Below are 56461 nucleotides of genomic sequence, written 5' to 3'. Positions count from 1 at the left end.
TTTGAGTTGGATGCAAAATTGTTTGACCGCACAGCACGTCCCCCCAGATTGACCCCACTGGGACGCGCAATTTGCGATCAGGCTGCAAAAATACTGTCAGCCGAGCAGACCTTGACGACACTTTGCCAACCGTCTCAAACCTTAACAGGGCAATTCCGCATTGGTTTTGTGGCAACAGCCAGCGCCCGTCTGCTGCCAAATTTCCTGCATCAGGCGCGCGAACAATTGCCTCAGGCCAGTTTCGACATCCAGACCGGCCTGTCGCGCGCATTGGAACATAAGGTTGCCTCTGGACAGTTGGACGCTGCGATTGTCACAGCCTCTCAAAAACCGCCCGTCGGCCTGAGATACAAGCATCTTCGGCGTGAGAAACTTATCTTTGCCATGCCGGCAGGCCACGATACGAGCAGCGTTTATCAGCTGCATCAAGCCGTTCCATTTCTACATTTCATGCCAAGTTCTGGTATTGGCAAGCTAATTGCTGAACATGTTCAACCGCTGTTGAACAAAGCTGGTCGCAGTATTTTTTTAGATAGTGTCGAGGCCATTATGGAGTGCGTCAAACATGATATCGGTTTCACCCTGTTGCCCGAGCCAGACATTCATCGCCATTTAGATAACCGCATAAGAACCACCACGCAAACAGAAACTCCATTGTATCGTGATCTCGTCATTGCGGTTGGAAAAGACACAGCGTTAGCGGCGGATCTAAGTCTATTTTCAGAACTATTCGAGCAACCCGAGACGCCACAATAACAGTAAGGATATTCAGCAGACCGCCTAATTAATGTCATGGGGAACCTCAGGTGATGACACATTCTTCCCATAATCCATGCATAGTGTATTGTGACCAAAATTCAGGCAATGTAGCGTCGCAATCTCAAGGTTGTAAGTAAAACAGTATGGCAGTAACCGGCACCCCTTCTTCCGGGAATGACACCCTTACCGGTGATAACGCCAATGATGAAATCACTGGCGAAGAAGGCAATGATTCAATTGATGGTGGCGGTGGCAACGATACCATTTACGGAGACGTCCAACTGCTTGCAAACGGTGGGTTGGATTCAAATCAAGCCGACAACAGCTGGTCCCTTGGCACTGTAGACGGCTGGTTCAATACCGGATCAGGCGGAGTGATTGAACGTTGGGGTGATGGTTTTCTCGGCTTATCGACAGCGGACGGGTCCTCTTTCATCGAGCTGGATGCAAACAGCAGCGGTGGACTGGATCATGTTCAAACCAATGTGGAATTGGATACTGGTGTTAGCTACACTCTGAGCTTTGGCCATGCGGCCCGTGCAGGCGGCAGTGTAAATGATGATTTTCAAGTCACTCACAACGGCATTGTGGTTGCAACAATCTCGCCGTCATCCACGTCATTTTTCACCACGGCAACCATTACTCTGACAGGCCTGAGCGGAACAGACACGATCGGGTTTCGTGAAATGCCCGGGCAAAACAACAGCCTCGGCGTACTGCTCGACAATGTGCAGGTCTCGTTATCGCAAAGCGCAGTCGACGCGGGCAGCTTTACCTATGATGACACGATCAACGGCGGCGCGGGCGATGACCACATTTATGGTCAGGAAGGCGACGACCAGATCACTGGTGGGCTGGGAAATGACTATCTCGAGGGTGGGATCGGGAATGACGTGTTTACGTCTACAGCGGCAGGCGGGGCAGACACGATCGGTGACTTCACTATTGGCCAAGATCTCCTGAATGTCGACAATCTGATTGACGCATCAGGTAAGCCGATCGACGCGAGCGATGTTGTCATCACCTCAGATGGAGAAGGTGGATCGGTTCTGACGTTCCCCAATGGTGAATCGATCCGTCTGGTCGGCATCGCACCAAGTCAGCTGGATACGGATGAAGAACTTGAAGACATCGGCATTGCCTGCTTTGCGTCCGGCACTTGCATTCACACAAATTGTGGGGCCGTAGATGTCGCGCAATTGCAACCCGGTTCCCTTGTTCATTGTATCGATCCCCCTACGCAAGAAATCACATTAAGGCCATTGCGACGCGTGTTGCGAACAACTGTTGATCTGGCATCGTTGCGGAAAGATCCAAAATTGCGCCCGATCACCATCTCAGCCGGCGCCTTGGGCAATCAACTGCCCCAACGGGATTTACGTGTTTCCCGGCAGCATCGAATGATGGTTTCGTCTAAGATAGCACAGCGCATGTTTGGCACACATCAGGCCCTGCTTCCAGCCATCCGGTTGACGGCGTTGCCGGGCATTTACATCGACGAAACACCGCAGTCAGTAGATTATTTTCACCTCCTGTTCGATCAGCACGAAGTTATCTTTGCCGAAGGGGCCCCGACAGAAAGCCTATTCACTGGGCCAGAGGCGCTCAAGTCCTTTTCAACAGAGTTGCGCGAAGAAATTCTGACGCTTTTTCCTGAGCTCACGATCACCGATGGTGCCCCTCGGCCAGCGTTACCCCTTCCTTCCGGAAAAGTGTCACGACAGCTGATTGCACGTCACGCCAAAAACCAACAGCCGCTGCTGCAATCCTTTGCTCAACCCCGTCTCTAGCTGAGGGCCTTAATCCGGCGGTGCAAAAGCCGCGAAAACCTCGGCGGCGGTCATCTTATGTGTGTCACCTGCAAAGGAGTAACTGTCCGGTTTTTGATCGATAAAGATCTCTTCGTTTGCTCGTACATCCGATGGATCATCCAACGTACCAAACCCAATATGCAATTGCCCGTGATGTGGGCCTTGTGCCGTGACACGGTAAAACAGGCTCGTGCCACAGGTTTTGCAAAATCCACGCTCGGCCCAGTCTGAAGACGCATATGTCGTGATATGTTCATCCCCGTTAAAGCTGACCTGATCAGCCGCAGCTTGATAACCAATATACACCCCACCCGACCATTTTCGACACATGTCGCAATGGCAAATACCACAGGTATCAGAAGCGTTAGCGATATTGTAACTGACGGCCCCGCAAAGGCATGATCCAGACTTGTCCATTGAAATCTCCGTGCTTGATAATGGCGCCAGATTGACAGCAGAACAAAACAGGAATCAAGTCAAAGCGTTGTGACAAGCCAGTTTAAGCCGACAAATACCGAACCGCCCCCAGCCCGGCCCAGCGCCCTGTGGCCAGACAGGCCGTCAACAGGTAGCCCCCGGTCGGGGCCTCCCAGTCCAGCATTTCACCGGCGGCAAAAGTGCCGGGTCGTTGGCTGAGCATGAAGTGCTGGTTCAGCGCGTTAAACCGCAAACCGCCCGCAGTCGAAATCGCCTCGTCCATCGGGCGTAACCCGGTATAGGGCACTGGCAAGGCCTTGATCACTGGGGCCAGATCGTCGGGCAAGGGTCGGGCAAACTCCATCAGCAGGGCCAGCTTAACCGGGGGAAGCTTTAACGTCTTGCGTAAATGATTGGAGAGGCTGGCTTTGCCGCGTGGGCGGCTCAGCCGTTTGCGGAGCTGATCCAATGGTATGTCTGGCAACAGATCAACAAACAGCGCGACCCCCTCTCGCAAAGCCGGGGTCAGCGGATAAAGCCCGCCGCCCTCAAGACCGCGCACCGAAATCACCGCCTCCCCGCGTGAGGTCAGATCACCTGCCTGCCAACGCACCGCCTTGAGCGCCGCGCCAAAGTGAGGTGCCATATGACCCGACCACGTGACAGACAGTGCCGCATTCGACGGTTGGAACGGTGAAATCTCTGTTTCAGGCATGAGCGCCGCCCAAGCGCCGTCTGATCCCAGACGTGCCCAACTGGCCCCACCGCAGGCTAGAACGGTTGCGTCGGGCGTTGCTGAAACCATCCCATCAGGCGTTTCAAACTGCAGCGCATCGCCTTGCCACCCTGCCCAGCGCCAACGGGTTTTCACTTCGACGCCTTGCCCCTCTAGCCGTGCCAGCCAATTGCGCAATAGCGGCGAGGCTTTCATCACCTTGGGAAATACCCGGCCGGTAGAACCGGTGAACAGATCCTGCCCCAACCCCTCGGCCCAAGCCTGCACGTCGTCCGGGCCAAAAGCCTCCAGCATCAGGCGCAACTCCTGCGCGCGATCGCCGTAAGCCGCAAGGAAGTCATCATACCCTTCCGCCTTGGTCAGGTTCAGCCCGGACTTTCCGGCCATCAGCAGTTTGCGCGCCGGGCTGGGTTTCGCCTCGGCCACCAGCACAGAATGCCCCGCAGCCGAGATCACATCTGCCGCCATCAGCCCGGCGGGCCCAGCCCCTATGACGACAACCTGTTTCATACGACTGGTGGCAATCCTTTGTGATGTACAACACGCTGTGGGAATGGAATTTCGATGTCATACGCTTGCAACGCATTCCAAATCGCAAACAGTACCTTGGGCGTGAACTTGTTCTTGCCATCATCAATTCCATTGACCCAAAACTCCACCGCAAATTCCACACCGCTATCGCCAAAACTGCGCAGCTCGCAATCTGGGTATTCGGGATCGGTCAGCACAAAGTCCAACTTGGCCACGGCAGTCTCAATGATTTCGGGCACAAGATTGATGTCGGTGTCATAAGAGACAGAGAATGGCGCCTCATACCGGTTGGCACTACCCTGATCAGAGTAATTCACCACCCGCGTCGTGATGAAATCCGAGTTCGGGACAACGATCCACTTGCCATCATAGGTTTCCAAAATCATCGCGCGCGCAGTGGTTTTCACAATGGTACCGGCCTCGCCATTGTCCAGCTCAACATAGTCGCCAACCGTGGCCTGCCCTTCGATCAACAAGATGATGCCCGATATAAAGTTCGATGCGATCTGTTGCAGGCCGAAACCGATACCGACACCAATCGCACCCCCCAGCACCGCAAGACTGGTCAGGGAAATGCCAAGGATGTTCATCAAGATCAGAAAGGCGACACCAAAGATCGCAACCTCTGCCGCCTTGACCGCCAGCTGTCGGGTTGCGGGGCGCATTTCCTCTTGCTGATGAATATATGTGGCAGATTGATCATTGGACCAGCGGCCCATCCAAAACACTGCGCCGCCAATAACCACGGCCTTGACCAGCCACATCAGATCAAACGACATATTGCCTAATGGGACAACGGTTTCTTCCAGCTTAGTTGTCACAAAATCTAGCAGCCCCAGTGCATAGAGCGCGGCGACCGGCATCAGGATAAACTTACCCAGCAAGATCAGAAACGGATCTTTGAGGATATCGCGCACCAAAATGCGCACTGCGAGGAGCATGAAGACGCGTTTACCAAAAGCGATGACCGCGCCAGAGCCAAAGACGGAACGGGTCACACCCTCGCCCACACCAGTGAACATATAGGCCATAAGCGGCAGGATCAGCGGCAGGAAGGTCAGTGCAATCAGCCGTGTGCGGGCAATGACATGCTCCTGCCCTTCAGGCGGGGTCAGAATACGTTTGAGGCCCGGGGTGATCTTGCGGCTGCAATAAAGCGCCGCCAGAAAAGCCACGATCAAGAGCGCCAATTGCGACCATGCGGCAGGGCTGAGCAACCAACCCCTGGCCACATCCATACCCTGCTGGGCGTATTCCATTGCCTGCTGTACCACCTCAGGCGGATTTTCCCAATCCATTTAGACACCTCTCACTCATACGACTTGTGCCTGTCATGCCCGGTGAGGCGGCGAGGATCAAGGGGAGTGCCGCTGGTTCTCATCATATGGCCAAAACTGGCTAACGATAACACCAGCCGCTTAATCAGTTGTGTTTCACGCCCCGTCGATTTAGGGAGGCATTACCTTGGGGTGCTCGGGCAACCGCGCTGAGATGCTGAAAAGCGAACCCGTTGAACCTGAACCGGCTAGAACCGGCGGAGGGAAGGTTATCGGATCATTCATCCATCCTTACCCATTCCGTCGCAAAGGAGGATGATGTGAAACATCTATTTTTTGCTGCGGGCGTTTTGAGCGCGACTGTTGTTGCTGCTGAAACACCTGAACTGACTGTATATACCTATGACAGCTTTGTCTCGGACTGGGGCCCCGGCCCGCAGATCAAAGAGGCATTTGAGGCCAACTGTGGCTGCACGCTGAACCTTGTCGGCGTCGAAGATGGCGCGGCCCTGCTGGCGCGGCTGAAGCTGGAAGGTGAGAATTCCGATGCGGATGTCGTTCTGGGTCTGGACACCAACCTGATCGTCGCTGCCAAAGAAACTGGCCTTTTGGCCGAACATGCAGTCATCGCCGAGTATGACCTGCCGGTAGAATGGACCGACAGCACATTCGTGCCCTACGACTGGGGTTACTTTGCCTTTGTTCTGAACGCTGATGCAGACGCACCTGAGAATTTTGAAGCGCTGGCCGCCAGTGACGTGAAAATCGTTATCCAAGACCCGCGTTCCTCAACGCCCGGTTTGGGTCTGTTACTGTGGGTCAAAAGCATCTACGGCGATCGTGCGCCTGAAATCTGGGCCGGCCTGTCTGACAACGTTCTGACCGTGACCAAAGGCTGGTCCGAGGCTTACGGCCTGTTTCTGGAAGGTGAGGCCGACATGGTGTTGAGCTACACCACCTCCCCCGCCTATCACCTGATCGCCGAGGAAGACACCAGCAAGAAAGCCGCCGCCTTTGACGAGGGTCACTATATGCAGGTTGAAGTTGCGGCCAAGCTGGCCGGTGCAGATCAGCCCGAGTTGGCCGATCAGTTCCTGACCTTCATGGTGTCGGACGCCGCACAGGCGATCCTGCCAACCACCAACTGGATGTACCCGGCGGTTCTGCCCGAGGCGGGCCTGCCAGACGGGTTTGAGACGCTGATCACACCTGAGAAATCTCTGCTGCTGAGCGCCGAAGACGCGGCCGCGATGCGTGACGAGGCACTGGCCGAATGGCTGGGCGCGCTCAGCCAGTAAAACCAACCTATGGGATCAGCGCCGCAGCTTTGGTTGCGGCGCTGATCCTTGGTGCCTTGGCCGCCGTGGCCTTGCGCGCAGAGCCCGGTCGCGGGCTTGGGCCCAGCGATTGGGCCGCTTTGAAATTCACCCTAATACAAGCCTGCCTGTCTGCCGCGATCAGCGTAGCGCTAGCCATTCCGCTGGCGCGCGCGCTTGCGCGGCGGCGGTTCTTTGGCCGCTCTGCGCTCATTGCCTTGTTGGGCGCGCCGTTTATCCTTCCGGTCATTGTTGCCATTCTGGGGCTGTTGCAGGTCTTTGGCCGCTCAGGCTGGGTCAATACAGCACTTGAAGCCCTCGGCCTGCCGACGGTTTCAATTTACGGCCTGCACGGTGTGGTTCTGGCGCATGTGTTTTTCAACCTGCCACTCGCAACCCGTCTGATCTTGCAAGGTTGGCAAGCCATTCCAGCAGAACGCTTTCGCCTTGCCGCACAACTAAATCTCAACGGCACAGCAATGTTTCGCCTGATCGAAGGGCCGATGCTGGCCCGCACTATGCCCAGCGCGCTTGCCACCGTGTTTGCCATCTGCCTGACCAGCTTTGCTGTAGCCTTGACCCTTGGCGGCGGCCCCCGTGCCACCACGATTGAGCTGGCGATATATCAGGCGTTCCGGTTTGATTTTGATCTGGGCCGGGCGGCGATACTGTCGGCCTTGCAAATCGTGTTGACCGCCACCGCAGGTCTCATCGCCCTGCGTCTGGCGCGCGGCGAGGGATTTGGCGCGGGCTTAGACAGACCCGTGCGAAGGTGGGATGGAGATACCGTTGGAGCTCGTGCATTGGATACCCTTTGGATTGCTCTGTCTGCCCTATTTCTGCTGTTGCCCTTGGGGGCAATCATCGGTGCGGGACTAGCCAATCTGATGGACTTGCCCGAGGTGGTATTTCGCGCGGCGCTGACGTCTGTTCTGGTGGCCATTGTCAGTACGGTCATCTTGCTTTTGCTGGCCCTGCCCATGGCAATGGCCATCGCCACCGGGCGCGGCACTTTGGTTGAACTGAGTGGGATCTTGGGCCTCGCAGCCTCCCCTTTGGTGATCGGCACTGGGTTGTTCATCATTTTGCGCCCTGTGACCAATCCTGCAGACTGGGCCTTGCCAGTCACCGCCTTGGTCAATGCCATCTCCGCCCTGCCTTTTGCCCTGCGCATTCTGGTGCCCGGCACCCGAGACGAGGTCGCACGCTATGGCCGGCTGGCGCTATCGCTGGACATGGCTGGTGCGCCCTTTGTCTGGCGCGTGCTGCTCCCGCGCCTGCGTCCGCAAATTGGGTTTGCTGCTGGACTGGCTGCGGCTTTGTCTATGGGGGATCTGGGGGTGATCGCGTTTTTCGCCGGGCCGGATTTTGCAACGTTGCCGTTGCAGACCTATCGCCTGATGGGGGCCTACAAAATGGATGCTGCGGCTGGTGCCGCACTGCTATTATTGATTTTATCCTTTGGCGCGTTTTGGGCGCTGGACCGTGGGGGGCGCTGGCATGCTGAGGCTTGAGAATTGCAAAATCCAGAATGGTGCCTTCGCCCTGTCGGCAGATCTATGCGTTGAACGCGGACAATCCGTTGCCGTCATCGGCCCTTCAGGCGCAGGGAAGTCCACCTTGATCGAAGCCATCGCCGGGTTTCGTGATTTGACACAGGGGCGCATGACTTGGGATAAACAAAACATCACCAATGCCGCCCCCGGCCAACGCTCCATCGCGATGCTGTTTCAAGATGGCAATTTGTTTCCGCATCTTACGGCGACGCAAAACGTCAGTCTTGGCATCACGCACAGCAAGCGTTTGACAGCGGATCAGACGCAGGCCGTAACGGCGGCGCTGACACGCGTTGGACTATCTGATCTTGGCAACCGCAAACCCGCTGAACTATCGGGTGGGCAACAAAGTCGCGTGGCGCTGGCACGGGTGCTGGTTCAACGGAAAGATCTGTTGTTGTTGGATGAACCCTTTGCTGCGCTTGGGCCAGCCCTAAAGGCCGAGATGCTGGATCTGGTCGCAGAGCTGGTGGCAGAAACCGGCACCACTTTGATGATGGTCAGCCATGATCCCGAAGATGCCCGGCGCATCACAGATCAGGCCATTCTGGTTGCAGATGGCATGGCCCATCCCCCCGCCCCGACCCAAGCATTGCTGGACAACCCGCCCGAGGCCCTGCGCGCCTATCTGGGCTGATCAAAGCGCGCGCCCGGTCACCCAGACCTGTTTGATCGCGCGATCATCGCCCATCATGATAGTAGGGAACAACGCCTCCCAGATGTCCTCAGCCCGGTTCGCCCGCTGCGCTATGGCCGGGGTCGAGGCCAAATCAAGCGCAATCAGATCCGCCTCCATTCCAGGAATGACATTGCCGATCTTATCGCCCAGATGCAGCGATTGCGCAGATCCAACCGTGGCCAGCCAATAAAGCTGCGCCGGGTGCAATGGTGTCCCCGTCAACTGACCAATCTCATAAGCCGCGGCCATGCTGCGTAGCATGGAAAAGGATGACCCGCCCCCGGTATCAGTGGCCAACCCAACAGCAAAACCATCTGCCTTGCGTTGTGTCATATTGAACAACCCCGAACCGATGAACGTATTCGAGGTCGGACAATGGATCAGGCTAGCGCTTACCTCTTTAAGCCGGTCAATTTCACGCGGTTCTAAATGGATGGCATGGCCATAAAGACCTCGCTCTCCCAACAGGCCATAAGCCTCATAGGTATCAAGATAATCCCGTGCTTGCGGGAATAGCGATTTGACCCATTCAATCTCATCCACCTGCTCGCTCAGATGGGTTTGCATCAAGCACTCGGGATGCTCTGCCCAAAGGTCACCCAGTGCCCGCAACTGTTCTGGCGTTGAGGTCGGAGAGAACCGCGGCGTGATTACGTAAGATAATCGCCCCTGCCCGTTCCATTTCTGCAGCAGGCGCTTACTGTTGTCATAAGCTGATTGCGCCGTGTCACGAAGACCCTCGGGCGCATTGCTATCCATACAGGTTTTGCCACCCAGCGCCCGCAAACCACGCGCAGACGCTTCTTCAAAATAGGCGTCCACGCTTTCAGGGTGGATGGTGCAAAAACTGACTGTTGTTGTCGTGCCGTTTTGCAATGTCAGATCAAAATAGCGCCGGGCAATGTCTTGCGCATACGCCAGATCGGCAAATCGCATTTCTTCGGGGAACGTGTAGGTATTCAGCCAATCAATCAGCCGCTTACCCCAGCTGGCGATAATGCCAGTCTGCGGGTAATGGGCATGAGCATCGACAAACCCAGCAGTGATCAAGGCGTCCCCATAGGCGTGCACCTCAGCGGTTGGGGCCTGCCTGCGCAGATCGCCTGCAGCGCCAACTGTGGCAACATGTCCATCCCGAACCAAAACGGCCTCATAAAGCGTCGCAGCCTTCTCAGGCGCGCTTTCAAACGGGGATTGCGAAAAACTCAATACCCGCCCAGTGATGATCTTTTCTTCCGACATTCACATGTCCTTTGCACAGTCGAATTACGCAATGTTGCATGAAGCATACGTCAGCATCGGGGGACAGGTAAATCTAGGGATGTGCATTGTTTTTCTTGGTCGGCTTAAGTAAGCCTATGCACAAGCGAACAGGGGTAGGCAGATGGTGGAAGAAACCGATCAACCAAATGTGGATGATGATCGTGACGACGATGCCTACGAGCTAGACGAAAGCGTCGTAGACCGGATCATTCACGCCGTCGAAACGGGTGATCAGGCGAAGCTCCAAGAAGAGCTGGAACCACTGCACGCCGCTGACATCGCCGACCTTTTGGAACAGATCAGCCGGTCAGAACGCCGCGACCTGATCTTGCTTTATGATCGCGACTTTGATGGTGAAATCCTGTCAGAGTTGGACGAGTCGATCCGCGAAGAAGTCATCAGCATCCTGCACCCCGAAGTTCTGGCGGACGCTGTTCGGGAACTTGAGACCGACGATGTTGTTGATCTGGTTGAAGACCTTGAGGATGCCCAGCAAGAGGCTATTCTTGGCGCGCTGGAAGATAGCGATCGGGTCGCGGTTGAGAACTCTCTAACCTATCCTGAATATTCCGCCGGTCGCCTGATGCAACGCGAAGTGGTGATGGCCCCCGAGCATTGGAATGTCGGCGAGGCGATTGATTATCTGCGTGACCAAGATGATCTACCCGAACAGTTCTATCACATCACGCTGGTGGATGTGCGGATGCGCCCAGTTGGGGATGTGACCTTGGGCAAGCTTATGGCCTCGCGCCGCGAGATCATGCTGACCTCAATTGTCGAAGACAGCTTTCATGTCATTCCCGTCAATCAGGACGAGGAAGATGTGGCCTACGCATTCAACCAGTACCATCTGATCTCGGCCCCGGTCGTAGACGAAGATGAACGCCTTGTTGGTGTGATCACCATTGATGACGCGATGGCCGTTCTGGATGAAGAGCACGAAGAAGACATCATGCGTCTGGCCGGTGTGGGTGAAAACTCGCTCAGCGACAAAGTCATTGAGACGGCCAAAGGTCGCTTTCCTTGGCTGGCGGTCAATCTGGTCACAGCAATCCTCGCTTCGATGGTGATCTCGATGTTTGATCAGGCCATCACGCAGCTGGTTGCCCTTGCCGTTTTGATGCCGATCGTTGCCTCGATGGGTGGTAATGCAGGCACCCAAAGCCTCACCGTGGCGGTGCGTGCTATCGCAACCAAGGATTTGACCGGCCGAAATGTCTGGCGGGTTATTCGACGTGAGGTGCTGGTTGGGCTCATCAACGGGGTGATCTTTGCCATTGCAATGGGCATTGTCGGTGTCGTTTGGTTTGGTGGTCCAGAGCTGGGGTATGTGCTGGGTGCCGCGATGGTCATCAATCTGGTCGTCGCCGGACTGGCGGGCACGGTCATTCCTGTCATGTTGGAACGCGCCGGGGTCGATCCCGCGCTTGCATCCGGTGCGTTTGTGACAACTGTGACGGATGTTGTTGGATTTTTCGCCTTCTTGGGCCTTGCAGCACTGGTACTATTATGACTGACCTGACCGAAATCAAGGCCGCCGCCCGCAAGGCAGCCTTTGCCCGCCGCAAAGAGGCCCATAATGCCGGCGGCGCGGGTCGCAGTGGCCGCCTGTCCGAGGTACTGGCCGGATATCGCGGCGTGCCAATGTCAGGCTATATGCCGATCCGGACCGAGATCGACCCCCTGCCCGCGATGGCCGAAGCCGCCGCTTACGGCCCCGTGGGTGTGCCGGTCATTGAGGGCGCTGGTATGCCCTTGAAATTTTCCAGCTGGGAGCCAGACTGTGCACTGAAAGAAGGGCCGTTTGGCGCACAAATCCCCGAGATGGATGATTTCTTTGAGCCCGAGATTGTGATTGTCCCGCTAGTAGGATTTGATCGCAATGGTGGGCGGTTGGGCTATGGCGGTGGCTTTTATGACCGCACGCTGGAATTGCTTCGCGGCAAACGCGCAACGTTGGCCATTGGCTTTGCCTATGGCGCGCAAGAAGCAAAAAACCTGCCACTGGAGCCCACGGATCAGCAATTGGATATGATCATCACCGAAAGTGAAATCATCACCATTGATCGATCATAACCTTGCGACGATCTGTGTGCTAAATGCCCATACTTCAGGCTGAATTTGCGCCGCAGTGCATTTTCGCAGGAAATTCAGCACTCGTGCCTTGCCCTTTCAATGTGGCCTGCCTAACACCGATCCTATGAAGATTTTATTCCTTGGTGATGTCATGGGGCGTGCCGGTCGGCGCGCAATTGTGGAAAACCTCCAGCGTCTGCGCGACGAGTGGCGGTTGGACTTTGTCGTGGTGAACGGTGAAAACGCCACTGGTGGCATGGGGCTGAGTGGCGGACATGCCAAACTTCTGCTTGATGCCGGGGCTGATTGCATCACGCTTGGCGACCATGCCTTTGATCAAAAGGACATGCTGCAATTCATTCAGGGCGAGCCGCGCATCATCCGCCCTCTGAATTTTGCCAAAGATGCGCCAGGCCGTGGACACCGGGTGTTTGCGGATCGTCGTGGGCGCAAGATCCTTGTCACGCAAATGCTGGGACAGGTGTTTATGAAACGCCCGTTTGATGATCCCTTCTCAGCCGCAGACGCCGTGTTGCGCGCGCATCCCTTGGGCGGCGCGGTACAGGCCGCACTGGTTGATATTCACTGCGAGGCCACCAGTGAAAAAATGGGAATGGGCCACTTCTGCGATGGTCGCGCCAGCGTTGTGGTCGGCACCCACACCCACGTGCCAACAGCCGATGCGCAGATTATGCCCAAAGGCACCGCCTTCCAATCAGATGCCGGCATGTGCGGTGACTATCACAGCGTGATCGGTATGGAACCGGCGGAACCGATGCGCCGCTTTGTCACCGGCATGCCCAAGGCGCGTTTCACCCCGGCCGAGGGCGAAGCCACGCTTTCCGGTCTCTATGTGGAAACCGACGACAAGACCGGCAAAGCCATAAAAGTCTCAATGATACGTCAAGGAGGGCGCCTGTCACCAAGTGCCCCTGAATAAGCACCTCTTGCCCCCATGTCGCACATGGGCAAAGATCAAATGACTTACAAAGGGACCGGTATCATTTTGACAGGCTTGATCGAATTGCCACAAACGGCACAAGCCGTGATCGCGCTGATGGTTGTGATCGGGATGTTTATCATGTTCGTCCGCGAGACCTACCCAACCGAGGTGGTCGCGATGTCTGGCGCAGCAATCCTATTGGCGCTTGGTGTGTTGCCTTATGACGATGCGCTGCAAGTTCTGGCCAACCCAGCTCCGTGGACCATTGCCGGTATGTTTGTGATCATGGGCGCACTGGTACGCACCGGGGCGCTGGACGCCTTCACATCGATTGCTGACCGGCAGGCACGGACCAATCCCAAACTGGCAATCTTGATGCTGATGGCCTTTGTCGTGGTCGCCTCCGCCTTTGTGTCGAACACACCGGTGGTTGTGGTGATGATCCCGGTCTTTGTGCAGCTGGCCAAAACCCTTGGGTTGACCGCCTCTAAGCTTCTGATCCCGCTCAGCTATGCCGCCATTCTGGGTGGTACGCTAACCCTGATTGGCACCTCGACCAACCTTTTGGTTGATGGTGTAGCCCGCACCCATGGGCAAGCACCATTTTCAATCTTTGAAGTAACCCCGCTGGGCATTTGTCTGGTGATCTGGGGAGCAATCTATCTGCGTTTCATCGGGCCGCACCTGTTGCCCGATCGCGAAAGCATGGCTGATATGCTCTCGGATCGCTCCAAGATGAAGTTCTTTACCGAGGCGGTCATCCCGCCCGAAAGCAACCTCATCGGGCGCGAAGTTCTAAGCGTGCAACTGTTCAAACGCGAAGGGGTGCGCCTGATCGACGTCATTCGCGGCGATTTGTCCCTGCGCCGGAACCTTCAAGACGTCGAATTGCAGGTTGGTGACCGCGTCGTCTTGCGGACCCGCATGACCGAACTGCTCAGCTTGCAACGTGACAAAAGCCTCAAGCGGATGGATCAGGTTTCCGCCGTGGAGACATCGACAGTAGAGGTGCTGATCACCCCCGAATGCAAGATGGTCGGCCGCACGCTGGGGGCATTGCGCTTGCGGCGCCGATTTGGGGTTTATCCACTGGCCGTACACCGTCGAAACCAAAACATCGGTCGCCAGCTAGATGATCTGGTGGTCCGCGTTGGCGATACGCTGCTGTTGGAAGGTGCCCCTGAAGATATTCAACGCCTGTCGCGTGAAATGGACCTTTTGGATGTCTCGCACCCCTCCTCCCGCGCTTATCGTCGCGGCCATGCACCATTGGCGATTCTGGCCCTTGCTGGGATCGTAATCATGGCCGCATTGGGCGTTGCTCCAATCTTGTTGCTGACCGTTGTGGCCATGGCCCTAACCCTGATCACCCGATGCATCGACGCAGACGAGGCGTTTTCCTTTGTTGATGGGCAGCTCTTAGCCCTGATCTTCTCCATGCTTGCCATTGGCGCCGCGCTTGAGGCTTCAGGTGCTGTTGGCCTAATCGTCGGGGCCTTAGCGCCCTACCTGTCCCTGCTGCCCGCCTTCTTGATTGTCTGGGCGGTGTATTTGCTGACCTCTGTGCTGACCGAACTGGTCAGTAACAACGCCGTTGCAGTGGTTGTCACCCCGATTGCCATTGGCCTTGCCGACGCCATGGGCATCGATGCACGCCCACTGGTTGTCGCCGTCATGGTCGCCGCCAGTGCCAGCTTTGCCACGCCCATTGGATACCAGACCAACACCATGGTCTACGGTCCGGGTGGCTATAAATTCACGGATTTCATGAAAGTCGGCATCCCTCTGAACCTCAGCATGGGCCTCCTGGCCTCAGCCCTGATCCCCATCCTGTGGCCATTGTAAGCGCCTATGTAACAACGACCTAAGCGACTGATTATAGCCGCTGTAGCTAGGTTGTATCGCAAGCGTTTGGTGAGCCCGCTCTAACGGGCTGTGATGAACATGCGTGGCGACGGGGCAAATTCGACGCACTCGCATTCAAACCAGAGAATTCTGCTCAACTCTTTTGCTAAAAATCGAAACTCGATTGCTTAGGCTTCCACTTCTCTACCATCTCAGGACCATCGCACCCGGGCTTGATTGGCTTCACAGGTGTCACTTGAAAACGCCCGTCCCAGCTTGTTCCCAGCGTATCTTTAGCATCCTCTTTTGATGTCACATAGGCCAGCCAATCCTCTATCTCTGAAGGTGACAGAATGACTGGCATACGGTTATGGATGTACTCAATTTGAGATGATGGCTTGCACGTAAGGATCGAGCATTGGTGTCTATTGTCAGAAGTTCGATAGAACCCGGCAAAGAATACCACCGGCGCATTTCGATTAACCGTGATGAAGTAGGGGTGCTTGCGGCCTGTTATCCCGCTCCATTCATAATAGCCGAGCGCAGGAATAACGCAGCGCCCGTGATCCCAATAGTCTTTCCAGAAATATGGCTTCTCAATCTTTGAGTTGATCATAGGCTTTTGTTGGCGCGGGTCGCTGATTTGCCACTGCGCAGATGTTAGCTCAAACCCCTCCTCAGTCCAGCGGACCATATGTGCCTGATCGCTCGGCGATATATTATATCCTTGCTTTGACTCTATGGCCAATTCGTCTTGGCTCACATTCGCATAGAGAAACCCTTCGAGTATCTCTCGCATCTGACACTGAGTAAGATGACCGGCTGCGAACTTTCCACACATGCTACCAATATAGAAGTTTGTCTGGACTACTCAAATCATATTGATCGCGTCATATATGTTCCCGCCATGGCTTTGAGAAGACGTAAAGATAATTCAGGCATCGTAGTGACCAACGGAAGTAGTAAATGCCATGTCTTGACCGCGAGAGATACGCATGCAGTTACATTTTGTGTCACACCTGTGTGTCACATTGCTCTAATGTTACCTATCACGTTGAACTGTAAGTCTGGAGTGACAGATAGTTTGACCCTGGGCATCTGCTAACCCATTGCTTTTTCGTCACCCGAAATCTGAATGAAGCACCTGTTTGACCTTTCTTGACAGGTAGTTTGCCTCAGAGGCGCAGATCTCACCGAAACCAGCCGTTCAAGGAGGCACTATCGAAGGGACACAGGGCGGGACTTTCCCGCCAATCCCAATATGAAAACGAATGACGGCTTCCCTTTGTCTACCGAGCAGGCTTCTCCCAAAGTGAGATGAGGACAGCCGTGAAGACAACCAGCCCCCCGAAAAGCGTCGGTGTTGATGGTATCTCTGTCAGGATCAGGAACGCGAGGAGTGGCGCAAGCGGGGTTTCCAATGCCCCAATCAGCGCGGTCTGTCCAGAAGGTACGCGTTTTGCGCCCTCCGCCAGCGTGACTGACGCAATCGCGTGCATCACGCCAAATGCAGCAAGGATCGCGATCTCAAATGGGGCTGTTTCAAATGGCGCGCCGAAGGTCAGAGCAAAGGGAAATAGAAACAACGATTGCAGGACAGATGGGCCAGCGCTGGGCGTCTCTGGCCGGGCGCGGTAGATCACCATGATGGTGGCCATCACCAGCGTCATGAGAAGGGCAAGCCCGTCGCCGATCAGGTTCACGCTGCCGACCGATCCCGCGACAATGATCAGGACACCAGCAAGCGCCCCAGCTGCACCTAAAGCAGTGCGTTTTGAGACCCGCTCTCCAATCGCCAGCCACGCGAGCAGAGCGGCCAGGAACGGTGCCGACGCGTAGATCAGTGCGACGTTTGCAATGTCCGTCAGCTTGAAGGCCGGAATCAACGCGGCTGTCCCTGCCGCGCCGACCGCGCCAACAGCCAAGCCAGACCATCTCATGCCGAGGAACTCTTCTTTGAGCTTGCCCCGTGAGGCAGCGTATGCAGTTGTTGAGATGGACGCAAAAACGCCCCGCCAGAAAATCACGGCCCATGCAGCTGCTTCCACGCCTTTCGTAAAAATCCCGGTCGAGCTAAAGGCGATTGCAGATGCGACAAGGAAAAGGACACCGACCGCATGTGCGGAACGCGCTTGTGAATGGGTCGTCATGCGGATTTCTCTCTTTTCATTGAAAGGGTGAGACCATGCGGCCCTCGTTGCAGCATGTGAGAAATACTGATCTTCAGACTCACCTACAAAAGAAAAGATTTCACATTAGGCATGAGATTTTCTAATCTATGATATGCGCCGATCCCTCCCTCCTCTACGTGCCCTCCGTGCCTTTGAAGCCGCCGCTCGGCACCTTAGCTTTGCGCATGCCGCTGCCGAACTTGGCGTCACGCCAGGTGCCATCAGTCATCAGATCAAGGCACTTGAAGACTGGCTAGGAGCGCCGTTATTCCATCGCCTTACACGCGCCTTGCGACTTACCGAGGCTGGGGAAGCTGCGCTCCCCCTCCTGACCGAAGGCTTTGATCGGCTCGCAGACGGCGCGGCCAGAATGCAAGCTAGGAAGGGTGAAAACCTGCTGACCGTCAGCGTCAGCCCGGGGTTTGGCTCGCTTTGGCTCGTGCCCCGTCTGGACAGGTTTCGAAGGAAGCACCCGGAGATTGAGGTGCGCATCGACGGGACTGACAGGCTGGTCGACATTTCAAATGGTGAAGCCGACGTTGCAATAAGGTATGGCCCAGGTGGATATTCTGGCGCGCAAAGCCACCGACTCTTTGCGATGCGCGCAACGCCAGTGTGCAGTCCCTATCTTTTGTTGAATGGCCCGACGCTTCAGGTCCCCGAAGATCTTGTTAACCACACACTCCTGCATGTCGAATGGAAGGAAGCAGAAGGAAGTTGGCGCACGTGGCTTCTCGCTGCCGGTGCAGTTGATGTTGATCCATTCAAGGGACCACGCTTCACCAAAGAAGAAATGGCGGTGCGGGCCGCCTTGGACAGCGAAGGTGTCGCGCTTGTCGGAGATCGTATGGCGGCAGACCATCTTGCATCCGGTCGACTGGTCCGGCCATTCAGCGCAGACCTCAGCACTCCGTTGGTGTTCGCCTATTTTCTGCTTTCCCCGTTCGACAGGCAAAACGAGCCAAAGATCGCTAGTTTCCGTGATTGGCTGCTCGCCGAAGCAGAGGGCAACGATAATGAAGATGCAGCCACGCAGTAGGCCAAATCGACACGCTCGGGTTGGCAAAGCCGCCATTCATGGCCGCCGCAGCATCGGTGAATCTGGGCTCTTTTTCCTCTTTCGCCGCGCAGATCACGAATGGCTGATTCACCCCATAGGGTCAGCGATACTGTCAGCAAAAGACAATCTATGTGGCCATAAGGGTCAAAGTGCTGCCCACAGAGGTCAAACTATGTGGATATTTATAGTAAGGGTTTGGTGGAGCCTAGGGGGATCGAACCCCTGACCTCTTGCATGCCATGCAAGCGCTCTCCCAGCTGAGCTAAGGCCCCAAACCATACAGGCGGTATCGCCTGTGCGCCGCTATTTAGGCAAAGCGGCAGGCAGGATCAAGTGCAAATCCTGCCTTTTGCAGGTTAATTATCGTCGTCTTCCTGTGCGACGTCGGCGATCTCGTCCAGTGAGACGTTTTCGTCATCATCGTCATCCAGAACATCATCGCCCAGATCAACATCAACGTCATCATCATCGTCCAACACATCGGCCTCGCCCTCCATATTGGCAGCTTTAAGCTTTTGTGTTTCGCTGTCTTCAGCGTCCGCAATGATCGACCGGTTTTTGTTGTTCCCAGTCTCAACGACCTCGCCACTGTAGGGGCTGACGATCGGGTTCTTGTTCAGGTCATAAAAACGCTTGCCTGTTGTTGGGCAGATGCGTTTTACACCCCATTCTTCATTGGGCATGGATATCCCTTTCAAATTCTCTAGTCTTGTCGACAATCTGCGCCACCTGCCATAACTGTGGCGAGGTGTCAAAGGCTTTAAGGCCGCAGACAACGGTATTCAGGAGGCCGTATGAGCCAACACGTGCTTTGGGGCAAGCCCAATGTTGATATAACACTGCGCAAATCAGCAAAAGCGCGCCGGATTTCACTGCGGATCTCTGGATTGGACGGTCGTGTGACCCTGACAGTCCCCCGTGGCGTGTCTGAACGCGAAGGCCTGAAATTTGCTCAGCAGAAAGAAGGCTGGATTCGCGATCAGTTACTGGTACGCCCAGATGCTGTTCAGATCAGGATTGGCTGCGACATTCCGATCGAAGGTCAACTGGTGCGAATCACGCCTGTACAAGGGCGACGTATCGCATTGTACGAAAATCAGCTGCTTGTCCCCGGTCCCGACGCCACAGTGGGCACAAAAGTCAAAGCATGGCTCAAAACCCGTGCCCGCGACCGTCTGGTAGCAGCATCAGACCATTACGCACAGCAGTTAGACCGCAGCTATGCCCGGATCAGCATTCGCGACACCCGCTCTCGCTGGGGCTCGTGCTCATCCTCTAAAGGGTTGATGTATTCCTGGCGGCTCTACATGGCCCCTCCAGAGGTGCTGAACTACGTAGCAGCCCATGAAGTCGCGCATCTGAAAGAAATGAACCACAGCCCTGCATTCTGGTCAGAAGTGCACAACCTATATCCTGACTATGAAACCCCAAGACGCTGGCTACGCGAAAACGGATCAGGCCTGCATTTGTATCAGTTCGGCGATTGACGTCGCGCCAAAATGTGATCACAAATACACCATGTTGCTTAGCACTCGCCAGGACCCTACCCCCCCAGCACATGACCGTGTTTATCGCGGACTCCGCATGAGAATCATGCATGGTGAAATTGCACCGGGCAAAGCCATGACAATCCGCGGGGTCGGTGCCGAATTTGGGGTCTCGATGACCCCAGCCAGAGAAGCCGTGCGCAAACTGGCCGCCGAAGGGGCGCTGAATGTCTCCAGCTCAGGCCGCGTCACCACACCAGAGCTGAACAATGAACGGATCGAGGAACTGGCCGCCCTGCGCTCCCTGATCGAAGTGGAACTGGCCAGCCGCGCCCTGCCCCGCGCGCATATCGCCCTGATCGAACGCCTACAAAGCATCAATGCCCGTGTGAACGAGGATATAATACGCCGGGATGCTGTGAACTATATCCGGCATAATCTCGAATTTCACCGCACGCTTTATCTGCGTGCACAGGCTCCGGCGATGCTGGCTATGGCCGAAACGGTCTGGCTCCAACTGGGTCCGACCATGCGTGCCCTGTATGGACGATTAAAACGCAGGCCCCCACCACAACACCATCTTATGATTATCAGTGCCCTCAAGGCCGGTGATGAACCGAGTCTACGGCTGGCCGTACGCTCGGACGTCACGCAGGGGCTCAGAATGCTGTTGGCATGACATTCTGGCACGCCGCATCTGCTCCGGACATCCACTAACTGCCGAACACCTCATCGAAACGGCGCTGCAATGCCACATCCAGATCTGCCATGGTTACGGGCAATCCCAGATCAACTAGGCTGGTCACCCCATGTTCAGTAATGCCGCAAGGTACAATGCCACTGAAGTGCGTTAACTCTGGCTCAACATTAATAGAAATACCATGAAAGCTGACCCATTTGCGCAAACGAATGCCAATGGCAGCAATCTTATCTTCGGGCCTATGCCCAATGACGGTCAGCGGTTTATCATCACGCACCACCCAGACACCGACACGCCCGGCGCGGATTTCCCCTGTGATATTAAACTCATCCAGAGTTTCAATCACCCATTGCTCAAGCTGGCGCACGAATTGACGCACATCCTTCCCTCGTGCACCGACATCCAGCATCACGTAAATCACCCGCTGACCGGGGCCGTGATAGGTGTATTGCCCACCTCGTTTACTTTCATAAACCGGGAACCGGTCAGGATCGGTTAAGTCTATCGGGTCAGCCGAAGTCCCCGCCGTATAGAGCGGGGGATGCTCCACCAGCCAGATCGCCTCAGCGGCCTCACCCGCAGAAATGGCAGCAACGCGTGCCTCCATGAATGCAACGGCCTCGTCATAATCCGTCAACCCACTGGAGGTGATCCACTCAACCATTTCATTGCTCCGTTTGACAGCACCTGCGACAGGCTTCTAAACCGTTTTTTCGCTCTGGGAAAGCCAACGCACAGCGATGCCATTAGCGACGCAACCCATTCCACACTCTCACATAAAGACCACCTATCCCCCCTGCATAACAAGTCGAAATTCACGCCCAGCCCATAAACACATTTTGCACTTCACAAGCGTGAAACGATTGCGTATAGAGCCTGACATCTGATCACGTGCGGTCGTGGCGGAATGGTAGACGCGCAGCGTTGAGGTCGCTGTGGGGTAACACCCGTGGAAGTTCGAGTCTTCTCGACCGCACCAGATACAACTCCCTAAAAATAAATAAAATACCTAAAATCAGGGACTTGTTCTTGAAAAACGTCACACATCTTCGTGTGACGATTCTATTTGAGGTGCTTTAGCTGCCATTGCCTTCGCAGAAGAAATCCCATGCCACACGTTAAGTGAGCAAACAGTGATCATCCGCTTTCTACTGTTGCCATTCAAACAACACATCAATTGCTATTTCATCGGATGAATTCAGAGCGGAACGAAATTTCGGCAACACAGCTTCACTCAAAGCTCGTGTTCAATTCAATTAACGTGTCCCAAAATAATTCTAGAGCGGCAGAGCTGTTATTTGTCTTACGGGCAGCACAGATGTTCCAAGAGATGGGCGAAACGATAGGAATTTCTTTGGCAGCCTTCAAATCAAAGTGCTCTGTGAACGTGGTGCGCATACCACCGACAATGAAATCAGGCTTTGACAATAATTCGGTCAACAACCCATAATCGTCGCTCTCAATCTGTGGCAAATCCTTCACCTTTTCGACAGCGCTTGCGTCGTCGCCCAAAGCTTTGATCAGCGTTGTTTTCCAATGTTTGTGAAGATGCGGAGATGCAAATGGGTAGTTAAAAACGTCCTTGAGAGAACATGACCCGAGGCGATGAATTTCATGCGTCGCATGTGCAGCGAAAACCACAGGCTGTTTTTCCATAACCATGATTTCAATACCGTCTGCATTCGGAGTGTACGTTAAATCCCCGACAAAGACATCAAATTGACCGCTTTGAAGATGATCCAGAGGTCTGCCGTATGCGCTCACCAAAATCTTGAACCGCAAATCCTTGATTTCCCGTCTAATGGATTGCAGTGCTGGTAAAATCAGCGTTCTGGTTGTCAACGGTCCGCAGCCAATCAAAAGCGTACCAGGTCCTGTTTCACGCAAGTCGGCAATCTGGGCGGTATAACGGTCTAAATCGGCCTTTAAGGCAATTGCTATATGTAGGAACTCCTGACCCGTTCGCGTTAACTTGCTGTTATTCCGGTTCCGGTGAAACAGAGGAAACCTCGTATATTCCTCTGCTTGAGCAATATAGCGAGAGAGAGAAGCATTAGACACACCCATTTGGCTGGCAGCTTGTTGAAAGCTACCGGTCTTGGAAAGTGTGAGGAAGGCCGTAAGCGCATTTTCGTTCAGCATTAAATAGCCTTGATTTCAATTTTAGGCCCTTAGGTTCCATAAGTTGAAATGTTAGTAAAGCGGTATTGCGACAAGTGAGTAGCGCCCGCTATCCGTAAATGCGGTCGAAGCACTCCGTTCCATCACTGCAAACAATTCAAAGAGGTTAACATGCTCAAGTTACGATCCATTCTGGTATCGGCAACAACAGCCATTGTCACAGTCGGGGCTATACCAGTCGCAGCCGACACAGACCAACCCAACATTCTGGTAATTATGGCCGATGACGTTGGTTGGGCCAGTTTGGGGAGCTATCATCAGGGTGTCAAAAGCATTGAGACACCCAATTTAGATCAACTTGCGTCTGAAGGTATGCGGTTGACCGATTACTATGCACAGCCCAGTTGCACGGCGGGAAGGTCTGCCTTTATTACAGGGCAATTTCCTGTACGCACCGGCATGCATACGGTTGGTCTTCCCGGAGACCCCAAAAAGGGGCTCAATGAAAACGACCCAACATTGGCCAACATATTGAAATCACTTGGCTATACGACCGGTCAATTTGGAAAAAATCACCTCGGGGATATGAACAAATTCCTACCGACGGTTAAGGGCTTCGATGAATACTGGGGATGGCTCTATCATCTGAATGCAATGGAATATACGGCCGATCCCGACTGGCCAAAGGATCCTGCGTTTGGAGATGTATTTGGTCCTCGTAACATTATTCATGCTTATGCAACCGACACAGTTGACGAAACAGTAGACCCCAGATGGGGTTTGGTTGGAAAGCAACGCATTGTCGATGATGGCCCCGCCCCACCTGAGCGGCAAAAAACACTTGATAATGAGGTAACAGCACACACACTCGATTTTATCGACCGTGCCGTAGAAGGTGACGCACCGTTTTTCGTTTGGATGGCGCCAGCTCGGGCCCATGTATGGACGCACCTCAGTCCGGAATACGAAGCCCTGCTTGGAGATGGCCGTGGCTTGCAGGATGTGGTGATGAAAGAGCTTGACGATAATGTAGGTAAGGTCATGGCTCATCTGCAGGAGCTAGGCATTTCGGAAAATACGATTGTTGTCTTCACTTCAGATAACGGCCCGGAAACCATGACCTGGCCCGATGGCGGAACCACGCCATTCCACGGTGAAAAAGGGACAACGTGGGAAGGTGGATTTCGCGTCCCAGCGATCATTCGCTGGCCGGGGAAAGTCCCCTCCGGTCAGGTTAACAATGGTGTTTTCGACGGTCTAGACTGGATGCCGACACTGGTTGCAGCTGCCGGGGGGCCGGACAACTTGTCTGAAAGACTTCTGGAAGGGTATGAAGGCTATCAGGTACATCTTGATGGATATAACCAGCTGTCTTTCCTAACTGGTGAAAGTGAAAGCAACCGCAAGGAAATAATCTATTATGAAGGTCCTGACCTTCAGGCGGTGCGTTACGGCGACTGGAAAGCGCATTTCACCGTTCAGACACATGGGTGGTCCGGGCCAAAAGATGAACTGAACGCGCCACTCTTGTTTAATTTGCGCCGCGATCCATATGAAAAAGCTGCAGACGAGTCCGGTATGTACACTCGCTGGATGGGTAATAAGATGTGGGCCTTTGGGCCGGCAGCACGTCTTGTTCAGAAACATCTTTCCACCTTTGCCGAATTCCCGCCACGCGGGTCTCAGGTAACAAATCAAGCGCATGTGGAAGAACAGATTTCTTCTGAAGGCGGCATGTCTCAATAGTTGAATTGAAGTATGGAGGGCGGGTTTGCTCCGCCCTCCATTTACTACAAGTTGAAGCGCGGTGATTATCGGCGGGAATGTGATATTTATAGAGCATTGGCATTGACCCCACACAACCATTGCATACAATCCAAAATGCGTAACAGCCGGGGACGGCGATGGCCGCGAAGGTGAAGCCGGAGCCGAAAGACTCCGGTGAACTCTTTCAGAGGTTTAGGAGTGTTTATTTGAAACAGTATAGCAATTTTGAAACAACCATGAATGAGCTTCAACTTCCGCTTATTGAAAAACATGGGCGCAGTTTCCAAGAGTTTTCGAACGCTGAACTCGTTACAAGTTTTTTTAACATTCTGGTTGCATATCCTAGTAATGTTCTTTTGGAATTAGGTGCGCATCGAGCGATGACCTCGCGGCTCTTTCGCAGGGGACGTCCAGATCGAACCGCTATAGCAATAGAGGCTAATCCCTTCAATTTTGAGAAGTATCGCGCGAATGTGGAACGAAACGGGACTATCTACAAAAACCTTGCAGTGACGGATCAAACCGGGCCTGTTGAATTGATCCTAAGTGATGGCGACATGGATCGAAAACGGGGACACACGAAAACAACCAATTCCATACTGAAAAAGAAAAGTTACCATGCCACTAAAAACGTTACAGTGCAGGGTGTGACTTTTGATGATCTCATTGATGATTTACGCGCACGTGATGAAATCCCCGAACTGAAAAAGGAACGGCCAAGCCTTTGGATTGATGTTGAAGGTGCGTTAAGTATGGTTCTGGATGGTGCAATAAATAAACTACCAGAATGCTTAATGGTGTTTGCCGAGGTGGAAAAAGAAAGCCTGTTTGAGGGGCAAGTAACTATCGACAAAATAATTCCGCAATTTTCGAAGCTTGGATTTTTCCCCTTCCTAAAGGACTGCGAATACCATCCAAAGCAATACAATATTATTTTTCTGAACGAAAAGTTCTTCAAGGAAGACGATGTTGTTGTGGAACGAGAGCGATTTCTATCTGCTTTACGTGAGTTCAGTGGCAATTGACTGAGTTCAGACAGGGTTATCACACCCCAGATCAGCTCATCGCGGAGTGTCTGACGTCAGCGCTTATAGGTCCAAATAAGGGCATTTGTTAAGAGAGTGTTTGTTGCTCATCGTAGACACTGAGGAGTGGACGATGAGAAAGACAACGAGAGCCCTGGCGAGAAGACAAACAAATGGCCAGAACGGACCTTCGGCCAGAACTTTCTCGGCTTGTGCAGCCAGTGTATCGAACCCGCGCCGCATGTCCGTCACGCCAACAGCAAGCCAAACACGTGTGTTGCTAGGAACGGGGATCAAATCGACAATCCCTGCGCCAAACCAACAACGGCTAGAAGCGATGTTGAGCCTTCGATCAGAACACGGCGACCATCTAAAAGTGCGATAACCAATCAATCTCTTGAAACAATCGCCGACTCGCCAGCCGGAAAACGCTCTCGAAAGCCGCTCGAAAACGCCAAGAATAGAGCGGAACGAGAATATGGGAGTCGCGGGAGATCACCACACGTCAAGACAGAGACGCCAACACGGAACGCATTGCAATCAACTGTTTTCATTGCGGAAAAAATTGGTACCCAAGGCCGGACTCGAACCGGCACGCCTCGCGGCGGGGGATTTTGAATCCCCTGCGTCTACCATTCCGCCACTTGGGCACTGAAGCCTTCTCTAGCGAAGCTGAAACCCGAGGTCCAGCCCTACAATTGCTCCTTGCTTGATAATTTACGAAATTTTCGCGGGCCGTTGAATACGCGAGCCGCGACATCATGTTCGATCCATCACTCTTGACCCGCGCTTTGGCCCGTGATCTGTGGCAAGCAATAAAACTAAATGGATCAGGCGCATGCTCAAAGGCCTTTACGACTGGACAATCAGAATGGCCGACCATCCGCGCGCCCTATGGGTGTTGGCAGGTGTGTCCTTTGTCGAGAGCTCATTTTTCCCAATACCGCCTGACATTTTGATGATCCCGATGATCCTGGCACGCCCCAACCGGGCCTGGCTGATCGCGTTGGTTGCTTTGGTCTCTTCTGTGCTGGGCGGCATGCTCGGCTATGCCATCGGCGCCTTTGCCTTTGAACAAATCGGCCAGCCGATTCTGGAATCCATGGGAAAAGCAGATTCCATGGCCGAGTTCAGCACCAAATTTAACGACTTCGGGTTTTGGGCGGTCCTGACCGCAGGCGTCACCCCTTTCCCCTACAAGGTGATCACCATCATGTCAGGTTGGACTGGCATGCCGCTGATGACGTTTATAGCAACATCCATTCTGGCGCGCGGCATCCGCTTCTTTTTGGTCGCGGGTCTGCTATGGAAATTTGGTGAGCCCATCCGTAACTTCATCGAAAAACGCCTTGGGTTGATGTTCACCCTCTTCATCATCCTGCTTGTTGGTGGGTTCTATCTGGTGAAACACCTATGACAGCTCAACGCACATTTATCTTGCTGGCTGCGGCAGGCTCGGCCCTGACCCTCGCAATGGCCTTTGGCTTTCAACACATTGGCGGCATGGCCCCGTGCAAGCTGTGCCTATGGCAACGCTGGCCTCACGCCGCTGCGGTTGTCATCGGCGCATTGGCCCTTGCCCTGCCCGCACGTATCTTGTGCTGGTTCGGCGCGCTGGCCGCACTATCCACGGCCGCAGTTGGTGGCTACCACACTGGTGTGGAGCGCGGCTGGTGGGAAGGACCCGCCACATGCACATCTTCTGGCGCATCAGGCATGTCAGCGGATGACCTGTTTGATCAGATCATGGCCGCGCCTGTCATTCGTTGCGACGAAGTCCCATGGGAGCTGTTCACCCTGTCCATGGCCAGCTGGAACATGATCCTATCCCTGCTTCTGGCCGGCATCTGGGTGCAGGCCGCGCGCAAAGGCTAACTCAGTCAATCTGTTTCTCTGCAATCGACAAAAGCCATTGATGCACCGCATCAGAGGCTTTGCTACGCTTTGCGGGTTTTTCAGCCAGAAGATAGAAATCATTCTGCCCCACTAGCACCTCGGGCCGGATCTGCACCAACCGCCCCTCCTCAATATCGCGCGCGACAAGAAAACGACCAACAAGAGCAACGCCCTGCCCCGCAAGTGCAGCGTCTATCGCCAATGAAGTTTGGCTTAACCGTACCCCGCTGTCACTGCGGTTGTGAAATCCAAACCGCGCCAAATATTCTGGCCAAAGATCGTGCGCATCATGCAGTTTGGGCATCTCCGCCAACTCATCCGGCGCTAAAGGCAGTGATCTCCCCGCCATCACGGGCGGCGCGGCAATGGCAATGATTTCCTGCGGGAACAGATGAGAGGCCTCAACCCCAGAGCCAAAGGGGGGTTGCCCCTGCCGCACCGCCAGATTGATACCATCACTGTGAAAGCTAGAGACCCGTTCCGTGGCCAGAACCCGCAGATCGATATCGGGATGTGCCTGCGAAAACGCCGCAAGATTGGGGATCAGCCATTTCGCCGCAAAGGTTGGCGTCACGCTGATCAGAACCTTCCCCGGCTGCGGGCGTAGGGTTTTGGTCGCCTCGCGCAGTTCCTCAAACGCGACTTGAACCCGCGCATGATACCCACGCCCAGCCAGCGTAAATGCCAAACCCTTGGGTAACCGTTCAAACAAGGGCATGCCCAGATGGGCCTCCAAGGCGCGCACCTGCTGGGCCACAGCGCCTTGCGTCACGCCCAGCGCATCAGCCGCGGCACGAAAGCTCAGATACTGGCCTGACGCCTCGAACGCGCGCAGCCCATTGAGAGGAGGGAGTTGATCCATAATGCGATAGTAATTCTACTGTCAGAACAAATCAATTCTGTCGCGCAATTCTATTTTGAGACAGATAAATTAAACACAACAGAGAAAGGAATACAGCATGTCAGTAGAAAAAGTAGCACTCATCACTGCAGGTGGCAGTGGTCTTGGCGCCGCCGCAGCCCGGCGCCTGGCCGCCGATGGTTTTCGGGTTGGCATCCTGTCCTCCTCCGGCAAGGGCGAGGCCCTGGGCAATGAACTGGGTGGTTTTGGTGTCACCGGCTCCAACCTTATCCCTGGTGATCTGGCCACACTGGTCGAGGGCGCAAAATCCCGTTGGGGGCGCGTTGATGTACTAGTCAATTCCGCCGGTCATGGCCCCAAGGGGGACGTGCTCGATATCTCGGATGACGACTGGCATCTGGGAATGGACTACTATCTGATGAACGTCATCCGCCCCACCCGTTTGGTCACACCAATCATGCAAGGGCAAGGCAGTGGATCAATCATCAACATCTCGACCTTTGCCGCGTTTGAGCCCGATCCACTGTTTCCCACCTCCGGCGTCTTCCGTGCCAGCCTCGCCGCCTTCTCCAAACTCTACGCTGATCGTTATGCCACCCAGGGGATTCGCATGAACAATGTCTTGCCCGGCTTCATCGACAGCCTGCCCGAAACAGATGACCGCAAAGCCCGCATTCCCATGGGGCGGTATGGCACCGTGGCCGAGGTCTCCTCGCTAATCGGTTATCTGGCGTCATCCGGCAGCACATACATGACAGGCCAGAACCTGCGCGTTGACGGGGGGTTGACCAATGCAGTCTGATCAAATCCTCCCCCCCGACCGTTCCGAGCGCATCGCTTTCATCATTAAATGGCTTGCCTCTGTTATCCAGATCATGGGCTACACCGCCACCGCCTTTGGCTGGACACCGTGGAACCTCTATCTATTCCTGATCGGTGTTCTAGGCTGGGGCACGGTTGGCATCTTGTGGAACGATCGCGCCATCATGCTCATCCACATCGTTGCGCTCTTTGCCATGTTGGCGGGCATGGCAGGCAGCTAACCCAACACCCCAAGGTTCAGCTAAATCAGTGGCGGTAAAACCAAAGCCGGTTATACTGCCATTACTTACAATGACCGGGTGATATTATGTTCAAGACCATTGTCGTCGGAATTGACGGATCAGAAATCTCAGACAATGCGCTGCGCGTCGCCTGTGAACTAGCGCAAAAATTTGCGGCCGAAATCCACCTGATCCATGTCCCACAACCACAAACAGTTGCATTTGCGATGGGCGCGCTGACTGGCTATCACACAGCAACATCCATGCCCACCTCGGACGAGGTCAAAACCGCAGGTAACAAGATTTTGGATGCAGGAAAGGCCATTGCAAAGACCGGCGGTGTCGACATTGCGCAAGCACATTTAAAATCTGGTGACCCAGCCAACCAGATCACCGAATATGCCGAGGCCTGCGAGGCCGACCTGATCGTTACCGGCCGGCGTGGTTTGGGCAGTCTTGGCGCCCTCATCCAAGGCAGCACCTCACAAGCCGTCAATCACAAGGCCAAATGCGCCTGTCTTTCGGTGACCTGACACTCCGACCAACCACAATCAACGACAGCTCCCTCTATTGATGCAGGTCAATGTCGGCAGAATACGTCTAGCGTATGCTTTGGATGCTTTGGATGCTTTGGATGCTTTGGATGCTTTGGATGCTTTCATCAAAGGAGGAAAGGATATGTTCAAGAATATTGTCGTTGGAATCGACGGATCGGACTCTGCGGAACATGCGCTGCGTGTCGCCTGTGACATGGCACAGAAATACGCGTCTGAGATCCACCTGATCCATACCCCCCAACCCCAAACAGTCGCATTTGCGATGGGTGCTGTGCCGGGCTACCACGTTGCCACGACCATGCCATCGCCAAAAGAGGTCGAGGATGCAGGAAACAAAATTCTTGAAACTGGCAAAGCCGTCGCAAAAACCTGCAATATCGACGTTACGCAGGCACATCTGAAAAATGGTGACCCCGCCGACCACATTACAAATTATGCCGAAAACTGCGGCGCAGACCTGATTGTCACCGGTCGCCGTGGTCTGGGAAACGTCGGCGCACTCCTGCAAGGCAGCACATCGCAAGCCATCAACCACAAGGCCAAATGCGCCTGTCTTTCGGTGGCTTGACAAACAGACACCTCACGTTGTGACCCAAAGGACCAAGCGGCACTTGTAAAAAGGTCCGCTCTGAGCTCATTGTGGCGGATGCTGCGCAGGTGCTGAATGACCGCGTTTCTATTTCAGCAGTTTGTTCCCCTCCAAGGACTGGGCGAAGCTTGTCTTCGACAAAACCTGAAACTTCGTGTCGGTGAGCTCAGCGCTTAGGACCCGATCGCAACGGAATGTTCGCATAGCGTCGCGGAGGTGATCGACGGCAAGCACATACCAGATCGGATAGTTCAGTAGAAGGTAATGCGCTTCTATCTCGCGGGTGGTGATCTTATCGTCGTCCTTATAGCGGATACTCACGTTTGTCTGATCGAGAAAACCCTGGTGCAGTTTCTGGACCGCCTTACCATCGGCCAAAACAACTGACCCTTGAACGAAGGTCGAAGCCGTCTCGCCGATCAGTATTCGAGACTTTAGCCGATCAACTCTCTCCCTTTTCTCCGCCGAGAATGAGGCGATGAGTTGCCGTCTGATGGATGCTAGGTTCGCAAGGAAAATCGGTGACTTCATCTGCTCGGCAACGGAAATGCTGATTAGAAGGTCGACCGCTTCAGGGTAGCTCAAGTTGAGGCGCCCGATGCCCCAGTGACGATCCAGCCGAACGCCGCCACCGCGTCCGCGATCCGAGTCAATTGGGAGGCCCTGGTCTCGCATCAGCTGCAAATCGCGTGAGATTGTGCGCTCGCTTACATCATGGGATTCAGCCAGCTCCTTGATGGTGCTGAACCCTTCTTGCTTGAGGTGTGCTGCCAAAAGTTCAAGCCGTCTGAGCCGATCATATGAATTTGCGCGCGCCATTCCATAAATACGACATAAAATGTCATATTAAGCAATAAATATCTTCGTGACACAACGACCATTGAAGGAGAAAAGATGTCACCAGTTACTGTTCTTGCACCCATCAAACTTGCTGAGGGTAAAACTGAGGCCGATCTGCTTGCAGCCTCGAAGGCGTTCCAAAAGGACTTTGTCGCGCATGAAGCAGGCGTGTTGCGTCGTGAGCTTGTTCGCAAGTCTGACGGAACCTACCTCGATATCGTCCAGTTCCGAAGCCGCGACGACTACCAAGACGTTATCAAGAAAGAAATGGAATCGCCCGTTTGCGCGATGTTCTTTTCAGTCATGGACCTCAGTGACTTCGACCATGAAGCCGAGATGGATGTCTATGTCTCGCTTGAAACACATTGAACAAGAGTTTTGCGGTCCTGCTTCGGGGCCGCAAAACGCAGAAACAGACATTCAATCTGCAAAAGCGAACGGCGGTTTCGTCCCGCTTAGCCGCCGTTGGATGAACCACCTAAGATTATGGTCAACACGATCAGGTACGCACGACGGTTCCGTTTCAGATCATTTATGCAAGAAGCCTAAGATCAGCACTATCCAACAGTCATCCGTCACTGCGAATCAGATTGCCTCATCAAATCTTTTGGCACAGCTTGGCCCTTTGGCGACGATCCTTTGTATACCAATCATCCGGGTCCACGGGTTGATTGTGCCGGCAACGCGCGCCTTTTAGGTTTGAAGAAAACGGAACACTGGTCAGAACACTAACCTGTGTCAGCGATGAAATGCGGCGAGTCATGGCGTGCCTCCTGCGATTGAAAACCTGCAATCACCCTGCCCCTGTGTCGGACATCAAACCACGGCCTCGATCCGGTAGAACCCGTAACAACCCGTAAATCACCCCGAATTCACTTGGCGAAGTGATAGGGCGGATGTCATGCTTATGGCATGGCCCATGACGCATCTCTCTTTGCCCGCAAACTAAAAGATTGGCGCGCACGCAATGGCACCCACGGGCGTGTCACACAAGAAGGTCTGGCCGAGATTTTAGGGGTGAGCATCGAAGCGATCAGCAAATACGAGCGCTCGCTCTCTTTCATTCGCGGTGATCTTGAACACAGACTAAACGAACGGCTTGGTTGGGCATCTCCCGACATTCTGGCCTGCCGTACAGATTGGGAGGCGCGTCACTCTTCTCCATCAGACAACAACACCTACCACTTACTTGATGATCATTCGGTGAATACGGCGTTTGATGGCTCGTGGAAAACGGCAGCACGTGCCTCAATCGAATTTGCGGATGACGTTTTGGGGCATGTTCCACCCCAGTTTGCGGCCAACGAAAGTATCTTCGGGCCGATCTACGAGGTTCACCGTGATCACTGGTGTGCCGTCATGTGTAATGGCCAGATGGTGGCTAAATGGGCCCTGCCTTTTCTCATCCCCGAAGACGAAGCCCGCTTCCGCTCAGGCGAACTGGTTGAAACCGAGCTTTCGCTTGACCGCATTCACCGTCCTATTCTGCCCGGCACTTACTTTGGCTACTGCCCCATTCTCGCCGTTGGTCCAGGCCATCAAGCCGCCACGACCCTATTGCTGTCATCTTTCATCGATTTTCTGGAGACCGAAGCCCGCCGTGGCGTCTTACTGCATGGTATTGGAACGATCTCCTGTTCTGCCGGAGGTGAACAGATCTGCCGCGATCTAGGCATGGTTCATTTGCGCAATCACCAAACTGAGCCGACTTATGGAGTGTGGGAGCTAACCGGGGTCGGAATTGCCAACTCCATCTTCGCCCGCCGCAGCCCCTTCTTAAGGCAATGCTACTGCGATGAGTTCGGCACCTGACCCAGATCTGCGAGTTGCGTACCAAACCCGCGTACAAGTGGTACAGGTTGTACGCAAATTTGCGTCTAACCAGTCGAAGATTTGCGTGTGCTCAGCAGCAGGCTGGTTTCCGAGCTGGCGATCCCGTCAAACTTGCGGATCTGCGCGAGAATCTTATCCAGATGCTCCAGTGTTGCCGTTCCAATCTCGACGATCAGATCCCAGCGCCCGTTGGTGGTATGAATCGCCCGCACCTCTCGCAGGCCATTGAGTTGCCTCAATATTCTCTCCATTCCGCGCCCTTCAATTCCCAACGACATCAAACCGCGCACCGGATCCAACGCGGTTTCGCCCTTCAAAACAACGGTAAACCCTACGATCTCACCATTTTGTTTAAGTCGCTCAATCCGCCCGCGCACAGTGGTCCGCGACACTCCCAGCGTTATGGCCAGATCAGACAAAGAAGCCCGCGCATTGTGCCGAAGTGCTGAGATAAGCTGCTGGTCAGTATCGTCCATTTTGCTCACTATAAAGTTCATTTTGGTAAATTCAGTTCCATTATGTGCAAAATGATGCCTTTAACGCAACCGCTTTAGCGGTATTTATATATTATCACTCGAAAAGGATTGTACCATGCCCCCCCATTCCTGCATTCTGATTGGCGCACCCGTCGACAGCGGCAAACGCCGCCGTGGCTGTATCATGGGACCAGATGCCTACCGTGTTGCAGGCCTGTCCGAAACATTGTCCGAGCTCGGCTACCGTGTCGAGGATTGGGGCAACCTTGCCGCCACTGAAAATTCAAACGCAAAAAATCTGCCAGATCATATTCACGCCGGAGAAGAGACCATCGGCTGGACCAACGCATTGATTAACAGTGCCGAGGCCGCGATGGACCAGGGTCTGCCAATCTTTCTGGGCGGCGATCACAGCCTTTCACTTGGCTCCGTAGCCGGAGTGGCTAATCACGCAGCTAAATCTGAACGCCCGCAGTTTGTACTTTGGCTGGATGCACATAGTGACTTCCACACCCCTCAATCAACCGCCTCGGGCAACCTGCACGGCACGCCACTGGGCTATGTAACTGGTCGAGAAGGATTTTTTGGCTTCCCAGAAGTGACGAACCCGATTCCACAAGAAAACATCTGCATCATCGGTTTACGTTCTGTTGATCAGGCCGAACGCGAAGCCCTGCAAAGCACAGACATTCGCTATCACGACATGCGCCAGATTGATGAACATGGCATTGCTCGGCCTCTGACAACGTTTCTGGAGCACGTTGCCCAACAAAATGGCGCGTTACATGTGTCTTTGGACGTCGATTTTCTTGACCCATCTTTCGCCCCTGCAGTCGGCACAACCGTACCTGGCGGTGCAACTGTACGAGAAGCGCATCTGGTTATGGAAATGATCAGCGACAGCGGCTTGATGACTTCTCTTGATCTGGTCGAACTCAACCCTTTCCTTGATGAGCGTGGAAAAACCGCACAGGTGATGGTCGATCTGACAGCCTCGGCCTTTGGCCGCCGCGTCTTTGACCGCCCGACAAGAGCCTTCACATGAGCATTCAAGCCCCTTCCAGCGTGGTTATGATTCGTCCAGATCAATTCCACCCAAACCCTCAAACCGCTGGCGACAACGTCTTTCAAACCGAATTGGACACTGATGCCGTCACCATCGCCGCACGGGCACAAAGCGAGTTTGATCAAGCAGTTGAAACACTGCGAGAGGCTGGCATCGAGGTCCATGTTTTTCAAGATCACGGCGCTGATACGCCGGATTCTGTTTTTCCGAACAACTGGTTCTCCACTCACGCTGGCGGATCAATCGCAATTTACCCGATGTATGCCCAGAACCGCCGCCGCGAGCGTCGCGCCGATGTGATCGAGCTGCTTAAACGCGATTACCGTGTACAGGAAGTCATCGACTATTCCGGGCTGGAACCCGATGGCCTTTATCTCGAAGGCACCGGTGCCATGGTGATCGATCATCTGACGCGCGTGGCTTATGTCGCGCGCTCTCATCGGGCTGATCCGATTTTGCTGGAACGGTTTTGCACCCAATTTGGCTACGAGCCGGTCGTGTTCGATGCAGTCGATCAGAATGGCGTACCAGTCTATCACACCAACGTTTTGATGGCGATTGGCACAAAGATCGTGATGATCAGCCTTGAAATGATCCCAGATACAAATCGTCGCGCAGAAATCGCAAGGCGCCTGCGCGAACCAGATCGCGAAATCATTGACCTAACGCCTGCACAAATCCATGCTTTTGCCGGTAACGCTATTGAGCTGTCCTCGCCCGAAGGCCGGGTTCTGGCACTATCACAATGTGCGTTTGACGCCCTGACCACCAATCAGATCAACCAGCTGGAAAGGTCGGTCCGGCTACTCCACTTATCTATCCCTACACTGGAAAGTGCAGGCGGCTCGGTGCGCTGTATGCTCGCCGGCATCCACCTTTCCAAGCGCACCCATTAAGAAAGAGCGATTACAATGTTGCAACCTTCAGACAAAGCCCTCGTTCCCTTTGTATCCGTCGACGACATGATGAAGCTGGTCCACCACATCGGTATTGAGCCGATGCTGACAGGGATTGCCGAATATATCGAAGCCGACTTTCGTCGGTGGGAGCTATTCGACAAAACCCCACGTATCGCCAGCCATTCAAAGGAAGGCGTGATTGAGCTAATGCCAACTTCGGATGGCGAGGTTTATGGCTTTAAATACGTCAACGGCCACCCCAAGAATACCAAAGACGGGCTACAAACCGTCACCGCATTCGGCCTGTTGGCAGATGTAAATACCGGCTATCCTGTGTTGCTAACCGAAATGACCGTTCTGACCGCACTGCGCACAGCGGCCACCTCGGCCATGGTGGCCAAATACTTGGCACCGAAAGGTTCGACCACCATGGCGATGATCGGCAATGGCGCACAATCGGAATTCCAAAGCCTCGCGATGAAGGCGATCTGTGGCATCGATAGCGTCCGCCTGTATGACATAGACCCAGCCGCAACAGACAAAGCCGCCCGCAATCTGGCCGGTATGGGGTTGAACGTTGTGAAATGCACATCGGCCGAAGCCTCGATGGAAGGCGCACAGATCATCACCACCTGCACCGCCGATAAGCAGTGCGCCACAATTCTGACCGACAACATGATTGGATCAGGCGTCCACATCAATGCCATCGGCGGCGATTGCCCCGGCAAAACCGAACTGGCACCGGCGATCTTGCACCGCAGCGATATTTTTGTGGAGTTCCCTGAGCAAACTCGTATCGAGGGTGAGATTCAGCAGATGGCAGATGATCACCCCGTTACAGAGATGTGGGAAGTAATTTCTGGCAAAACCCAAGGCCGCACCAGCGCCGAGCAGATCACACTGTTCGACAGCGTCGGATTTGCTATCGAAGATTTCAGTGCTCTGCGTTATGTCCGCGATCATATCAAAGGCACAGGGCTGTTCATCGATCTGGACCTTTTGGCCGATCCAGATGACCCGCGTGATCTGTTTGGGATGGTTCAGCGCGCTGAGCCCTGAACAGCGTAACGTTCCGCGGCATCCCATCCAGCCCAGCCTTGCCAAAGGGGGCAATTTCCGTGAAAAGCGGCATGCACCCCTTGGTAGAGCTATTGGTCAGATATGAAGTATTCAATCGTCATTCCCGTTTTCAACTCTGGTTCGAAGATTGTCACTACGATCGAAAGCCTGCTACAGCAGGCTTCGGTCCTCAAGGGCGCAGACAGTGTTCATGTGATCGTTGTCGACGGTGCATCAACCGATGATACGCTTGAACATGTCCGCGCGTTTGATGACCCTCGCATCGATATTATATCAGAACCAGACAACGGCATGTACGACGCTTTGGCCAAGGGCTTGGCGAAGATATCCGAAAGCGACGTAACAAGTTATTTGCCCGCTGGCGAACGGTATGATCGCTATACCTTCGAAATCGTTTCGATGGTGTTTGGCAAATACGAGAAAATCAAGTGGCTGACAGGTCGCGCCATTGCACGAAACTGCTTTGGGCATATTCACGATGGTCGCCTGCGCCACCCTTTCCATCGCAACCTGATTGACTGCGGCATGTACGGCACGCGGCTGGATGCTATTCAACAAGAAAGCACTCTTTGGCGTTCTAGTGAGGATTTTCAGATTGATCTTGAGCGCCTTAAGACATTCAAACTGGCCGGTGATTATTTTCTATGGAAATCACTCGCAAAACAAAATGAACTTCACGTTGTGAACGCTCACCTAGGATCATTCACGTTTGAGGGTGATCAATTATCTCAGCAGGTTCCTGGTGCCTATCGCGCAGAAATGCGCACGATACGACGAAAACCAACAGTGCTGGAACGCCTGCACGGTTTGGTACTGCGCAAACGCGAAAAACGGACCCTGCCAAAGCCTTCTGCAAGCCGCATGGTGACATTTCATCTCGATTCTGAAGAGTGGGTCCTGAACGACTAAGCCCCATCCAAACAATCGGTGCGTTTATCTTTCATCACATCCCTTCACAAATCTGCGTAACATTTGATTTATTGGGCCAGATCGGCCACAAATCAATCCAGCTACCAGACCGGGATGAACCATGCGCCTGCTGATCACCATGACTATCGCCATGACGTTTGTGGCACAGCTTGTCTTAGCTCAATCTGACAGCGTCTTCCGGCAGGCTCATGATGTTGGCAAAGGAGATCGATCCAGCCTTGATCCAATCTCACAAGGCCGGGTGTTGCAAGTTACGGAAAAGATCATGAACCGGCTGGCCCGCCCCGACTCTGATGGCCTGCCGCAGCCGGACCTTGCGACCGAATGGTACACCAACAAAGACGGCACAGTTTGGACCATAAGGCTGCGTGATGGCGTGCGGTTCCACGATGGCAGTACATTTGATGCTAGCGATGTAGTTTATACTTTTAATCGCACGCTTGACCCTGCCACCAATAGCCCCGCTCAATCATTGCTCAAAATGATGACCAATATCGATGCACCGGACGATCTGACGGTTCGTTTTAGCCTGAAATCAACTTTTGCCGATCTTCCTCTTTTACTGATGGACCCCAGATTACGGATTATCCCTGATGGCTCTGGCGGAAAAATCGCCCAAACCGGTATCGGCACCGGTCCTTTCATGGTCGAAAAGTTTGACCCTGACGGTATCACACAACTTGTGGCCAATCCCGACTACTGGGAGGGCGCGCCCTACATTGAACGCATGGAAATTATAGGTGTGCCGGATTCCCAGGCGCGGTTGCAGGCATTTTTGGCCGGACAGCTGGATATGGAACGTGGCATTTTGCCCCTACTTCGCCGTGCTTTGTCAAAATCAGACCGTTACATCATTCAAGACATTCCCACCGGCAACTGGTCAGGCTTTGTCTTTCGAACTGATATCGCGCCCTTTACCGATGCCCGTGTCCGCCGCGCGATCCGTTTGGCAGTTGATCGTGAGGAGCTGTTGAAACTGGCATTGGACGGGGGGGGCACAATATCCTGCGACACCCCCGTTGCCCCAGATGACCAGTACCGCGCCACGATGAGCTGCCCACAGGATATCGGAGCTGCGCGGGCATTGCTGGCCGAGGCAGGCTATCCCTATGGCATCAATGTTGACCTGCATATATCGACGATAGATCAAGCTTGGTCAGCGATGGCCGTTGCCTTTCAGCAGCAAGTTGCCAAGGCAGGTATTAACGTCAACATCGTTAAGGCCTCTGCCGATGGATACTGGACAGAGATCTGGAAAAACAAGGATGGTTTCGCCACCAGTTGGTCCGCCCGCCCCGCAGATCAGGTGCTGAATGAAGCCTATCATTCAAACGCCAACGGCAATGAAAGCTATTACCGTGACCCAAACTTTGAGCTGATGTTACTGGCCGCTCGCAAAGAGCTGAATTTTGAGGCTCGGCGACACCTGTACATTCGCGCGCAAGAACATCTAGCCGACACCTCGGGAACACTTATTCCCTTTCACCGCAGTCAGCTAGTGGGCCTGTCAAAACGCGTGCGGGACTTGGATCCGGTGCGCAGCGATGTGATCCGCTGGCATATGGTCAAGCTGATTGATCATGAGGCAGAGGTAAACTAGTTGTTCATGCCCCAAATTGCATGAACTTTTATGTTTTAAAACAAGGGTTCAAAAAAATCACGCGCAATAAATGTAAAGAAATGCGCCAATTTCAGTAATAATTCTCGCAAAACCGGTTGACGCCCCTTTTCCACAGACATAGTGTCTCGCACACGCAGCGAAGGAGTCGCGCAATGAACGCGCTAGTCGTAATTCTAGGCAAAAGGCGCATGGGCCGGTAACGGACACCATAACGGTACCCCATGCGCCCCCGAAGATCGGGGGCTTTTTTTATGCGTATAACGATGACGTCACGAACGGAGCGATAGTATGACACGTCAGATGAGCGGAGCGAAAATGGTAGTCCAAACCTTGAGGGATCAGGGTGTGGATGTCGTGTTCGGATACCCCGGTGGCGCCGTGCTACCGATTTATGACGAAATCTTTCAGCAAAACGATATTCGCCACGTACTTGTCCGCCACGAACAAGGTGCGGTTCATGCCGCTGAAGGGTATGCCCGTTCAACAGGCAAGCCCGGTGTTGTTCTAGTGACATCCGGTCCAGGGGCGACCAATGCCGTGACCGGCATCACCGATGCGTTGCTTGATTCCATCCCGCTAGTAGTTTTGACCGGGCAGGTTCCGACCTTCATGATCGGCAACGATGCCTTTCAGGAAGCCGACACAGTTGGCATCACCCGCCCTTGCACCAAGCACAACTGGCTGGTCAAAGACACCGGTGATCTGTCGGACACTCTGCATCAGGCGTTCCACGTTGCCACCTCTGGCCGCCCCGGCCCGGTTGTTGTCGACATCCCCAAGGATGTTCAGTTCGCCAGCGCCGAATACACCCCTCCCGGCAAGGCTAAAACCAGTCATTATCAACCTCCTGTCAAAGGCGATCTGGAAACGATCACCGAACTGGTTGAGGCGCTGGAAACTGCTGAGCGCCCCCTGTTTTACACAGGTGGTGGCGTGATCAATTCCGGCACAGCCGCAAGCCAGCTTTTACGTGAGTTGGTTGAGGCCACAGGTATTCCGATTACCTCAACCCTGATGGGCCTGGGCGCTTATCCAGCCTCGGGCAAAAGCTGGTTGGGCATGCTGGGTATGCACGGTCTTTATGAGGCCAACATGGCCATGCATGACTGCGATCTGATGATTAACATCGGTGCGCGTTTTGATGACCGGATCACCGGGCGCGTCGATGCGTTCAGCCCGGGTTCAATCAAGGCGCACATCGATATCGATCCATCCTCGATCAACAAGGTAATCAAGGCGGACATTCCAATTGTGGGCGATGTAGGTCACGTGTTGGAAGACCTGCTCAAGGTTTGGAAATCGCGTGGCCGCAAGGTCAACCGCGAAGGTCTGCAGCAATGGTGGGCGATGATCGAAGACTGGAAAAAGGTCAACTGTCTGGCATTCACTCAAGAAGGCAAAGTCATCCGGCCACAGCATGCGCTGTCCCGACTTGAAGCTCTGACTAAAGATCACGATCGCTATATCTGCACCGAAGTTGGCCAACACCAGATGTGGGCGGCGCAATATCTGAACTTCGAGGACCCAAACCGCTGGATGACCTCGGGTGGCTTGGGCACTATGGGCTATGGCTTCCCGGCCTCAATCGGTGCGCAGATGGCACACCCGGAATCATTGGTTATCAACGTGGCAGGCGAGGCCTCGTGGCTGATGAACATGCAGGAAATGGGCACAGCGATGCAGTTCAATCTGCCGGTGAAACAGTTCATTCTTAACAATGAACGCCTTGGCATGGTACGCCAGTGGCAAGAGCTGCTGCATGGACAGCGCTATTCGCACAGCTGGTCAGAATCTCTGCCCGACTTTGTGAAACTCGCCGAAGCGTTTGGCGCCAAAGGCATCATCTGCTCAGATCCGGCGGATCTGGATGACGCAATCATGGAAATGATCAACTACGACGGGCCCGTGATTTTCGACTGTCTGGTTGAAAAGCATGAAAACTGCTTCCCGATGATCCCATCAGGTGAGCCACATAACAAAATGTTGCTGGGTGAAGCATCAACCGAAGACGCAATCGGAAATACTGGCGCGGTGCTTGTGTAAGCGTTTCTTCTTCGCTGACACACATCCAAAGGAAAGGCGTATAAATGTCTGCTCTAAAAATCAAAAAAGGCGCGAACAAGCATTCGGCCTATAACCTGCGCCCTACGTTTTCCGACGTGGTTGAATCGCACACATTGGCCGTAATCGTCGACAACGAACCCGGCGTTCTGGCACGTGTGATTGGTCTATTTTCAGGCCGTGGCTATAACATCGATAGCCTGACCGTGGCCGAAGTTGACCATACTGGACACATGTCGCGCATCACGATCGTAACCAAAGGAACGCCACAGATCATCGAACAGATCAAGGCACAGCTTGGGCGGATTGTCTCGGTCCATGAGGTGCATGATCTTACGGTCGAAGGTGATTCAGTTGAACGCGAGCTGGCTTTGGTTCGAGTGCATGGCTCAGGCGAGCAACGGGTCGAAGCGTTGCGTCTCGCCGAGATTTTCAGGGCACAGGTCGTCGATTCAACACATGAAAGCTTTGTGTTCGAGCTGACAGGCGCACCTGATAAGATCGATGCCTTCGCTGAACTAATGCGCCCGCTGGGACTAGGCCGTATCGCCCGGACCGGTGTCGCAGCCCTGTCACGCGGACGTTGATCTGCTCTTTGACGTTTGTTTAGAACGATATCAATTACAAAATCAAAAGCCCTGATCGCGATATATGCGATCAGGGCTTTTTAGCGGTAAATGACCATGAACTTTCCGCGCGGAAAAGCGAACCTTTCTCAGACACTTCTAAGCTGCTGACCACCTGGTATTGCCGGGCCTTTACTTGCCCGTAGCTTACGCGGCGTGCCAAAGGGAATGACCTTTGCACCACCAGTCTGCCCCGTCTCAATTTCCATCGCCTTTTTCGGATCTTGTACAGTCTTCAAACTGGAGGCCAGCTGCGGATATGCGTCGGGCTGTACCAATTGTGCATTAGTCGCCAAACGCATGTTGCCATCGTCGGCAATATCAAATTGCACCAGATCACCAGCTTCGATCTTGCAAACGTTGTGACCTTGAAGAACAGAACTGTTCAAAAAAGCTAAGTCCCCGTGATCTTCACACCAAATCACAGCACGGTTACTAATTTGATCGTTCCAAAGTATTACCCCAAACATGCGTCCCCCTATTTTACGCAATAGGGTCATTATCGGCATTCAAACCGTTTCTGGTATGCCTATTTGCGTGTCCATTATGCATAATTTGTGTCACCCATTTGGAATAACGACGCCAATTAGCGTCATCAGTGTCTTGGGACACATAAAATCGGAAAGCCGATAACTAGAAACCAATGAAATGAGTGTAGTAGTACATTCACAATCCTACAGAGCGGTCCATTTCGTGAATTATGCCTCCTCCCCTAGTATTGCCGCCCAGCATGAACCTGCTGCATTGCGAAAGGTTTTTGGCGAAAATCTCCGAGCGCTTTGCGCGCAACATCCATCTGTTGCCGGAATCTGCCGCGAGCTAAAGATCAACAGAACGCAATTCAATCGTTATTTGTCAGGTGAAAGCTTCCCTCGCCCCGACGTTCTGAGCCAAATCTGCCACTATTTCGGCGTCGACGCCCGGATTTTGCTGGAACCAATCAACAGCCTGAAGGCACGCAATATTGACCTACTGAACCATCCGGTTCTAAGTGGTTTTTTTGGTTCTGGTCCTGTTCATGTTGATGATAAGATTTTCCCAAGCGGATTTTATCGTTTTGTCCGACGTAGTTTCATTGATGATGATCAGTTTGTTTTGGGGCTTGTCTACGTCAAACGTGATGCCGGATACACGTTCCTGCGTGGCTATGAACCGCGTGATGCGCTGCGGATGCAAGGCCTGTCGACACACCCACAAAGCCGTGAATACCGTGGCATGGTCATGCGTCAGGAAGACGGCATCATGGCCATTGTCTCGCACCGCAATTCTATGTCGTGCTCATTCAATTTTTTGACACAGGAAACTTCGTTCCAATCCAATCTGTGGGAAGGTTATGCCACCCGAACCACCCGTGAACAGGTAACCGGTCGGCGCGCAACGCGCATGGTCTACGAATACATAGGACACGACACCGCCGCGGTTATGAAAAGCGCCCGACAGGCAGGTCTGGTCCCACAAGAGGATGTGGCACCGTTCCACATTCGGCTTTTACGTCTGGAACAGGAATTCCGTTAGTCCACCGCAAAGATGTCGCCTCACGCGTGCTGCATGTCGTGAAAAGTTGACCAAAGATCGCGATTTGATAAAATTATGGCCTGCAGGCGAGGTGGTGACCCTACCGCATCTACCCCAGATGAAGCCGTCCCTTGACCATGATTTTCGTTGGCTCATATTCGATTTGCCAGCAGCCACCAAAAACGGAGAGCCACGATGCCGCAGCCCATCACCGATCTGTCAAATGTGCGCAACACAGTCGACAAGGCCAACGGCCTGCCCAATCCACACTACGTCGATCCCATTGTTTTTGAGGAAGAAAAAAGTGCGCTGCTGAAAACTCAATGGGCTGGACTAGCCGTAGCGGCAGATGTGCCTGAATCTGGTGACGCGAAGCCGATCGAATTTTTGGGGCAACCTCTGCTTTTGCTTCGCGACAAGGATGGTGTTGTGCGTGTGTTTCATAACATTTGCCGACACCGCGGTATGATTCTGGTGGAGGAAGCTCGCAAAATTGAAGGCGCGATCCGCTGCCCTTATCACTCTTGGTGTTATTCAACCAAAGGCAACTTGGTTGCCACACCACATGTTGGCGGCGCCGGATACAACACCCACGAATCGATCAATAAATCTGAGCTGGGCCTGATCGAAGTCCGCAGTCATATCTGGCGCGATGTAATCTGGGTCAACCTTTCAGGCACGGCCCCGACCTTTGAGGAAGTAAACGCAGATCTTATTGAGCGTTGGAAAGAATTTGATCTGCCGCTGTATCATGGCGGAACCGACAGCCACTTTGAACTGCACCTCAAAACCAACTGGAAACTGGCGATCGAAAACTACTGCGAAAGCTACCACCTGCCTTGGGTGCATCCGGGGTTAAACAGCTATTCTCGCCTGGAAGATCACTACAACATCGAAGAATACGGCCAATACTCGGGCCAGGGCACAACCGTCTATCGCCAACTCAAAGACGAAGAGGGAAAGAGCTTCCCTGATTTTCCTGTGGTCGGCCCAAAATGGGGCGAGCAGGCCGAATATATCGCCGTATATCCCAATGTTTTGCTGGGTGTTCAGCGGGATCACGCCTTCACCATCGTACTGAACCCAATCAGCACCGAAAAAACGGTTGAGCATATTCACCTCTACTATGCGGTGCCAAAGACAGATCACTCCCTGCGGGCCACCAATACCAAGATGTGGAAAGAGGTGTTCGAGGAAGATATTTTTGTCGTCGAGGGTATGCAGAAAGGCCGCCATGTCGAAGGTTTTGATGGCGGGCGTTTCTCACCTGTGATGGATAGCCCGACACATTGCTTCCACGATTGGGTGGCTGGCAAGATCGAAACTTACCGCGCCATGCAACAGGCCGCTGAATGAGCGACACGCTTGACGCGCGAATGATCGCAGCGCATGAGGCGGGTGATAAACCCGCCTTGGTGCGCTTGTACTCACAAGCCGCGGATGAAGCGAACGATGTCGACGCAAGCTGTTTCTACCTGACACATGCTTACATCTTCGCCCTCGATAGCGGTTCGCCAGAAACCGAAACACTACAAGCGCGCCTCATCGCACAGGGGCGCGAAAACTGAGCTACAGCAAAGCGGCTCTTCCCCCTTATGCTGCCTCATGCCAGACTGCGCTTATCCAAAACTGTGACGCAGGCGTATGAACTCGATACCATCAAACACCGACTTGGCAATCCTGATCCCCGCTGCAGGGGCGTCCTCGCGTATGCGCGGCTCTGACAAGCTTCTGGAGCGGGTTGAAGGTCAGCCCTTGCTCCAGCGCCAAACCCAACTTGCACTCGACACTGGAATGCAGGTCTGTGTTACTCTCCCCGCAACGCCATCTTTACGGCACAGCTTGCTTGCCTCGCTCGCCAGGCCTTCCTTAACGCTTATCTCCTGCCAAGATGCATCCGAAGGGCTGGCAGCCTCAATTCGCGCAGGGGCACAGTGGGCACAGCGGAAAAAATTGAACAGCTTGATGGTCTTGCTGGCAGACCTGCCTGAGATTACGTCAATAGACCTGCAGAAGATGATTGTAGAATATACGACTGCGCCGCAATCCGTATTCCGGGCATGCGATATCAATGGCACGCCCGGCCATCCCGTCATCTTTCCGCAGCGTATGTTTAAGCGTTTAAACACCCTTACGGGGGACCGGGGCGCAAACGCTTTGCTAAAACAGGAAAAAGTGACGTTGATCCCCCTGACGGACATGCACGCGACCACCGATCTCGACACGCCCGAGGCATGGGCCGCTTGGCGCCACAAATCCCCTTAACCGCGAAACTGCGGAGTTTATATCATTGAAACCCTGTAAAAACGCGTGACCAGTCATTTGCCATATCAACCAGGACCCAACCACGCTCTGCAGCCTCGTCCAAGCCTCGGTTAAGAACGCCAATATGGCCTTCGCGGTCATAGGCCCATTCGCGCTCAGAATCCGTGTGATGAACAAGAATGCCCAGCCGTGGGCCCTCACCCGCAGTCGACCATTCCAACATGGCGAAATCACCGTCAGAATTACCGCCGGCAATGATGGGGCGTTTGCCAATTATGCGCTCAATATTGATAGGCTTACCTTCTTTGTCATCCACAAACCCAATGGCAGGCGCCTTGACGATCTGCGGCACACCATCTGTCACCTGATATTCGGTTTCGGTGTAAGTTCCGATGACCTGCTCGGTTGGTATGCCGTAAGCTTCTTGCGTGAAGACGCGCATGAAATGGACCCCACCACCTGACACGATATAAGTCTTAAAGCCTTCATCACGCAGGTAACGAAGCAATTCGACCATCGGCTGATAAGTCATCTGGTCATACGGCAGGCCCGTTTTAGGGTGTGTCGCAGTGGCAAGCCAGTCTGCGACAGCCTCCTGAAAGCTATCTACCGTCATGCCGGAATGGGTTATTTTAAGAACCTCAATCACACCCTCTTTGCCAGTAGCCATAAGGCTCTGGTAGTCGCCCGCCGCCGCAGCCTTAAGCGCGTCAGACGTGAGTATGGATGGATCCGCATCGGCCATCTTAGCAACCTGATCAACGGCATAGATCAACTGAAAATAGGCCGGCTGCTCGCCCCACAAAGTACCGTCATTATCGAATACTGCGATACGATCAGAAGGGATAACATAATCTTCTGAATTAGGGTCGGTAACCGATTGTACAAATTCAACAATTTGCGTTTCAGAATCCCCTTCCCAAGATGGTAATGGGTCGGTGGATGCAATTGCAGGAAGCAAAACCAAAGACATTCCAACTGAAAATAATTTCTTCATGGCAATCTCCAAAATATCGAACGGGCCCCGAAACACTCCGGAACCCGATAAAATCACGAGACTCTTATTTGGAGCCGATCTGCCCCAGTATTTTGTCCTTGGCGTCTCCGATCGTGAAGCTACCCGGCTCCTGACGTGGAGGGAATTCCTCGAACGTCGCAAGGAACTGCCCCACATAGTCGGCTGCTGGTAGCAGCAGGTAGACTCGGTCGATATACCAGTCCCAATACGTGTTGGACGTGATATTGGCCCGTTCATACGGGTCGCGGCGTAAATTAAACAGCAACGGAATACGCAGCTCTGTCCATGGCTCAGCCCATGCCTGCAGTGTTTGCGGGTATCTGTGCTCAAGGAAAATCGCCTTCCAATCGCCATAACGAAGTGCCGTCAGATCGCCATCATCCGAGAAATAGAGAACCTCGTTCCGAGGCGACGCATCTTCCTCGCCCAGAAGGTAATCTAGAGAATTATAACCATCTAGGTGAACTTTGTAGCTGCGCCCAATCGCTTCGACGTCACCTGACAAAAGCTGCTCCTTGATATCCGGAACACCGGCCATCGCCAGGAATGTTGGCAACCAGTCCATATGATGCATGATCTCGTTCGACACCGAACCTGGTTCGATTTTTCCCGGCCAACGAACCATCGCAGGAACCCGGAAGCCACCCTCCCAGTTGGTGTTCTTCTCACCACGGAACGGCGTCATAGCCGCATCAGGCCAGGTGTTCATGTGGGGCCCATTGTCCGTTGAATATTGAACAAAGGTCTTGTCTGCGATTCCCAACTCATCCAGCAAATCCAACAACTGACCTACATGCATATCGTGCTCAAGCATCCCGGCAGTGTATTCATCTGCAACGCCACCAATGATGTCATTGGCCTGCGCCCGCATGTCATCTTTCACATGCGTGCGGAAGTGCATGCGTGTGCCATTCCACCAGACAAACCATGGAACACCTTCTGCTTCTTTACGTTTGATAAAGTCGATGGCCCCTGCAAGGGTTTCCTCATCCACAGTCTCCATCCGCTTGCGTGTCAGTGGCCCCGTGTCTTCGATTGAGCCATCTGCAGACGATTTAATCACACCCCGAGGGCCAAATTGCTCGCGGAACGCTGGATCGGTAGGATAATCCTCGTTCTCGGGCTCCTCCTCGGCATTCAGGTGGTAAAGGTTGCCAAAAAACTCATCAAACCCATGATTTGTTGGCAACATCTCATCTCTGTCACCCAAATGGTTTTTGCCGAACTGGCCCGTTGCATAACCCTGCTCTTTCAGAAGGCCCGCAATGGTCGGGTCTTCCAACTGCATGCCTTCTGGCGCGCCAGGCATGCCCACCTTGGATAACCCTGTACGGAACACTGATTGCCCCGTGATGAACGATGACCGGCCAGCAGTGCACGATTGTTCAGCGTAATAGTCGGTAAAAATCATCCCTTCATTTGCAACACGGTCGATGTTCGGGGTTCGATACCCCATCAAGCCCATGGTGTAGGCCGAAATATTTGATTGGCCGATGTCATCGCCCCAAATGACAAGTATGTTTGGCTTGTCGACCTCTTGTGCCGATGCAAGCCCGGTAAATAAGATTAAAGCAGCGGATGCTTGCGCCAGCCTTCGAAAGATATGCGACATGATAATTAGTCTCCCCAGATAAAATTCAATAGAAATTTCTGCTCGCGCTTTGGTGTGGACACATACTTTATTATAGGTCGATTATAGGTTCAAAATTACATTTGCATAGCCCAACACAGCCCACGGTTGATTTAACGAATGGCAATTGACGTTTTGATCTGCCGATGTTGCCTGACTAGCCGGGCAAAGGTGCTCTTTGTGAAATAATTTCTTAATATATATCCACCCTAAAACCACAGAACCAATAGTTTTGGTATTATTGGCAAGCCACTGTACACACAGCGCTCATCAACGAGAAAACGCAGGAGTGCATGCAGCGAATTCCATACTCTGTAAAAGCCTTACAGATACGTTATCGAAATATGATGTGGCCTAAACGTGTTGGTTAACGATGCTGTCTAGCTGGTTAACAATCGTGGCGTTTCAGATGATCTCATCTTCATCAAACAGTGGGGCTGCCTCAAGTTGGGCATTTACCCCTTCGGCAGCCGCATCCGCCCGCGCAGTTTCCGCAATGTGAAAAAGGGCATCACCCTCATAGACACCAGGCATGTTCGTTCGGCCAATAACGATCCCATGCGTTTCAGCATAGACCTCGTCTTCCACTTCACCGAACGGATCAGAGATGGCGCCCAGTACGGTGCCCGGTTGCACTACATCGCCAATGGTAACATAGCCACGGAACAACCCGCCTGCCGGTGCCCTGTACCAGCTCGAATCTCCGGCCAAAACCGGTGCATGTTTGACTTTCGGCACCCCTTTGCTGCCAACCATGCCCAAATGCTGCATGACCCGCAGGATACCACTGACGCCTGAACGCGCAGCCAGTTCATCAAAACGCAACCCTTCGCCAGCCTCAAACAGCAATACATCGACGCCAGCCTCTTCTGCCGCCATACGCAAAGAACCTTCGCGCAGCTTGGATTGCATCATCACCGGCGCACCAAAGGCACGCCCCAGCTCGGCCAGGTGCTGATTGCCGGTGGTTAGTCTGATCTGCGGCAGGTTGTTGCGGTGGATCGCCGCTGAATGCAAATCAATCCCGACATTTGAACGCCGGACCACTTCCGTCATGAAAATATGTGCTAAGCGAGAGGCCATCGATCCCTGACTTCCGCCGGGAAAACAGCGATTGAGATCACGCCGGTCTGGCAGGTAACGTGAATGGTTCAAAAATCCATAGGTGTTCACAATTGGCACCGCCAGCAAGGTGCCAGCCATCGATTTTAGCGCTGTCGCCTTGAGCAGGCGCCGCACGATCTCCACCCCGATCACCTCATCCCCGTGAATGGCGGCTGAGACAAACAATATCGGGCCGGGTTTGCGCCCGTGCACCACATGTACCGACAGGTTGACCGGTGTGTGATCGCTAAGCGTACTGACAGGGACATCGATGGTTCGCCGTGTTCCGGCTTCAACTTCATGGTCGCCAATTTCAAAGGGTTTGCGCTTTGCCATGGGGTCTGCTTTCTGCTTCACTCAGGCTCCGATAGGAAATATTTGCGTGACTGTCCATTCATGGCAGTCAGCAAGACAACGACTGTGTCAATAAAGCTCCCAGTCATCGGCATGCCCAAGCGCACCGATAGCCAACCAGCTGATACGAGCCCGAGCCACTCGCGTGTCCCCCCAAGTTCGAAATATGACATCAAAGCCATTCTTGGTAATATTTTCAGCAGAGACATCCGCCCGCGCATTGACCGCCGTATCCATATCCCACATCGAGAGGGCTACATGTACTGCAGGCGGCGACTTGAAAGGTTGACTGAACCGAAGCGCTTTGCGGCGCATGCGCGGGCCTTTGCCCGTCCACATCTCACCGCCATCTTCAAAATCTGAGAACAGGATATTATCACCCTGATCAATCCCGACGATCTGATTAACCAATTGTTTCATATAAACGTCAACAACACACTATATTTTCACGCTACCAAATCCGCGTCTGTAGTATAATACAAAGAGAGTCGCACGGCACGTCAATCTCATAAATTGTGTTTTCGTCAAAAATACGAGTAAATTGAGGACCTAATTGAGATTTCACACCATTAGACACCCGTTTCTCATCACGGCGCCAGGCGATGCACTAACGCCGTCAGTGCTGACTGACTGCGTACGCCAGATTTATCATACACCGATTTGAGCTGATTGCGCACCGTATTGAGGCTGATGTTTTTACGCCCTGAAATATCCAATAGAGCCTCTCCCCGCGCTACAGCTACGGCGATACCACACTCGGCCGGGGTAAGGTTATACAGCAAGGCAAGCGCCTCAGACGCCGCAGCCAGCTCAGGCTTCGCATTTGCCAGAACAAGTATCGAGGCCGCGTTCCCGCCGTCCATCAGAAACGACGCTTCTGACGCTATTTCATCGTCCAATCTGAACGGATTAAGCGTGGCAACAACCCGCACTCCTGCCTCAATCTGCACGACAAAACTTGCGGCCCCAACAGCAAGTGAATCGTGTTCCCGATGCGCCAACGCGCGCATCATCAACGTCTCTGCATGCTGATCACGAAGACACAAACGTTTTTCTCTATCCTCACGAACGGCGTGTCCCAAGCGCAGCAACTTGCGTGCACTGCCGTTGGCAAACAGAATTTTAGCCTGATCATTCAACAAAAACACCGAATGCCCAACCCGGTCTAAGGCCAGTTCAGCCACGCGTGCCTCGATCTTTTGTCCCTGCAGCACACGTTGCATTTCAAACGCGCGGCGAATGTGTGGGGCAAGAAGGTTGAAGGTTTCCAACAACAGTTCGGTCTTTTTCTCTTCCTGCTTTAACCGAACATGCCCCGCCAGAATTAGCATCTGATCTTGTGTGTTGCACAACATCCCGCCGGCACCACCGCCGATGTTTTCTTGCGGCTTCAAAAAGTCATTGTAAAATTCGCTGTTCATAAATGCGCTGCGGTCAATCTTCTGACCGCAGGCGCGAAAATCCATCGGCTGCAAATGAGCCATCGCCTTTGGAAACGGATTTATCTGGGAATAATATTCAATGTAGCGGTCAAGATACTCCTGCGAATAACGGCTGGTGATTTGGCCCATCGCCAAACCGCTGCGCATGTCGTGGCCGTAAAGTGTAAGATATACGCCGTCCAGCACGCGGTCCAACTGGTCAACCAGCTCATGCCATTTCGCCGGATCTGCGCCCGCACTATAGATAGTGTCAACTAGCCCATTGAATTGTTCGAGTGATATCTGCGCCATACTCTCTTTTCAAAATAACCCTTACCACTTTCGCTTAATGATATGCGGAAACGCAGTTTCAAAGCAAATTGCCCCGGCCAGCACAGGCTAACCGGGGCAGATCATATCAAATATTCTAGTCAAAGCCCCAAAGGGGAACTCTTCGGAAGTCACCAGATCACCAGCATTGATCAATTCCGCTCCGCCCGCATGACCCATATGGACTATAAGCAACAAAAAAGGGGCCACTCAGGCCCCTTTTTACATCACAATGTGATGGTGTCTTAGTTCGCGCTCAGGCCGATCTCGTCACCGATGGCAACCATGTCCGACAAAAGTTTGGCCGCTTCGTCAACCGGGCCAGGCTCATTCTGATACGCGTCTTGCGCATTGCTCAGACGGGCATTAGCTTCGTCGATCATCGACTTGAAGTCTTCTTTCGTCATGGTGTCACGTGCAACCGCACGCTCTGCCAAAATCGAAATGCTGCTGCCGTTGATTTCGGCAAAACCGCCGGTCACAACGTATTCGCTGGTTCCGGTCTTGCCAGTTACTTTGACGATACCCGGGCGCAGCGTGGTGATCAGAGGCGAGTGATCAGGCATTGCTGTCATGTCACCTTCGGATGCGGGGATCTGCACCTCGGTTGCCTCGACCGAAGTCAACAGGCGCTCGGGCGATACCAGATCGAATTGCACTGTGTCAGCCATAAGGCCCTCCTTGTCATGTTCGTCGGGGCCCAAGTGAACCGGGGCCCCGTCTTACATCGCAGTATTAGGCGGCTTCCGCTGCCATTTTTTCGGCTTTCGCGATCACATCGTCAATGCCGCCAACCATGTAGAAGGCGCCTTCTGGCAAGTGATCGTATTCACCAGCAACAACCGCCTTGAACGAGCTGATCGTGTCTTCCAATGGAACCTGAACACCGTCCGAGCCGGTGAACACTTTCGCAACGTCAAACGGCTGCGACAAGAAGCGTTCGATCTTACGCGCACGGGCCACGGCCAGTTTGTCTTCTTCTGACAGTTCGTCCATGCCAAGAATGGCGATGATGTCTTGAAGCGACTTATAACGCTGCAGAATCTGCTGAACGTCGGTTGCTACTTTGTAGTGCTCTTCACCGATGACCAGCGGGTCTAGAAGACGCGAGGTCGAGCCAAGTGGATCCACAGCAGGGTAAATACCCTTTTCTGAAATCGCACGGTCCAGAACGGTTGTCGCATCAAGGTGCGCAAACGATGTCGCAGGAGCAGGGTCAGTCAAGTCATCCGCAGGAACATATACGGCCTGAACAGATGTAATCGAACCGTTTTTGGTCGATGAAATCCGTTCCTGCATCGCGCCCATGTCGGTCGCCAGTGTTGGCTGGTAACCCACAGCCGAAGGAATACGACCCAACAGGGCCGAAACTTCGGAACCGGCTTGTGTAAAGCGGAAGATGTTATCAACGAAGAACAGAACGTCGGAACCAGATTGATCACGGAACTGTTCCGCCAGTGTCAGACCTGACAGGGCAACACGCATACGCGCACCTGGAGGCTCGTTCATCTGGCCGTAAACCAGCGAAATTTTCGATTCTGACAGGTTGTCAGGAACGATAACGCCGGATTCGATCATCTCGTGATACAGGTCGTTACCTTCACGGGTCCGCTCACCAACACCCGCGAACACGGACACACCAGAGTGCACCTTCGCGATGTTGTTGATCAGTTCCATGATCAGAACGGTTTTGCCAACACCGGCACCACCGAACAGACCAATTTTACCACCTTTGGTGTAAGGTGCCAGAAGGTCGATAACTTTGATACCTGTTGTCAGGATCTCAGTTGCTGTCGACTGCTCAGCAAACGTCGGTGCATCGCCGTGGATGGCGCGCGTTTCTGTTGCCGCAACTTCACCCTGTTCGTCAACCGGCTCGCCGATAACGTTCATGATGCGGCCCAAGGTCGCCGTTCCGACTGGAACAGCAATCGGTGCGCCAGTGTCGGCCACGGCCTGACCGCGAACCAGACCTTCGGTCGCGTCCATCGCGATGGTCCGGACAGTGCCTTCACCAAGGTGTTGCGCAACTTCCAGAACCAGTTTCTTACCGTTGTTGTCGGTGGTCAAAGCGTTCAGAATCTCGGGCAGGTCGCCGCTGAACTGAACGTCCACCACGGCGCCGATCACCTGCGTGACTGTGCCTTTTGCATTTGCCATGTTTCGTCTCCGGTCGTTTAGAGCGCTTCAGCGCCCGAAATAATTTCAATAAGCTCGTTGGTGATCACAGCCTGACGTGAGCGGTTATACTGAATTGTCAGTTTGTCGATCATCTCACCAGCGTTGCGGGTGGCGTTGTCCATCGCAGACATCCGTGCGCCTTGCTCGGATGCACCGTTTTCCAGCAGAGCACTGAAAATCGCTGTGGCCACACCACGAGGCAGCAAGTCAGCCAAAATCGCGGCTTCATCAGGTTCGTAGTCGTAGAACGCACCGTCATCCTCACCCGTATCAAACGCGCTGACATCCGCTGGGATAATCTGCTGAATGGTTGGGATTTGGGTCACAACGTTCTGGAACCGTGAGAAGAAGATCTTCGCCACGTCGAACTCACCTGCGTCAAAGCGCGACAGAATATCGGCCGCAATGCTTTGTGCATTAGCATAGCCCAATTTCTTGACTTCGCTCAAATCAACATGATGGATAAAGTGCTCGCCCAGATCGCGTTTGATCGCGTCCCGACCTTTTTTACCCACCGTGACAATCTTGACGGTCTTGCCTTCAGCCAGCAGTTTTTGAGCTTCAACACGCGCCATTTTGGCGATGTTCGAGTTGAACCCACCACAAAGCCCGCGCTCGCTCGTCATCACAACCAGCAAATGCACCTGATCCGATCCGGTTCCAGACAACAGTTTGGGCGCACCAGCGCTATCGCCAACTGACGATGCCAGCTTGCCCATGACGTTGTTGAACCGCTCCGTGTACGGGCGCGATTGTTCGGCCGCTTCCTGGGCCCGCCGCAGTTTTGCGGCGGCCACCATTTGCATGGCCTTGGTGATCTTGCGGGTCGATTTGACCGACTCGATCCTGTTTTTAAGGTCCTTAAGGGACGGCATGCCTGTCTCCCCTTATGCGAAGTCTGCTGCGAATTCGCCCAGCGCTGCCTTGATCTTGTCCTCGGCTTCCCCTTTTATCTTCGGGTCTTCCTTGGTGATGTAATCCAGCAGGTCGCTGTGCTTGCCACGCAGGTGCGCCAGCAAACCGGCTTCATAACGGCCAACAGCTTTCACGTCGATCTTGTCCAAATACCCATTGGTACCGGCGTAGATCATGCAAACGATTTCAGCGTTGGTCAGCGGCGAATACTGTGGCTGTTTCATCAGCTCGGTCAAACGCGCACCACGGTTCAGCAGCTGCTGAGTTGCGGCATCAAGGTCGGAACCGAACTGCGCAAAGGCAGCCATTTCGCGGTACTGAGCCAGTGACAGTTTAACCGGACCAGCAACAGATTTCATCGCGTTTGTTTGAGCAGAAGAGCCCACGCGAGAAACTGACAGACCAGTGTTCACAGCCGGGCGGATACCCTGATAGAACAGTTCGGTTTCAAGGAAGATCTGACCGTCAGTGATCGAAATCACGTTGGTTGGAATAAACGCTGAAACGTCACCACCTTGTGTTTCAATGATAGGCAGAGCCGTCAGAGAGCCGGAACCGTTATCTTCGTTCAGCTTGGCCGAACGCTCCAACAGGCGGGAGTGAAGATAGAAAACGTCACCAGGATAGGCTTCACGACCGGGTGGACGACGCAGAAGCAGTGACATCTGACGATACGCAACCGCTTGCTTGGAAAGGTCATCATAGATGATCAGAGCGTGGCGACCATTGTCACGGAAGTGCTCTGCCATCGCTGTTGCCGAATATGGCGCCAGGAACTGCATCGGAGCCGGGTCAGACGCGGTTGCGGCAACAACGATGGAGTATTCCATCGCGCCGCTTTCTTCCAGCTTCTTAACCAGCTGCGCAACGGTGGAACGCTTTTGACCAACCGCGACATAAACGCAGTACAGTTTCTTGCCTTCATCGTCGCCAGCGGCTTCGTTGTAAACTTTTTGGTTCAGGATGGTGTCCAGCGCGATGGCTGTTTTACCTGTTTGACGGTCACCAATGATCAGCTCACGCTGGCCACGGCCAACCGGGATCATCGCGTCAACTGATTTCAGACCCGTTGCCATCGGTTCGTGAACCGATTTACGTGGAATGATGCCAGGCGCTTTAACGTCTGCCAGACCACGGGTATCCGACTTGATCGGACCTTTGCCGTCCAGCGGGTTACCCAGTCCGTCAACAACACGACCCAGCAGGCCGTCGCCAGTTGGCACGTCCACGATGGATTTGGTGCGCTTAACGGTATCACCTTCTTTAATCTCACGGTCGGAACCGAAGATAACGATACCGACGTTGTCGGCTTCCAGGTTCAGGGCCATCCCCATAACGTTACCGGGGAATTCGACCAGCTCACCAGCCTGAACATTGTCCAGACCATGAACCCGTGCAATCCCGTCACCAACAGACAGAACCCGGCCAACTTCGGCCACTTCAGCCTCTTGTCCGAAATTCTTAATCTGGTCTTTCAGGATCGCAGAAATCTCTGCTGCTTGGATACCCATTTATCCGACCTCTTTCATTGCATTCTGTAGGGAGTTCAGGCGCGAAGCGATCGACGTATCGATCATTTTCGAGCCCACCTTAACGACAAGACCGCCGATGAGACTTTCATCAACGGTCGCACTAATCTTGACGTCCTTGCCAACGCGCGCTTTCAGCGTTTTGGCCAGTTTTTCGGACTGCGTCTTGGTCAGCGCCTTAGCACTGGTCACTTCAGCAGTCACTTCGCCTTTATCCTCGGCGATGCGCGCGCTTAGTTGCGCAACTAGCTGCGGCAGAACAAACAGACGGCGCTTTTGC

The 56461-nt window shown here is 53.8% G+C and carries 56 protein-coding genes, 3 tRNA genes, 2 pseudogenes and 1 riboswitch (2 of these 62 running past the window's edge); of the genes and pseudogenes, 34 read left to right on the top strand and 27 right to left on the bottom strand.

All coding sequences use genetic code 11. The features are described from left to right. Positions 1 to 756: the 3' portion of a LysR family transcriptional regulator gene (locus D9A02_RS04965; protein WP_120499849.1), read on the top strand. 120 nt of this gene lie to the left of the window's left edge; 756 of the gene's 876 nt are visible here — the last part of the coding sequence; the start codon falls outside the window, past its left edge; its stop codon occupies positions 754 to 756. Positions 757 to 902: 146 nt separating this feature from the next. Next, positions 903 to 2549 carry a Hint domain-containing protein gene (locus tag D9A02_RS04960; protein ID WP_120499848.1) on the top strand — a complete coding sequence of 549 codons (1647 nt, stop codon included), beginning with the start codon at positions 903 to 905 and terminating at the stop codon, positions 2547 to 2549. A gap of 9 nt (positions 2550 to 2558) precedes the next feature. Here the strand turns inward: D9A02_RS04960 and D9A02_RS04955 are convergent, their stop codons facing one another. The 3 genes from D9A02_RS04955 to D9A02_RS04945 all read right to left on the bottom strand — a co-directional run bounded on the left by D9A02_RS04955 (position 2559) and on the right by D9A02_RS04945 (position 5552). Next, positions 2559 to 2987 carry a GFA family protein gene (locus D9A02_RS04955; RefSeq protein WP_120499847.1) on the bottom strand — a complete coding sequence of 143 codons (429 nt, stop codon included), beginning with the start codon at positions 2985 to 2987 and terminating at the stop codon, positions 2559 to 2561. 82 nt (positions 2988 to 3069) lie between these two features. Further along, positions 3070 to 4233: a TIGR03862 family flavoprotein gene (locus tag D9A02_RS04950; protein WP_120499846.1), complete on the bottom strand. Its 1164-nt coding sequence runs from the start codon at positions 4231 to 4233 to the stop codon at positions 3070 to 3072. Then, positions 4230 to 5552, bottom strand: coding sequence for a mechanosensitive ion channel family protein (locus tag D9A02_RS04945; RefSeq protein ID WP_120499845.1), 1323 nt, complete (start codon positions 5550 to 5552; stop codon positions 4230 to 4232). Before D9A02_RS04945 ends, D9A02_RS04950 begins: the two co-directional genes overlap by 4 nt. A 157-nt stretch (positions 5553 to 5709) precedes the next feature. After that, positions 5710 to 5814, top strand: a riboswitch (TPP riboswitch). Between the two features lie 37 nt (positions 5815 to 5851). Here D9A02_RS04945 and thiB point away from each other — a divergent pair. The 3 genes from thiB to D9A02_RS04930 are packed head-to-tail and all read left to right on the top strand — an operon-like array spanning position 5852 to position 9040. Then, positions 5852 to 6829, top strand: a complete 978-nt coding sequence (gene thiB, locus D9A02_RS04940; protein ID WP_120499906.1) for a thiamine ABC transporter substrate binding subunit — start codon at positions 5852 to 5854, stop codon at positions 6827 to 6829. Further along, positions 6805 to 8361 (top strand): thiamine/thiamine pyrophosphate ABC transporter permease ThiP, encoded by a 1557-nt coding sequence (locus D9A02_RS04935; protein ID WP_120499844.1) that lies wholly within the window; start codon positions 6805 to 6807, stop codon positions 8359 to 8361. Before thiB ends, D9A02_RS04935 begins: the two co-directional genes overlap by 25 nt. Then, positions 8348 to 9040, top strand: coding sequence for an ATP-binding cassette domain-containing protein (locus D9A02_RS04930; protein ID WP_120499843.1), 693 nt, complete (start codon positions 8348 to 8350; stop codon positions 9038 to 9040). The genes D9A02_RS04935 and D9A02_RS04930 overlap by 14 nt, the downstream gene beginning before the upstream one ends. Here the strand turns inward: D9A02_RS04930 and guaD are convergent, their stop codons facing one another. Beyond that, on the bottom strand, positions 9041 to 10324 hold the full coding sequence (gene guaD, locus D9A02_RS04925; protein WP_120499842.1) for a guanine deaminase: 1284 nt from the start codon (positions 10322 to 10324) through the stop codon (positions 9041 to 9043). A 142-nt stretch (positions 10325 to 10466) separates the two neighbouring features. Here guaD and mgtE point away from each other — a divergent pair, with 142 nt between their 5' ends. The 4 genes from mgtE (at position 10467) to D9A02_RS04905 (ending at position 15209) form a co-directional block, all read left to right on the top strand. Then, positions 10467 to 11858 (top strand): magnesium transporter, encoded by a 1392-nt coding sequence (gene mgtE / locus D9A02_RS04920; RefSeq protein WP_120499841.1) that lies wholly within the window; start codon positions 10467 to 10469, stop codon positions 11856 to 11858. Beyond that, positions 11855 to 12421 (top strand): 5-formyltetrahydrofolate cyclo-ligase, encoded by a 567-nt coding sequence (locus D9A02_RS04915; protein WP_120499840.1) that lies wholly within the window; start codon positions 11855 to 11857, stop codon positions 12419 to 12421. Before mgtE ends, D9A02_RS04915 begins: the two co-directional genes overlap by 4 nt. 124 nt (positions 12422 to 12545) lie before the next feature. Then, positions 12546 to 13361 (top strand): TIGR00282 family metallophosphoesterase, encoded by an 816-nt coding sequence (locus D9A02_RS04910; protein ID WP_120499905.1) that lies wholly within the window; start codon positions 12546 to 12548, stop codon positions 13359 to 13361. A gap of 132 nt (positions 13362 to 13493) precedes the next feature. Beyond that, positions 13494 to 15209 (top strand): SLC13 family permease, encoded by a 1716-nt coding sequence (locus D9A02_RS04905; protein ID WP_254054553.1) that lies wholly within the window; start codon positions 13494 to 13496, stop codon positions 15207 to 15209. Positions 15210 to 15375: 166 nt separating this feature from the next. On the opposite strand, the gene D9A02_RS04900 is transcribed toward D9A02_RS04905, so the two are convergent. Continuing rightward, entirely contained in the window at positions 15376 to 16050 is a 675-nt protein-coding gene (locus D9A02_RS04900; protein WP_120499839.1) for an SOS response-associated peptidase, read from the bottom strand. 448 nt (positions 16051 to 16498) lie between these two features. Then, complete coding sequence (locus D9A02_RS04895) at positions 16499 to 17359, bottom strand: DMT family transporter (RefSeq protein ID WP_120499838.1); 861 nt, start codon at positions 17357 to 17359, stop codon at positions 16499 to 16501. Between the two features lie 133 nt (positions 17360 to 17492). Between D9A02_RS04895 and gcvA the strand changes: the two genes are divergently transcribed. Then, positions 17493 to 18419 (top strand): transcriptional regulator GcvA, encoded by a 927-nt coding sequence (gcvA, locus tag D9A02_RS04890; protein ID WP_120499837.1) that lies wholly within the window; start codon positions 17493 to 17495, stop codon positions 18417 to 18419. A gap of 217 nt (positions 18420 to 18636) precedes the next feature. On the opposite strand, the gene D9A02_RS04885 is transcribed toward gcvA, so the two are convergent. After that, positions 18637 to 18712, bottom strand: a tRNA-Ala gene (locus tag D9A02_RS04885). Between the two features lie 84 nt (positions 18713 to 18796). Further along, entirely contained in the window at positions 18797 to 19123 is a 327-nt protein-coding gene (locus D9A02_RS04880) for a TIGR02300 family protein (RefSeq protein ID WP_120499836.1), read from the bottom strand. A gap of 111 nt (positions 19124 to 19234) precedes the next feature. On the opposite strand from D9A02_RS04880, the gene D9A02_RS04875 reads away from it, so the two are divergent. Together D9A02_RS04875 and D9A02_RS04870 are read left to right on the top strand one after the other, a co-directional pair. After that, entirely contained in the window at positions 19235 to 19927 is a 693-nt protein-coding gene (locus D9A02_RS04875; protein ID WP_120499835.1) for a M48 family metallopeptidase, read from the top strand. Between the two features lie 31 nt (positions 19928 to 19958). Then, positions 19959 to 20606, top strand: a complete 648-nt coding sequence (locus D9A02_RS04870; protein WP_120499834.1) for a GntR family transcriptional regulator — start codon at positions 19959 to 19961, stop codon at positions 20604 to 20606. Positions 20607 to 20640: 34 nt separating this feature from the next. Here D9A02_RS04870 and lipB read toward each other — a convergent pair. After that, a pseudogene (lipB, locus tag D9A02_RS04865) lies at positions 20641 to 21312 on the bottom strand (lipoyl(octanoyl) transferase LipB); the annotation flags it as partial. Positions 21313 to 21520: 208 nt separating this feature from the next. On the opposite strand from lipB, the gene D9A02_RS04860 reads away from it, so the two are divergent. After that, positions 21521 to 21606, top strand: a tRNA-Leu gene (locus D9A02_RS04860). A gap of 251 nt (positions 21607 to 21857) precedes the next feature. On the opposite strand, the gene D9A02_RS04855 is transcribed toward D9A02_RS04860, so the two are convergent. Next, entirely contained in the window at positions 21858 to 22769 is a 912-nt protein-coding gene (locus tag D9A02_RS04855; RefSeq protein WP_120499832.1) for a LysR family transcriptional regulator, read from the bottom strand. Positions 22770 to 22919: 150 nt separating this feature from the next. Between D9A02_RS04855 and D9A02_RS04850 the strand changes: the two genes are divergently transcribed. Together D9A02_RS04850 and D9A02_RS04845 are read left to right on the top strand one after the other, a co-directional pair. After that, positions 22920 to 24494, top strand: a complete 1575-nt coding sequence (locus D9A02_RS04850) for an arylsulfatase (RefSeq protein ID WP_120499831.1) — start codon at positions 22920 to 22922, stop codon at positions 24492 to 24494. Positions 24495 to 24652: 158 nt separating this feature from the next. Then, positions 24653 to 25540 carry an FkbM family methyltransferase gene (locus tag D9A02_RS04845; protein ID WP_120499830.1) on the top strand — a complete coding sequence of 296 codons (888 nt, stop codon included), beginning with the start codon at positions 24653 to 24655 and terminating at the stop codon, positions 25538 to 25540. A 180-nt stretch (positions 25541 to 25720) separates the two neighbouring features. Here D9A02_RS04845 and D9A02_RS19400 read toward each other — a convergent pair. Together D9A02_RS19400 and D9A02_RS04830 are read right to left on the bottom strand one after the other, a co-directional pair. Beyond that, positions 25721 to 25837 (bottom strand): annotated as a pseudogene (locus D9A02_RS19400) (IS66 family insertion sequence element accessory protein TnpB); the annotation flags it as partial. A 269-nt stretch (positions 25838 to 26106) separates the two neighbouring features. Continuing rightward, a tRNA-Leu gene (locus tag D9A02_RS04830) sits at positions 26107 to 26190 on the bottom strand. Positions 26191 to 26378: 188 nt separating this feature from the next. Between D9A02_RS04830 and D9A02_RS04825 the strand changes: the two genes are divergently transcribed. Both D9A02_RS04825 and D9A02_RS04820 read left to right on the top strand, forming a co-directional pair. Beyond that, positions 26379 to 26957 (top strand): YqaA family protein, encoded by a 579-nt coding sequence (locus tag D9A02_RS04825; RefSeq protein WP_120499828.1) that lies wholly within the window; start codon positions 26379 to 26381, stop codon positions 26955 to 26957. Next, positions 26954 to 27415, top strand: a complete 462-nt coding sequence (locus D9A02_RS04820; RefSeq protein WP_120499827.1) for a disulfide bond formation protein B — start codon at positions 26954 to 26956, stop codon at positions 27413 to 27415. The genes D9A02_RS04825 and D9A02_RS04820 overlap by 4 nt, the downstream gene beginning before the upstream one ends. A 1-nt stretch (position 27416) precedes the next feature. Here the strand turns inward: D9A02_RS04820 and D9A02_RS04815 are convergent, their stop codons facing one another. Then, positions 27417 to 28298: a LysR substrate-binding domain-containing protein gene (locus tag D9A02_RS04815; RefSeq protein ID WP_120499826.1), complete on the bottom strand. Its 882-nt coding sequence runs from the start codon at positions 28296 to 28298 to the stop codon at positions 27417 to 27419. Between the two features lie 97 nt (positions 28299 to 28395). Here D9A02_RS04815 and D9A02_RS04810 point away from each other — a divergent pair, with 97 nt between their 5' ends. From D9A02_RS04810 to D9A02_RS04795, 4 genes are all read left to right on the top strand, one after another. Further along, the gene (locus tag D9A02_RS04810) at positions 28396 to 29100 is read left to right on the top strand and encodes an SDR family oxidoreductase (protein WP_120499825.1); all 705 of its coding nucleotides are present in this window, start codon (positions 28396 to 28398) and stop codon (positions 29098 to 29100) included. Continuing rightward, positions 29090 to 29341 carry a DUF6552 family protein gene (locus D9A02_RS04805; protein ID WP_120499824.1) on the top strand — a complete coding sequence of 84 codons (252 nt, stop codon included), beginning with the start codon at positions 29090 to 29092 and terminating at the stop codon, positions 29339 to 29341. The genes D9A02_RS04810 and D9A02_RS04805 overlap by 11 nt, the downstream gene beginning before the upstream one ends. Positions 29342 to 29427: 86 nt before the next feature. Further along, complete coding sequence (locus tag D9A02_RS04800; protein WP_120499823.1) at positions 29428 to 29874, top strand: universal stress protein; 447 nt, start codon at positions 29428 to 29430, stop codon at positions 29872 to 29874. A 145-nt stretch (positions 29875 to 30019) separates the two neighbouring features. Beyond that, positions 30020 to 30466 (top strand): universal stress protein, encoded by a 447-nt coding sequence (locus tag D9A02_RS04795; protein ID WP_120499903.1) that lies wholly within the window; start codon positions 30020 to 30022, stop codon positions 30464 to 30466. A gap of 108 nt (positions 30467 to 30574) precedes the next feature. Here the strand turns inward: D9A02_RS04795 and D9A02_RS04790 are convergent, their stop codons facing one another. Then, complete coding sequence (locus tag D9A02_RS04790) at positions 30575 to 31306, bottom strand: YafY family protein (protein ID WP_120499822.1); 732 nt, start codon at positions 31304 to 31306, stop codon at positions 30575 to 30577. A 75-nt stretch (positions 31307 to 31381) separates the two neighbouring features. On the opposite strand from D9A02_RS04790, the gene D9A02_RS04785 reads away from it, so the two are divergent. Continuing rightward, on the top strand, positions 31382 to 31696 hold the full coding sequence (locus tag D9A02_RS04785; RefSeq protein WP_120499821.1) for a hypothetical protein: 315 nt from the start codon (positions 31382 to 31384) through the stop codon (positions 31694 to 31696). Positions 31697 to 31925: 229 nt separating this feature from the next. Here the strand turns inward: D9A02_RS04785 and D9A02_RS19140 are convergent, their stop codons facing one another. After that, complete coding sequence (locus D9A02_RS19140) at positions 31926 to 32090, bottom strand: hypothetical protein (protein WP_162932964.1); 165 nt, start codon at positions 32088 to 32090, stop codon at positions 31926 to 31928. Positions 32091 to 32239: 149 nt separating this feature from the next. Here D9A02_RS19140 and D9A02_RS04775 point away from each other — a divergent pair, with 149 nt between their 5' ends. Further along, a complete protein-coding gene (locus D9A02_RS04775; RefSeq protein WP_120499819.1) occupies positions 32240 to 33139 on the top strand; it encodes a helix-turn-helix domain-containing protein in 900 nt (299 codons plus the stop codon). Positions 33140 to 33204: 65 nt separating this feature from the next. Here the strand turns inward: D9A02_RS04775 and D9A02_RS04770 are convergent, their stop codons facing one another. Beyond that, complete coding sequence (locus tag D9A02_RS04770; RefSeq protein WP_120499818.1) at positions 33205 to 33636, bottom strand: Lrp/AsnC family transcriptional regulator; 432 nt, start codon at positions 33634 to 33636, stop codon at positions 33205 to 33207. Positions 33637 to 33751: 115 nt separating this feature from the next. Here D9A02_RS04770 and rocF point away from each other — a divergent pair, with 115 nt between their 5' ends. From rocF to ilvN, 7 genes are all read left to right on the top strand, one after another. After that, positions 33752 to 34681, top strand: coding sequence for an arginase (gene rocF, locus D9A02_RS04765; protein ID WP_120499817.1), 930 nt, complete (start codon positions 33752 to 33754; stop codon positions 34679 to 34681). Beyond that, positions 34678 to 35598, top strand: coding sequence for a citrulline utilization hydrolase CtlX (gene ctlX / locus D9A02_RS04760; protein WP_120499816.1), 921 nt, complete (start codon positions 34678 to 34680; stop codon positions 35596 to 35598). Before rocF ends, ctlX begins: the two co-directional genes overlap by 4 nt. Before the next feature lie 15 nt (positions 35599 to 35613). Further along, positions 35614 to 36660, top strand: a complete 1047-nt coding sequence (locus tag D9A02_RS04755; RefSeq protein WP_120499815.1) for an ornithine cyclodeaminase — start codon at positions 35614 to 35616, stop codon at positions 36658 to 36660. A gap of 102 nt (positions 36661 to 36762) precedes the next feature. Then, complete coding sequence (locus D9A02_RS04750; protein WP_120499814.1) at positions 36763 to 37590, top strand: glycosyltransferase; 828 nt, start codon at positions 36763 to 36765, stop codon at positions 37588 to 37590. A 121-nt stretch (positions 37591 to 37711) separates the two neighbouring features. After that, positions 37712 to 39211 carry an ABC transporter substrate-binding protein gene (locus D9A02_RS04745; RefSeq protein ID WP_120499813.1) on the top strand — a complete coding sequence of 500 codons (1500 nt, stop codon included), beginning with the start codon at positions 37712 to 37714 and terminating at the stop codon, positions 39209 to 39211. Between the two features lie 309 nt (positions 39212 to 39520). After that, positions 39521 to 41275 (top strand): acetolactate synthase 3 large subunit, encoded by a 1755-nt coding sequence (locus D9A02_RS04740; RefSeq protein ID WP_120499812.1) that lies wholly within the window; start codon positions 39521 to 39523, stop codon positions 41273 to 41275. Positions 41276 to 41319: 44 nt separating this feature from the next. After that, positions 41320 to 41880: an acetolactate synthase small subunit gene (gene ilvN, locus D9A02_RS04735; RefSeq protein WP_120499811.1), complete on the top strand. Its 561-nt coding sequence runs from the start codon at positions 41320 to 41322 to the stop codon at positions 41878 to 41880. A 128-nt stretch (positions 41881 to 42008) separates the two neighbouring features. Here the strand turns inward: ilvN and D9A02_RS04730 are convergent, their stop codons facing one another. After that, the gene (locus D9A02_RS04730) at positions 42009 to 42389 is read right to left on the bottom strand and encodes a hypothetical protein (RefSeq protein ID WP_120499810.1); all 381 of its coding nucleotides are present in this window, start codon (positions 42387 to 42389) and stop codon (positions 42009 to 42011) included. Between the two features lie 223 nt (positions 42390 to 42612). Between D9A02_RS04730 and D9A02_RS04725 the strand changes: the two genes are divergently transcribed. The 4 genes from D9A02_RS04725 (at position 42613) to D9A02_RS04710 (ending at position 45699) form a co-directional block, all read left to right on the top strand. Continuing rightward, positions 42613 to 43434 (top strand): helix-turn-helix transcriptional regulator, encoded by an 822-nt coding sequence (locus D9A02_RS04725; protein ID WP_254054545.1) that lies wholly within the window; start codon positions 42613 to 42615, stop codon positions 43432 to 43434. 195 nt (positions 43435 to 43629) lie between these two features. Then, positions 43630 to 44790, top strand: coding sequence for an aromatic ring-hydroxylating dioxygenase subunit alpha (locus tag D9A02_RS04720; protein WP_120499809.1), 1161 nt, complete (start codon positions 43630 to 43632; stop codon positions 44788 to 44790). Continuing rightward, the gene (locus D9A02_RS04715) at positions 44787 to 45002 is read left to right on the top strand and encodes a hypothetical protein (RefSeq protein WP_120499808.1); all 216 of its coding nucleotides are present in this window, start codon (positions 44787 to 44789) and stop codon (positions 45000 to 45002) included. Before D9A02_RS04720 ends, D9A02_RS04715 begins: the two co-directional genes overlap by 4 nt. Positions 45003 to 45078: 76 nt before the next feature. Further along, the gene (locus tag D9A02_RS04710; RefSeq protein WP_120499807.1) at positions 45079 to 45699 is read left to right on the top strand and encodes an NTP transferase domain-containing protein; all 621 of its coding nucleotides are present in this window, start codon (positions 45079 to 45081) and stop codon (positions 45697 to 45699) included. A gap of 22 nt (positions 45700 to 45721) precedes the next feature. Here the strand turns inward: D9A02_RS04710 and D9A02_RS04705 are convergent, their stop codons facing one another. The 10 genes from D9A02_RS04705 to D9A02_RS04660 all read right to left on the bottom strand — a co-directional run. Beyond that, positions 45722 to 46696, bottom strand: coding sequence for an HAD family phosphatase (locus D9A02_RS04705; RefSeq protein ID WP_120499806.1), 975 nt, complete (start codon positions 46694 to 46696; stop codon positions 45722 to 45724). Between the two features lie 64 nt (positions 46697 to 46760). Beyond that, entirely contained in the window at positions 46761 to 48329 is a 1569-nt protein-coding gene (locus tag D9A02_RS04700) for an arylsulfatase (protein ID WP_120499805.1), read from the bottom strand. 423 nt (positions 48330 to 48752) lie between these two features. Then, a complete protein-coding gene (locus tag D9A02_RS04695; protein WP_120499804.1) occupies positions 48753 to 49787 on the bottom strand; it encodes a succinylglutamate desuccinylase/aspartoacylase family protein in 1035 nt (344 codons plus the stop codon). Positions 49788 to 49874: 87 nt separating this feature from the next. Further along, on the bottom strand, positions 49875 to 50225 hold the full coding sequence (locus D9A02_RS04690) for an H-type lectin domain-containing protein (RefSeq protein ID WP_120499803.1): 351 nt from the start codon (positions 50223 to 50225) through the stop codon (positions 49875 to 49877). A gap of 167 nt (positions 50226 to 50392) precedes the next feature. Continuing rightward, positions 50393 to 51538 (bottom strand): LuxR C-terminal-related transcriptional regulator, encoded by a 1146-nt coding sequence (locus tag D9A02_RS04685; protein ID WP_120499802.1) that lies wholly within the window; start codon positions 51536 to 51538, stop codon positions 50393 to 50395. 263 nt (positions 51539 to 51801) lie between these two features. Then, a complete protein-coding gene (locus D9A02_RS04680; protein WP_120499801.1) occupies positions 51802 to 52227 on the bottom strand; it encodes a F0F1 ATP synthase subunit epsilon in 426 nt (141 codons plus the stop codon). A 64-nt stretch (positions 52228 to 52291) separates the two neighbouring features. Next, on the bottom strand, positions 52292 to 53716 hold the full coding sequence (atpD, locus tag D9A02_RS04675; protein WP_120499800.1) for a F0F1 ATP synthase subunit beta: 1425 nt from the start codon (positions 53714 to 53716) through the stop codon (positions 52292 to 52294). A 17-nt stretch (positions 53717 to 53733) separates the two neighbouring features. Further along, positions 53734 to 54612, bottom strand: a complete 879-nt coding sequence (locus D9A02_RS04670; RefSeq protein WP_120499799.1) for a F0F1 ATP synthase subunit gamma — start codon at positions 54610 to 54612, stop codon at positions 53734 to 53736. A gap of 12 nt (positions 54613 to 54624) precedes the next feature. Beyond that, on the bottom strand, positions 54625 to 56163 hold the full coding sequence (atpA, locus tag D9A02_RS04665; protein ID WP_120499798.1) for a F0F1 ATP synthase subunit alpha: 1539 nt from the start codon (positions 56161 to 56163) through the stop codon (positions 54625 to 54627). Continuing rightward, positions 56164 to 56461 carry the 3' portion of a F0F1 ATP synthase subunit delta gene (locus D9A02_RS04660; RefSeq protein WP_120499797.1) on the bottom strand. Its footprint extends 263 nt past the window's final position, so only the last 298 of its 561 coding nucleotides appear in the window; its start codon lies beyond the right edge, outside the window; the stop codon is at positions 56164 to 56166.

The sequence above is a fragment of the Roseovarius sp. EL26 genome (genome assembly GCF_900327775.1).
Lineage (GTDB): Bacteria > Pseudomonadota > Alphaproteobacteria > Rhodobacterales > Rhodobacteraceae > Roseovarius.
The sequence above is the reverse complement of the archived record's forward strand: the minus strand, read 5'-3'. Positions and strand labels throughout refer to the sequence as shown.

Bases quoted from the DNA above. Each gene is read 5' to 3' on its own strand.
- D9A02_RS04960 (WP_120499848.1), top strand. From the start codon at position 903: ATGGCAGTAACCGGCACCCCTTCTTCCGGGAATGACACCCTTACCGGT.
- D9A02_RS04955 (WP_120499847.1), bottom strand. From the start codon at position 2,987: ATGGACAAGTCTGGATCATGCCTTTGCGGGGCCGTCAGTTACAATATC.
- D9A02_RS04950 (WP_120499846.1), bottom strand. From the start codon at position 4,233: ATGAAACAGGTTGTCGTCATAGGGGCTGGGCCCGCCGGGCTGATGGCG.
- D9A02_RS04945 (WP_120499845.1), bottom strand. From the start codon at position 5,552: ATGGATTGGGAAAATCCGCCTGAGGTGGTACAGCAGGCAATGGAATAC.
- D9A02_RS04935 (WP_120499844.1), top strand. From the start codon at position 6,805: ATGGCTGGGCGCGCTCAGCCAGTAAAACCAACCTATGGGATCAGCGCC.
- D9A02_RS04930 (WP_120499843.1), top strand. From the start codon at position 8,348: ATGCTGAGGCTTGAGAATTGCAAAATCCAGAATGGTGCCTTCGCCCTG.
- guaD (WP_120499842.1), bottom strand. From the start codon at position 10,324: ATGTCGGAAGAAAAGATCATCACTGGGCGGGTATTGAGTTTTTCGCAA.
- mgtE (WP_120499841.1), top strand. From the start codon at position 10,467: ATGGTGGAAGAAACCGATCAACCAAATGTGGATGATGATCGTGACGAC.
- D9A02_RS04915 (WP_120499840.1), top strand. From the start codon at position 11,855: ATGACTGACCTGACCGAAATCAAGGCCGCCGCCCGCAAGGCAGCCTTT.
- D9A02_RS04910 (WP_120499905.1), top strand. From the start codon at position 12,546: ATGAAGATTTTATTCCTTGGTGATGTCATGGGGCGTGCCGGTCGGCGC.
- D9A02_RS04905 (WP_254054553.1), top strand. From the start codon at position 13,494: ATGTTTATCATGTTCGTCCGCGAGACCTACCCAACCGAGGTGGTCGCG.
- D9A02_RS04900 (WP_120499839.1), bottom strand. From the start codon at position 16,050: ATGTGTGGAAAGTTCGCAGCCGGTCATCTTACTCAGTGTCAGATGCGA.
- D9A02_RS04895 (WP_120499838.1), bottom strand. From the start codon at position 17,359: ATGACGACCCATTCACAAGCGCGTTCCGCACATGCGGTCGGTGTCCTT.
- gcvA (WP_120499837.1), top strand. From the start codon at position 17,493: ATGCGCCGATCCCTCCCTCCTCTACGTGCCCTCCGTGCCTTTGAAGCC.
- D9A02_RS04880 (WP_120499836.1), bottom strand. From the start codon at position 19,123: ATGCCCAATGAAGAATGGGGTGTAAAACGCATCTGCCCAACAACAGGC.
- D9A02_RS04875 (WP_120499835.1), top strand. From the start codon at position 19,235: ATGAGCCAACACGTGCTTTGGGGCAAGCCCAATGTTGATATAACACTG.
- D9A02_RS04870 (WP_120499834.1), top strand. From the start codon at position 19,959: ATGTTGCTTAGCACTCGCCAGGACCCTACCCCCCCAGCACATGACCGT.
- D9A02_RS04855 (WP_120499832.1), bottom strand. From the start codon at position 22,769: ATGCTGAACGAAAATGCGCTTACGGCCTTCCTCACACTTTCCAAGACC.
- D9A02_RS04850 (WP_120499831.1), top strand. From the start codon at position 22,920: ATGCTCAAGTTACGATCCATTCTGGTATCGGCAACAACAGCCATTGTC.
- D9A02_RS04845 (WP_120499830.1), top strand. From the start codon at position 24,653: ATGGCCGCGAAGGTGAAGCCGGAGCCGAAAGACTCCGGTGAACTCTTT.
- D9A02_RS04825 (WP_120499828.1), top strand. From the start codon at position 26,379: ATGCTCAAAGGCCTTTACGACTGGACAATCAGAATGGCCGACCATCCG.
- D9A02_RS04820 (WP_120499827.1), top strand. From the start codon at position 26,954: ATGACAGCTCAACGCACATTTATCTTGCTGGCTGCGGCAGGCTCGGCC.
- D9A02_RS04815 (WP_120499826.1), bottom strand. From the start codon at position 28,298: ATGGATCAACTCCCTCCTCTCAATGGGCTGCGCGCGTTCGAGGCGTCA.
- D9A02_RS04810 (WP_120499825.1), top strand. From the start codon at position 28,396: ATGTCAGTAGAAAAAGTAGCACTCATCACTGCAGGTGGCAGTGGTCTT.
- D9A02_RS04805 (WP_120499824.1), top strand. From the start codon at position 29,090: ATGCAGTCTGATCAAATCCTCCCCCCCGACCGTTCCGAGCGCATCGCT.
- D9A02_RS04800 (WP_120499823.1), top strand. From the start codon at position 29,428: ATGTTCAAGACCATTGTCGTCGGAATTGACGGATCAGAAATCTCAGAC.
- D9A02_RS04795 (WP_120499903.1), top strand. From the start codon at position 30,020: ATGTTCAAGAATATTGTCGTTGGAATCGACGGATCGGACTCTGCGGAA.
- D9A02_RS04790 (WP_120499822.1), bottom strand. From the start codon at position 31,306: ATGGCGCGCGCAAATTCATATGATCGGCTCAGACGGCTTGAACTTTTG.
- D9A02_RS04785 (WP_120499821.1), top strand. From the start codon at position 31,382: ATGTCACCAGTTACTGTTCTTGCACCCATCAAACTTGCTGAGGGTAAA.
- D9A02_RS19140 (WP_162932964.1), bottom strand. From the start codon at position 32,090: ATGACTCGCCGCATTTCATCGCTGACACAGGTTAGTGTTCTGACCAGT.
- D9A02_RS04775 (WP_120499819.1), top strand. From the start codon at position 32,240: ATGGCCCATGACGCATCTCTCTTTGCCCGCAAACTAAAAGATTGGCGC.
- D9A02_RS04770 (WP_120499818.1), bottom strand. From the start codon at position 33,636: ATGGACGATACTGACCAGCAGCTTATCTCAGCACTTCGGCACAATGCG.
- rocF (WP_120499817.1), top strand. From the start codon at position 33,752: ATGCCCCCCCATTCCTGCATTCTGATTGGCGCACCCGTCGACAGCGGC.
- ctlX (WP_120499816.1), top strand. From the start codon at position 34,678: ATGAGCATTCAAGCCCCTTCCAGCGTGGTTATGATTCGTCCAGATCAA.
- D9A02_RS04755 (WP_120499815.1), top strand. From the start codon at position 35,614: ATGTTGCAACCTTCAGACAAAGCCCTCGTTCCCTTTGTATCCGTCGAC.
- D9A02_RS04750 (WP_120499814.1), top strand. From the start codon at position 36,763: ATGAAGTATTCAATCGTCATTCCCGTTTTCAACTCTGGTTCGAAGATT.
- D9A02_RS04745 (WP_120499813.1), top strand. From the start codon at position 37,712: ATGCGCCTGCTGATCACCATGACTATCGCCATGACGTTTGTGGCACAG.
- D9A02_RS04740 (WP_120499812.1), top strand. From the start codon at position 39,521: ATGACACGTCAGATGAGCGGAGCGAAAATGGTAGTCCAAACCTTGAGG.
- ilvN (WP_120499811.1), top strand. From the start codon at position 41,320: ATGTCTGCTCTAAAAATCAAAAAAGGCGCGAACAAGCATTCGGCCTAT.
- D9A02_RS04730 (WP_120499810.1), bottom strand. From the start codon at position 42,389: ATGTTTGGGGTAATACTTTGGAACGATCAAATTAGTAACCGTGCTGTG.
- D9A02_RS04720 (WP_120499809.1), top strand. From the start codon at position 43,630: ATGCCGCAGCCCATCACCGATCTGTCAAATGTGCGCAACACAGTCGAC.
- D9A02_RS04715 (WP_120499808.1), top strand. From the start codon at position 44,787: ATGAGCGACACGCTTGACGCGCGAATGATCGCAGCGCATGAGGCGGGT.
- D9A02_RS04710 (WP_120499807.1), top strand. From the start codon at position 45,079: ATGAACTCGATACCATCAAACACCGACTTGGCAATCCTGATCCCCGCT.
- D9A02_RS04705 (WP_120499806.1), bottom strand. From the start codon at position 46,696: ATGAAGAAATTATTTTCAGTTGGAATGTCTTTGGTTTTGCTTCCTGCA.
- D9A02_RS04700 (WP_120499805.1), bottom strand. From the start codon at position 48,329: ATGTCGCATATCTTTCGAAGGCTGGCGCAAGCATCCGCTGCTTTAATC.
- D9A02_RS04695 (WP_120499804.1), bottom strand. From the start codon at position 49,787: ATGGCAAAGCGCAAACCCTTTGAAATTGGCGACCATGAAGTTGAAGCC.
- D9A02_RS04690 (WP_120499803.1), bottom strand. From the start codon at position 50,225: ATGAAACAATTGGTTAATCAGATCGTCGGGATTGATCAGGGTGATAAT.
- D9A02_RS04685 (WP_120499802.1), bottom strand. From the start codon at position 51,538: ATGGCGCAGATATCACTCGAACAATTCAATGGGCTAGTTGACACTATC.
- D9A02_RS04680 (WP_120499801.1), bottom strand. From the start codon at position 52,227: ATGGCTGACACAGTGCAATTCGATCTGGTATCGCCCGAGCGCCTGTTG.
- atpD (WP_120499800.1), bottom strand. From the start codon at position 53,716: ATGGCAAATGCAAAAGGCACAGTCACGCAGGTGATCGGCGCCGTGGTG.
- D9A02_RS04670 (WP_120499799.1), bottom strand. From the start codon at position 54,612: ATGCCGTCCCTTAAGGACCTTAAAAACAGGATCGAGTCGGTCAAATCG.
- atpA (WP_120499798.1), bottom strand. From the start codon at position 56,163: ATGGGTATCCAAGCAGCAGAGATTTCTGCGATCCTGAAAGACCAGATT.